We start from the raw sequence: 57,671 nt of genomic DNA on the forward strand, positions 1-57,671 counted from the left end.
ACTTTGCCTTTTTTATATTGTTGCGGGGTATAGGATCAGCGCTTATACCAGATGGCAGGCCACAAAATGTCCTGGCTTCGCTTCGCGGAATTCAGGGACTGCAGCGGCACATCGTTCTGTTGCTGCAGGGCATCTAGTACGGAAATGGCACCCGCTCGGCGGGTTAATCGGGCTTGGCAGTTCACCGCTTAATACAATCCGTTCCTTCTGAGCTTCGATATCAGGATTGGGCACAGGAATGGCTGACATGAGCGCTTGTGTGTAAGGATGAAGCGGCTCTGAGTAGAGCGTGTTGCTGTCCGTCAGCTCAACCATTTTGCCCAAATACATGACGGCAACACGATCGCTAATATGCTTGACCATGGATAAATCATGGGCAATGAATAAATAGGTGAGCCCGAATCTAGTCTGCAGATCCTTCAGCAGGTTGACGACTTGGGCCTGAATGGATACATCCAGCGCTGAAATCGGTTCATCACAAATAATGAGCTTGGGATCAACGGCAAGTGCACGGGCAATACCGATGCGCTGACGCTGCCCTCCAGAAAATTCATGCGGATAACGTGTAGCATGATCAGGATTCAAGCCGACAAGGTCAAGAAGCTCCTCGATTCGCTTCTTCTTCTCGGCACGGCTAGATGCAAGCTTATGAATTTCAATTGCCTCTCCGATAATATCAGAGATTGTGAGGCGCGGATTAAGTGAAGCGTACGGATCTTGGAAGATCATCTGCATCTCACGGCGCATGGCCGCCATCTGCTTGCGCTTCAGACTATAAATATTGGTCCCATTGTAGATTGTACGACCGCCTGTCGGTTCGTAAAGACGTAAAACAGTTCGTCCAACTGTAGACTTCCCACAGCCAGACTCCCCAACCATACCGAGTGTTTCACCCTTATGAATGGTGAAGCTTACATCGTTCACTGCTTTCAGAACATTGCCGCGGCCCAAATGAAAGTACTTCTTCAGTCCCTGTACCTCTAATAATGTTTCTCTGCTCATCTTGCCACCTCCTGTGCCAGTGGATGCAGAAGCCAGCAGTTCGCCTGATGCGAATCACTTACATTCGTTTTCTCTGGATCAGAGCTCATGCAGATCTCCATTACATCATTGCAGCGTGCGCAAAACCCGCATCCGGCAGGCGGCTTAATCAAATCTGGCGGAGTTCCATAGATCGGGATAAGAGGCTCATCCTTCTTCTGATCAAGTCGAGGCAACGAACGCAGCAATCCTTTTGTATATGGATGCTGTGGATTTTTGAAAATATCCCATTTCGTCCCGGTCTCAACGATTTTTCCTGCATACATAACAATGACACGGTCGCATAAATCAGCTACGATACCCAGATCATGAGTGATTAAAATAATCGATGTCCCCATTTCCTGCTGCAGTTGCTTCATGACGCGCAAAATTTGTGCCTGTATTGTCACGTCAAGCGCCGTTGTCGGTTCGTCGGCGATAAGCAGGGATGGGTTACAAGCAAGTGCGATTGCAATCATGGCGCGCTGGCGCATTCCGCCCGAGAACTCATGCGGATACTGCTGGAAACGGGAAGCGGGATTCGGAATTCCGACCATAGACAGCATCTCGATAGCACGCGTCTTTGCCTGTGCAGAGCTCATTTTCTGATGCTTCGTTAATACCTCCGTAATTTGCCGGCCAATCGTCATCGTTGGATTGAGTGAAGTCATCGGATCCTGGAAAATCATGCCGATGTCTTTGCCGCGAATTGATTGCATCTCTCGTTCTTTCAGCTTTAGCAGATTATTGCCTTTGAAACGAATTTCGCCCTGCTTGACCTTGCTAGGTGGGCTTGGCAGCAGACGCAATATCGACTGTGCCGTTACACTCTTGCCGCATCCAGATTCGCCTACGATGGCCACAGCCTCGCCTTGATTTACATGAAAATTGACGCCGCGTACTGCCTTCACCTCGCCGCCGCGAACGTGGAAAGAGACGTGAAGGTCGTTGATTTCCAATAATGGCTTCATATTCGTCATCCTCCTCGTCTACTTTTCATTTTCGGATCGAGTGCATCACGCAGTCCGTCGCCGAACATGTTGAATGCAAGCATCGTTAAGCTGATGAAGAATGCAGGAAATGCAATACGCCAAGGATATACGGTCATCGCCTTCAATGCATCGCTAATCATCGTTCCCCACGAAGCAGCAGGGGATTGTACGCCAAGCCCAAGGAAGCTAAGAACTGCTTCGCCAAAGATAGAGACAGGAATTGCTAGCGTGAGTGTTACGATGATTGGGCCGAGTGAATTGGGAATCAAATGACGGAACAAGATCCGAGCTCCAGATGCCCCAAGGGAACGGGAGGCAAGGACGAACTCTTGATTTTTGAGCTGCATCATTTGCCCGCGTACAATCCAGGCCATATTGATCCATCCGGTGAAGCATAATGCAAGAATAATAACGCCAAGGCTTGGCTCAAAAACAACAACAAGCAGAATCGCTACAAGAAGATCAGGAAGTGTAAATATAATTTCGGATGCTTTGTTCATGAAGTCATCAAGTTTGCCGCCAACATACCCCATAATACCGCCATAAATAACGCCAATAATGAGGTTGATGCAGGCAGCCGAAAAACCGACGATGAGCGAAATTCGTGCTCCCATCCATGTACGAGCGAACATGTCGCGGCCGAGATCGTCCGTGCCGAACCAATGCTCTGAGGAAGGTGGCAAGTTTGTTTTGTCTAAGTAATTCGTCTCGTAGTCATATGAAGTTAACATTGGTCCAATGACAGCCATAACAATGAGAAGAACAAGAATAACGAGACCTGTCATCGCGGCCCAATTGCTGCGTAATCGAAGCCATGAGTCGCGCCAGGCGGAAATACTTTCACGTTCAATCGCCTCCGCCGCATGTTCGTCGATGTTCGCTTTTTTGAATTGCTCAGGCTTGATAGAGGTCTGCTGCAATGGATTTTGTTTATTGTATGTAATCATGCCGCTTTCTCCTTTCCTTTGACAAGCTTAATGCGAGGATCAATAAAACCGTATGCCAAGTCAGTAAGGAAACGAGCCAGCATCAATATAACGCCATAGAACATGGTGATGCCCATAATAAGAGAATAATCACGGTTCGTAATACTGATTACGAATACTTTGCCAAGTCCTCCGATTCCAAAAATGTGTTCGATGATAAATGACCCGGTCACGACACCTGCAGTGAGCGGCCCAAGATAAGTGACGACTGGCAATATGCCGTTACGAAGAATATGTCGGCGTACGATGACTCCGGCAGTCAGTCCCTTGGACTTGGCGGTCTTAATATAATCGGAATGCAGAACTTCCAGCATACTGGAGCGGGTCAATCTGGCGATGAAGGCAATAGGCAGAGCGGATAATGCAATGGTTGGCATAATATAGGTAAGCGGCCCACTCAGACCAAAGACAGGCAGAAGCTTAAGCTTCACGCCGAGCACATATTGCATAAATGAGGCAAGAACAAAGCTCGGAACGGACACGCCAATAACGGCAAGCACCATAGAAAAGGTGTCAATTAATTTACGGTGCCGCATCGATGCAGCAATTCCAAGTCCAATTCCAATGATGACGGCCACAATTAATGCGCAAATGCCAAGCTTAAGTGAATAGGGGAAGGAATCGCGAATGGCCTGGATAACCTCACGATCCTGCATTTTCATAGAGATACCAAGATCGCCATGCGCCAACTTGTTCAAATACACAAAATATTGCTCGTAAACGGGTTTATCGAGTCCATATTGTTCGAGCAGCCGAGCCCGAATCTCTGGCGGGACTGCTTTTTCCGACATAAAAGGATCGCCTGGTACTGCCTTCATCAACAAAAAGGTGAGCGTAGCCAGAACCCATAGGGATATAATGAGATACATTAGCTTGGTAAGGACATAGCGAATCACATTCCACCAGCCTCCTGAAGAATAATTTCAACCGATAATGGTAAAGTCGGGATACATATGAACGAAGTCCGCATATGCACCCCGACTATTTACATGCTCATTGACATGATAGATTCATTAGTGTTCTGCCAGATGGCCGCGAGTGAAGTTCATTTGTCCTTGGTAGTCGATAAATACATTCTTAACATACGGCTTCTGCAATTGAACGCTTGTATAATAGAAAATCGGCATGATGGCCATATCCTCTGCAATCAGCTTCTTCTCAGCCTGCTTCATCAATTCCATTCGAGCTTTTGGATCTGTGGAAGCCTTCGCATCCTTCACCAGTTTATCGAATTCAGGATTGCTGTATCCGATATCGTTGTTGCCGCTGCCTGTCATATACAGATCGATAAATGACATAGGATCATTATAGTCGGTTGTCCAGCCGGCGCGAGCTACTTGATAGTTCAATGCTGTACGGTTTTTCAGGAATACGCCCCACTCCTGGTTTTCAACCTTTACTTTGATACCAAGCGTGTTTTTCCACATATTCGCGATAGCTATAGCAACTTTCTTATGCATTTCATTCGTATTGTGGGCGAGCGTGAATTCAGGCATTTCGGTCAGGCCGGACTCTTTTAAGCCTTTTGCAAGCAGAGTCTTTGCTTCTGCGGCATCTTCCTTGAAGTACGCACTGTCATCTGTTTCATTGCGATATTCAGCGTCTAACCCAGCAATACCTTTAGCAACTATACCGAATGCAGGCGTTTGACCAGCAAGCGTGACTTTGTCAACGATTTGCTTACGATCGATAGCCATGGCAAGTGCCTTGCGGATATTGACATTGTCGAATGGCTTTTGCTTATTGTTGAACAGGTAATAGTACGTGGAAGCATAGCCTTTAATATGAAGCTCATCTGGCTTCGATTCCTTCAGCATCGCAATTTGGTCAACAGGAATTTCACCTGTTGGCTGGCCAGCTATTTCGAGTGCTCCTGTTTCATACATGCTCACTTCTGTAGCAGGATCTTCTACCATCGTCATTTGAACTTTTGTGAATTTGATTTCATCTTTTGCATAGTAATTTTCGTTTTTAACAAGCTCGAGCGAGTTTTGGTGCTTCCAGTCAGAAATTTTGAATGGGCCATTGGAAATGATTGTGTTCGCTTCAGAAGCCCATTTTGAATTGCGATCGTCTGTGTGGACGGGGAAGTAGGATTGGAAGGAAAGCAAGCTTAAGAAGTAAGCAGTTGGTGTTGTCAATTCAACTTCCAACGTGTATTCGTCAAGTGCTTTAACGGCTACGCTATTCGGATCTGTGGATTTCTTTTTGTGGTAATCTTCTGCGCCTTTGATGTAATACAGCTGATAAGCATATGGCGGAGCCGGCTGCATCGTCGGATCAAGCACGCGTTTCCATGATTTTTCAAAATCTTTCGCAGTAACAGGGTCGCCGTTCGACCATTTGGCGTCTTTGCGGAGATGGAAGGTATACTTCTTCTTCGCTGCATCTTCCTCCCATTTTTCTGCAATGCCCGGAATGGCTTTTCCGTGTTCGTCCATTCGTGTGAGCCCCTCATAAATGTGGCTCAATATTTGGAACGAAGTCGTGTCCTGAGACGTTCCTGGATCAAGAGAAGGAGGTTCGCTCTTCAGGTTGAAGCGGAAGGTCTGATCCGCAGCGAGTGCCTCGTCCTTGTTTTCTTCTTTTTTCTCGCCTGTCCCACTGTCTCCAGAATTCTGAGTTTCGCTTGGCTTGGACTCAGGGGCAGGAGTGCTGCTGCTTCCGCAAGCGCTTACAAACGCACTTATTGCCAGCAAAAGCGTCAACATAAGCATCATGGATCTACGTTTCATGCGTGTACAGTTCCCCTCTCAATGGAAATTATCATTTGCACCATACGCCAATCATACACAGATGCAGGTCAGAGGAGATAATTGACACCTGGTTTGTAGCATATACTATCATAGCACTCGAATTTCGTCTTCCTTTTTTGTATCAATTTTATAAAAAATTTATCAAATTCGTAACATATACCGCATTGACAGAATGTGTACTAAGGTACAATGTAGTATCGGAATACGCTTGTATCAAGGAGGGAGAAGCATGTTGCCAATACGAAATTCAGCAAAAGCGATCATTATTCAAGATGAAAAAGTGCTACTTACGAAAAATAAGGATCATGAAGGCTTTTTCTACTTGTTCCCTGGAGGTGGTCAAGAGCATGGAGAGCAACTGAGTGAAGCATTGAAGCGGGAGTGCGTGGAAGAAATAGGGTGCAATATCCGTGTGTATGATCTTGCTTTTGTACGGGAATACATAGGAAAAAATCATCAGTTTGCAGAATGGGATGCGCATGTTCATCAAGTAGAATTTTATTTCCATGCTGACATTGCTGCTCCGCTGGAAGCGGAAGTATCCATGCAAGGAACGAATCCAGACGAGCATCAAGTTGGTGTAGAATGGGTTGCGTTGTCAGCGTTAGATCAAATTCGGGTCTATCCTGCGCAATTGATACCGAAACTGCAAGATGGAAGCGCAAAAAATGTGTATATGGGAGATACCAATTAAGCAATAATCGTTATCGTATCGTGAGGTTGGAGATATTTGTTTTTAGATGCAATTGAGGATGAGGAGCTCGTATCAGAGACCCTGTCCTTTTTTATTTGGCAGAAGATTGTAGCTTGCGAAATGAGACAGCACCCACTATAATGATAATGATTATCAATATCACAAGTATGTACATAAAACTTTTTTGGAGGGCTATATACATGAGCACATTGCTTGTTTATGCGAGTATGACAGGAAATACGGAGGAGATGGCAGAGGCTGTTGCAGAAGGTGTGAAAAGCACAGATGAGTCTCTTACGATGAAGGAAGTCATGGATGCTTATGCATCTGAAATGGCGGACTACGATGGGATATTGCTTGGCGCGTATACGTGGGGCGATGGTGAGCTTCCCGATGAGTTCCTTGATTTCTTCGAGGAAATGGATGATGTTGATCTGACAGGAAAGAAAGCGGCTGTGTTTGGTTCATGTGACTCTTCCTACGCTCAATACGGTGCTGCGGTTGATATTCTGATTGATAAGTTGCGTGAACGTGGTTGTGAGGTCATACTGGATGGCTTAAAAGTAGAGTTGACGCCGAAGTCGGATGAGAAGGAACAGTGCAGACAATTTGGCAGCTCCTTTATTGGCAAGCTTCGTGGCTAATTTCTATATTGTAATTTTGTATTAATGAATTGGTTATATTTTGCGCGTTAGAAGAAATAGCAGCTCGTCCGCTCATGCAGCGTGCGGGCTGTTTTTATTTGCGATAATAAGGGTATATCAAATTGTTGGCTGTTAGACAACTATGGGTGAATATGGCATGATTTTGTGTAGATGGAATCCATCAATAGGAGGGAGATACTTATGCGCAAGACAGAACTATTCTTTCCAGTTCCGGTTCTTAGCACACCTCGCACACGAATGAAGGAGATGACATTTCACGATGCTGAGGATATGTTCAAGTATGCATCCGATGAGGAGATTTCCCGGTTTGCAACCTGGCCCGCTCATCAGACGATCGAAGATTCTCAGCGCTTTCTGAACTTGATTAGTCAACGATATCATCACGGAGAAATTGCACCGTGGGGCATATATGACAAGCAGTCTGAGCGGCTTATCGGCACATGCGGCTTCGGATATTGGAATCAGAACCATGCGCGCGCTGAAATCGGCTACGCCCTATCAAAAACATATTGGGGTCAGGGCATCATGACAGAAGTTGTGGATGAGGTCATTCGTTATGGATTTTCGAAGATGAAGCTTGTCCGGATCGAGGCTCGCTGTTTTCCAAATAATTATGCTTCTATACGTGTGTTGGAGAAATGCGGGATGGAGCAAGAGGGGATGCTGCGCAAGCATATATTGGCAAAAGGACGCTATGAGGATGTCCTCTTGTTCTCTATTATCAACAAAGCTGTGTTGAATTAAAATATAAAAAACATAAAAAGAGCAGTACAGGTTATCAAAAGGTATTAACCAGCAATGCTCTTTTATGATTCAAGCTCGATTAGTTTTATTCTGTGTCCGTCCTTTTGATACGCTACCAATTGTTTAGCAGGGTGACAGTTTTGGTTTTGCTGTCCCAACCAAAGTGATAGTCGAATACGTTCTGCAGCAGACGGAGAGGAATGTAGGTTTTGTTGTTTATAATTTTGGGATATGTCGTAAGGACGGTATCCTTGCCATTTACCTTCATTTTGTCCGTGAGCGAGCTCCATGTGATATCGGATTTATCGCCTTCAATATATACGGTGTGGCTGAATGCCTCCCATCGTACCTTCAAATTCAATTGTACGCTTAAATCCTTAACAGGGATGTAAGTCATTCCATTCTCGATAAGGCCTTCATGGGTTAAGGCGTTTCCATCCATATCTACCACACGTACGGCCGGGATTGACGGCTTGTGAGGCTTATATGAGGCCAGCTCGCCTGCATATGCGATGCCTGAACTGATGAGAATGGTTGATATAAATAGACAACCTATTAGAATGAATAGGCTATAATTCCATTTGCGAGTTACATTATTCATGAGAACCGGAAAACCCCCTTTAACAGATATAACGATTTTGTAACAAAAAAGTTGCAACATATCAAAACTCTTTTTTGGAGCTGGACAAGTACGGGAACTGCATGAGAAAATAAAAAACATTCCTTCGAAGTTAGTACCAATCACATTGATCTTAATCTGGGGGAGTTCACGTTGGATAAAATCATCATCATCTCCTTGCTTACTTTACTTATCCATTTATTTGAGACACTGTCCTATGCGGTGCGATACGCAGGCGTGCGTACAGGCAGGCTTGCGGTTGCTCTATCCTTAACCGGTATTATTGTCCTCGTATCTCGTACTTCGAACTTGCTTCAAGGCCCTATGACAGGGAAAATGATTGACTATGCGAAGCAGAATCCGGAATTTGATTTGGAAGGTCAATTTCGAATCGTGATTGGCGCTTCCACTGCAGGAACACTACTTGCGATGCTCTTATTCCCAACTGCTGTTATGATTGCAACGAGAGTCATACGTCATTTAGAAGTCTCAGGCTCTATTCCGAAATTAATTACCTCGGTATCTCTTGATCAGCTCCGACATGTAAAGCATCATCTTCGAACACCGACCTGGAGAATGCTTCGCTCGCTGCGAATTCTGGGTATCCCGAAGCGATTGCTGTTATTGAACTGCCTGGTCACCAGCATTTATACGATAGGTGTTCTTGCTGCACTTTACGCATCAGCGCTCAATCCCGAATATAGTACGGCTGCTTCCCAATCTTCCGGTCTTATTAATGGACTAGCTACGATCATACTCACGATCTTTGTCGATCCGCAAATGGCAATGCTTACCGATCGCGCAATGGGCGATGCAAAAGAACGAAATCGACTAGGAAAAATATTCGCACTCCTGATGTTTTCAAGAGTAATAGGAACAATTGTAGCTCAGCTTCTGTTCTATCCAGCTGCTGCGTGGATCTCCTGGGTTGTGCAAATACTTTAACGGTATGTACTTGCGTTCGACATGTGTTTCATTACCCATATTTATGAAAAATGAACCGTTCTTTCTCTAGTAAAGGACAACGGACGATATCCCTGCTCTTCGAAAGAAAGGGCAGGTATTTTTGTTGTTCCTTGCAATTGTTGCTATTCGAAATAGAGTTGAGTTGGAATTGAAAACGCTCTGTTTTTTGTAGATCTGCGCAGAGAGGTGTTGCAAACAGTCGATTTATAGTAATATGAAAATAGTTTATTTTTCCAATCATCAAATGGAATAGGAGTGCTCAATTTTTTATGGTGGGGAAAGATCGCCCAAGTGTGGTTGTGCTCGGCGGCGGTATCGCTGGCATGAGCGCAGCACATGAATTAATGGAACGTGGATTTCGTGTCTCTGTGTATGAATGGAGAACGATTCCTGGAGGGAAGGCGCGCAGCATGCCGGTGCCTAATACGGGAACGAATGGGCGTCCTGATTTGCCAGGAGAACATGGATTTCGGTTCTTCCCGAAATTTTACAAGCATGTTACCGACACCATGAAACGCATTCCCTATCAGCACCCAAACAGCACGGAACGTTCCACGGTATTTGACAATCTCATTGAAGGAACGAATTTGGGGCTTGCCTTCTTTACTCGTCCAATGCTGCCTTTTCTGACCGAATTCCCGCAGTCTATACGCGGTTGGCGCACACTGCTAAAATCATTATTCGATAACAAGCTAGGCCTAAGCGAGAAGGACGTAGATCGTTATGTCAACTGTCTGTGGCAGGTGCTCACAAGCTGTGATGAACGGCGGCTTCTGGAATATCAGCGCGTAGCATGGTGGGATTTCCTTCAGGCGGAGAAGCAATCTGCAGAATTCAGGAACATCTTCACAGGTCTTACTCGCATATTGGTGGCGGCACGGGCGAAGGAAGCGAATGCCTGTACGGTTGGTACAGTTGCCGCAACAGTAATGCTTGATATGGTGCTGCCAGGAGGGAGCGCTGATCGCTTATTGAATGGGCCGACCAATGATGTATGGATCAACCCGTGGCTCACTTACTTGAGACAAGGGGGAGTCGATTATCATTGTAAGGCGAAGGTGGAGCATATTCATTGCAAGAATGGGCGAATCCAGGGTGTGACTATCAAGGAAGAGGAACGGTCGCATATTGTAACTGCAGATTATTATATAGCAGCACTGCCGGTTGAGGTGATGGCGGAACTCATTACAGAGGATCTTATCGAGGGTGACCCGCTGCTGGGAAGACTGCCTGAGCTTGCAAAAAACGTCGAATGGATGAACGGCGTACAGTTCTATTTAAAAGAGGATGTCCCTATCATTCATGGTCATGTCATTTATATGGATAGTCCATGGGCACTGACTTCTGTTTTCGCAAGCTCAATTTTGGCCGCATTTTCCGATGGAAGGCTTCGGCAATGGAGATGTGGCAGGGATTATCTCGATCGATGTGTCGGACTGGAAAACTCCGGGGATTGTATATGGGAAGCCCGCAATGTACTGTACAAGCGAACAAATTAAGATAGAAGTATGGGAGCAATTGAAGCGAAGCTTGAATCAAGGACAAACGGTATTGAGAGATGATATGATTGTGCATTGGTATCTTGATGAAGATATTCAATTCCCGAATCCACATGAAGTGATCAACATGGAGCCGCTTCTCGTTAATCATGTGCATACCTGGAACCTGCGGCCGAATGCGTATACCGCAATTCCTAATCTGTTCCTTGCTTCGGACTATGTTCGTACCAATACAGACTTGGCTACGATGGAAGGGGCGAATGAGGCAGCAAGAAGAGCAGTGAACTGCATCATTGAACGTTCTTCGATAGATGCCCCACTTTGCAAAATATGGGATATGTATGATTATCCACTGCTATCGGCATGGCGCTCCAATGACCGCTCCCGATTCCGTAAAGGACTGCCGTGGAACGGAAAAATCATTGGCTAACTAACAAACATCGTGTACAAGGCACAGAATCGTTAGGGAAAGGAATAGTGAGGTGTGATCCATTCCATATTGGCGCATGAATTCAAAGGGTTGCTGTACATTATGAGTGCAAGTCTAATATTCCTAATCATCACCCCAAAGTTCATGTTCGCCCATTACCGTCGCAAATTGCTATTTATCTGTATTTTATTTGTATTAACGTATTTTTATATTGCTTATGAAGATATCGATCCATTGTTGTACGGTATTCATTTAACCCCTGTGTTCCTTGCGCTGGCGGCTCTGTTCGAAGGGCTATTGCCCGGACTATTTACATGGCTGGCATTTAACTTTTGCACATTGCTTTTTTTGCAAATGTACATCATGCCTACATTCGTCGGCTCTACACTGCTGCTCGTAACTGGAATTATTCTGCACTACAAGCAGGTGCTGCAAAGTACATACTTTAAAATTTTCCTGATGTCGCTTCTCCTGCTGACGGTATATTTGGTTGGCTATTTCATATTCTTCGATAATTGGAGTGCTGTTCAGCAGTCAGAACTGGTGATTGCAATTATCGGAACCTATCTGTCATCCATGTATGTAAGCTGTATTTATCATCATGTTAAAAATCAAGAACGAATGCGGGAAGAACTGTTTCGTGCTGAAAAATATCAAGTTATTGGGCAGCTTGCCGCTTCAATTTCACATGAGATTCGCAATCCGCTTACAACTGCGCAAGGCTTTCTGCAGCTTATGAATCGTAAAAATTTGACAGCAGAGCAAATTCAAACGTATCGAAATTATGCAGCTTCCGGCATTGAACAAGCCAATTCAATCATTACTGACTATTTGAATTACGCGAAACCGACAGTGGAAACCGTACGTCCCTTACATGTGCAGGAAGAAATAGATACGGTTGTACCAATGGTATCTCCGCTATGCTTGTTGTCCAAGGTCGAGATGGTCGTCCAGCATCTATCGCAAAAACCGATGTACATTATGGGAGAATCGAAGAAATTTCAGCAGTCGCTGCTCAACATCATGAAAAATGCAGTCGAGTCCATGCCGGATGGAGGAGTGCTGAAGGTTACCACCTGGTCGGATAATGAAGGTGTGCACATTCATATTAAAGACACCGGGGTCGGCATGAGCAACTACCAAATCAAGCGAATCGGGATGCCTTTCTATACGACGAAGGAGAAGGGGACGGGTCTTGGGCTCATGGTCGTTATCAGTTTAGTAAAATCGATGAACGGAACGATATCGTATTATAGCCGACCTAATGAGGGAACTACTTGCGTGCTCCAATATAAGCAAGTGCATTTATAATTCTTTACTTCGATGTGAAGTGCAAGTGCTGTCAAATGGGGAACGAATGTTCTGGATGAATGCGCGAACAAAGGACATTCTTCAAGGAAATAGAATTCGCTAAAGAATGTCCTTTGTATAGGTGAATGTGCTGCGTTTCATTAAGGAATATAGTCGACCGTATCTTCGTCATCCGTGCATACGAGCGGCGATAGCTTAGCCGTCGGTTCATGAAGAATCCACAACTCGTGCAGGGCGCGTGTGCAGCCAACATACAGCAGCTTCGCATCAAGCAAGCTGCTCGGGTAGCGCTGCTCATCGACGTCAATGACCAGAACAGCATCGAATTCCAAGCCTTTGGACAAGTAAACGGGAAGAACGGATATTCCACCCTCATACTGCTGCTCATTTCCATCAATCAGGTGGATTCGCTGCTTCAGATCTCCTTCGGCTTCAGCTTGTAGCACGACGTGCAGCTCCCTTGCTTCTTCTGCTGTTCGGGTTAATAACGCAATCGTATTATGCCCGCTGTTCTGGAAGTCTGCGATCATTTGCTTCAACTGCTTTGCTCTTTCGTCGGCCTTACTGCTGACGATACGCACCTTCTGCCCGCTGCGGAATACAGGAACGGCCAGCATATCTGTTCCGACACCGCGTTCTAGGATGACATTCGCGAACCGAATGATTTCCATCGTCGAGCGGTAACTGCGTGTTAAAGCGAAGTAATCTGTGGCTTCCGCTTCGAACAGCTCCCTCATCTCTGACCAATCATGTATCCCGGCATAGGCGTGAATCCCCTGTGAGAGGTCGCCTAGTATAGTGAAAGAGTGGTTCTTGGCGAAGCGATCCAGTACCGCAATCTGTAACGGTGAGAAGTCTTGAGCCTCGTCGATGACGATATGGTCGTACCGGTATTCCGATGGAATTCCATGCAGAAGGATATGCAGATAAAGCAGCGCTGCCAGATCTTCATGACGTACAGTATTTTTCTTTAGATATGCGAACGTCTCTTTACGTACAGGTTCTGGAATAACGAAGCTGTTAGAAGCAGTCTCACTGTCCTTAGCTTTTGGGTCGAATAGGGAACGATACATGAGCCACGTATCCAAAGCAGGCCATTTTTTCATGTAGGCCTTGAGACGCTGCGTAGACAGCTTCTTCTTATCCTTCAGTATCGTCTTGGAATGTTCTCGCTTTAGCTCCATCTGAATCCAGCGCTGAATGCGCGCCATTACTCGTTCTTTGCGCTTCGCCGGTTCATAGGAGCGATATTCTTCATGGAACCAGCTGTATATGGTTGCATATGGAAGGACATTTCCGTCCCAAGGTGAAAAGTCGATGGTAGGAACCGCATGCTGTTCGGACTCCTTCATCAGTTGCTCAATATGAGTGAGGAAGGCAAGAGAGCCTTTGAATCGGCCAGACACTTGGTCACTTAATACAGGACGTGAATCCAAGGAGCCGTACCATGTTTCAACCTGTTCCATTGGTGATGCGAGCGTAACCGATAACTGCATATCCATCACGGCCAAGGCCCAGTCAGGGAACGTCTGCTGCTGGATGTTGCCGACACCCAGTTCAGGCAGGACATCGGATATATAGTTCAGGAACATGCGGTTCGGCGCAAAAATCATCATCTTCTCAGCACGAATCTGCTCCTGATATTGATAAAGCAAATAAGCAAGGCGGTGCAGGGCTACGGTCGTCTTACCACTACCAGCGACCCCTTGTATGAACAATGCAGTATTCTTGGGAGCGCGAATGATTCGATCCTGCTCCGCTTGAATCGTAGATACGATATCGCGCAGTCGATTGTCCTTGTTCTCTCCTAATCGGTAGACGAGAAATTCGTCTGTGACATGACTGTCGCCTTCAGAACGATTATAGGTGTCTACGACTCTTTGCAATTGTTGGCTACGTACTGCCAGGTTGCGCTTGAGATGTACGATGCCCTCGATAGGGCCGTCTAATGAATCATAAGATACCGGAGCGGTTCCGCCGGAGAAGGAATAGAATAAGCTCGCTATTGGTGCTCTCCAGTCAATCACGAGCGGGTACGCTTCATTCTCGACTTCTGCACTGCGATGAACTCCACGTTTGCCGATATACAGCTTAAGCGCTTCGTTCTTGCCATTTTCTTCGAAATCGATTCTACCGAAATAAGGCTCTTTGCGAGCTTGAGCCAAGCGTTCTTCTTGCTGTTTGCGATTGTCCTCTAATACTTGCAGTGTGAAGTCGTGCCCTGTATAAGGGACTACATGATGAACCTTTTCGTATTGTTGCTCGATGATGTCGAGCGTGTCTTTCAGACGGTGTTGCTCTTCTTGAAAGGCACTTTGAAACGTGTCGCTCACCTTCAGTTACCTCCTAAGAAAGGATTGTATGCTCTTTTCCACTTCCTTGATCGAAACCTCAAAATATGGAAAGAGAAGAACTAATATATCATAACGAGGCTAAAAAGGCAATGAAATTTTGGTTCCCTAGAGAAGGCTCTAGAATTCGGCAAGAGCCGCGGGGCGGCTATATTCGTCAAAATGTACGCTATCAAGCCATATATAATGATGATAGGAAAAGTAAGTATTAACCTCGATATTCATACCATAATGATGTAATGCGTCGTATTGAAAAGTGGACAAGAGAATTTCGACACCTAGATTTTGATTTCCATGTTACAAGTGAGAGTAATCCTAAAAGAGGAGGTGTGTCATTCAAATGAAACATTCCAAACGATTTCTTCTCTTATGTACAGTATTTGTTATGATGTCAGTTATGCTAAGCGGATGCGTGCCTGGAGACGGCTCGTACTCAGAGCAGTCACCTGCAGGCTTCTTCTGGGGAATATGGCATGGATGGATCGCACCGATCTCGCTTATTATTGGATTGTTCAAAGACGGAATTCGTGTTTACGAAATGAATAATACAGGCTGGTGGTATGATTTCGGATTTTACATAGCAATTGTAGGCGGCTTTGGGGGCTTTGCATTTGGACGAAGAAAAGGGGATCATCATTAAGTAGACTGTAAGCTAGTTGTCGATATAAAAGGATTCTTTGCATACTGTCATGCGAGGATCCTTTTTATTTGACTAGGAGATGTGATTTATTAAAATGGTCTACATGACAAAAATGAAAGGAAATTGTAAGGCATAACAATGGTTACATTTCATCGTAACAGGTAAAGTATGTTGTACAGAAAAGGTTTACGAAGGAGTGTAATTCGAATCGATGTTGGAAGTCAGAAATGTATCCAAAATATATGAAGGAAAAGTGTCCTACAAGGCGCTTTCAAATTTGAATTTATCGATAGGAAATGGCGAATTCGTCGGCATCATGGGGCCTTCTGGGAGCGGGAAGACCACATTCCTGAATGTCGTGTCCACGATTGACAAGCCATCGTCGGGAGAAGTGTTGATTGGCGGCAGTAATGCGCATGCTCTTAATAAGCGCAAGCTTGCCTTGTTCCGCCGTCGGGAACTCGGATTCGTATTTCAGGATTTCAACCTGCTGCAAACATTAACGGTAAAGGAAAATATCGTGTTCCCCCTTACGCTGGAGAATGTGAGCATTAAGGAGCAAGAGCAGCGTGTTAAGGGTATCGCAGATAAGCTAGGTATTGGTCATATTTTGGACAAGCGCACCTACGAAATATCTGGCGGTCAGTGTCAGCGCACTGCGATCGCAAGAGCGATTATTCATCAACCTAAGCTGCTGCTTGCGGACGAGCCGACTGGTAATTTGGATTCCAAATCAGCCAAGGACGTGCTTGAAATGATGGAGAAAATCAACAAGGAAGATGGCACCACAATGATGATGGTAACCCATGATGCGTTTGCAGCGAGCTATTGCGACCGTGTCATTTTCATCAAGGATGGTACGCTGTACCAAGAGCTGCACAAACACGATCAACGACAAGTATTCTTCCAAGAGATTATGAATGTATTGTCGGCATTGGGGGGAGCGGAAGATGAACTTTCGTCAGTTCGCGTTTAAGAACGTTTTTCGGAACAAACGGCTGTATGCCGGTTATTTCATAAGCTGCGCGTTCTCCGTCATGATTTTCTTCGTCTATTCGATGCTGGCTTTTCACCCGGAATTGAATATGGCTGGCAGCGGCAAGTATGGCAGGGGCGCGCAAGCAGGGATGGAAGTCGCGCAGTATATCATTTATGTATTTTCCTTCTTCTTTATCCTGTATTCAATGAGCGTCTTCCTGAAGACTCGAAAGAAAGAGTTCGGTGTCTGCATCATGCAGGGGATGTCTGATATGCAGTTGAAGCGCCTCGTATTTGTAGAAAATATCATTATTGGATTTGCTTCAACCGTTGCAGGTATATTGACTGGACTAGTCATGTCTAAGGGAATGCTCATGCTGGGTTCATCGCTGTTGTATTTGGATGATCCATTGTCATTCTATTTCCCAACGACGGCGTTGTGGTTCACGTTCGCAGCTTTCATGGCATTGTTTATTGCGATTTCATTATTTACGGCTACCATATTGCGTACAAGTTCCTTGATTGACCTGCTGAAAGCTTCGACGAAGCCGAAGCCAGAGCCTAAGGCTAATGCGGGGCTCGCGATATTTGCAGCACTATGCATCTTGGGCGGCTATGGAACTGCGTTCGTAGTCCGTGGGGAACAGGTCTTATTCGCCATGCTGCCTGTCGTCGTTCTAGTCTCAGTAGGCACTTATTTCTTATTCACGCAGCTAAGCGTATTCATCATTCATAGGCTGAAAAAGAAGCAGAAGCTGTACCGCAGAAACACAAATATGCTGACATTGTCGGACTTGGCCTATCGGATGAAGGACAATGCACGGATGTTCTTCCTCGTCGCGATTATTTCCACGGTAGCTTTTACAGCTATTGGTACACTCGTTGGCTTCAAGGCAATGCTGACAAATAGTGTGGCAGACCTGATGCCGCCTATGTCGTATGAATCGAATACAATGAGCAATAAGCAAGAGCAGAAACATGTAGCTATGATTGAATCAGCACTCAAGAAAGAAACCATCAAGTATGATGCCTACATCATTCATAGTAAAACAGCAGAATTCAAAGACGGATCAATTATGAAGGTGATTGGTGCAACGGAATACAATTCATTCGCTAAAGAGCGCATTCAGCTCGGTCAGGGTGAAGGATTCATGCTCGCAACGATAAGCAATGATTTTGGCAATATGAGTTCCACTTCAAATTGGTCGAAGGGGCAGTCCTTGACAGTGAAGCAGACAGGTAAGTTGAAGCTTGTTGACTCACTTGAGATGACCGACGAGGTGAGACAATATGTATCGGGCGGCGAAGTGCTGGTACTGTCAGATGAGGACTTTAAGGCAATCCCGCTTGCGAAGTTCGACGAAACACATTATATCTTTAACATGGAAAACTGGCAGGCGACAAAGGCATTGTCAGCAGACCTGGAAAAGCAGTTCCAAACTGAAAAGCAGCAAGATTTCCGCTTCCAATCCAGAGCGACATCGATGTCAGAACTCAATCAAGGGATGGGACAAATACTGCTGACTGGCTTATTTGTCGGAGTCGTGTTCTTCGTATCAGCAGGCAGCTTCCTGTACTTCCGCCTATTCTCGGATTTGGATAACGATCTTATCCAGTACCGGGCAATTTCGAAGCTTGGCTTGACAGAAGGGGAGCTGTCCAAGGTTGTTACGACGCAAATCGGACTTCTGTTCTTTGTTCCGATCATTGTGGCTATCGTCCATGGAGCGGTTGCGCTGAACACGTTGCAGAACTTGTTCCCGAACGTATCGATTTTGAAAGAAATCATACTCGTATTAGGTACGTTCTTTATCATTCAGGTCGTGTACTTCTTATTCATCCGAGCAAACTATGTAAGAAAGCTGAAAAAAGTATTGTAATGACGAAGGAATATCGCAGTAGATCGTTATTGGGGGCAGGCCGTATTATGGCTTGCTCTCTTTTTTTGATTCAATAGCACAGCAGCTCTGGTGAACATGACAAAAATGAAAGGAAAATGTAAGCAACAACAATGGTTGCATTTACTAATTCGCAGTACAGTAAAGATATCGAAATGACAAGGAGCGTGTGAGACTGTGTTAGAGGTTAAAAATGTTTCTAAAGTATATGAAGGTAAAGTTTCCTATAAAGCCTTATCTAATTTGAACCTGACCATTCGAGAAGGCGAATTTGTTGGCATCATGGGGCCGTCAGGGAGCGGGAAAACGACATTTTTGAACGTAGTATCGACAATCGACAAGCCCACATCTGGAGAAGTATTGATCGGTGGGAGTAATGCTCACGCCTTAAATAAGCGCAAGCTGGCATTGTTCCGCCGCCGTCAGCTCGGATTCGTGTTTCAGGATTTCAACCTATTGCAAACTTTGACGGTGAAGGAAAATATCGTGTTCCCGTTAACATTGGAAAATGTGAGCATTAAGGAGCAGGAGCAGCGTGTGCAAGCGATAGCGGAGAAGCTGGGCATCAAGCAAATTTTGGACAAGCGCACGTACGAAATCTCTGGGGGACAATGCCAGCGGACGGCAATCGCTCGTGCGATGATCCATCATCCGCAGTTGCTGCTTGCGGATGAACCGACAGGGAATTTGGATTCGAAGTCAGCTAAGGACGTGCTCGAAATGATGGAGAAGATCAACAAAGAGGACGGCACGACGATGATGATGGTTACACACGATGCATTCGCTGCCAGCTACTGTGATCGCGTGATCTTTATCAAGGACGGCTCGCTGTACCAGGAGCTGCACAAGCATGATCAACGACAAGTGTTCTTCCAGGAAATTATGAATGTGTTGTCGGCAATAGGAGGCGCGGAAGATGAACTTTCGTCAGTTCGCGTTTAAAAACGTTATTCGCAACGCGCGGCTGTATGCCGGTTATTTTATAAGCAGTGCTTTCTCTGTTATGATCTTTTTCGTGTATTCAATGCTGGCTTTCCATCCAGAATTGAATTTGGCAGAGAGTGGGGGGTTCGGAAAAGGCGCACAAACAGGGATGCAAGTTGCCCAGTATATTATTTACGTCTTTACGTTTTTCTTCATCCTCTATTCGATGAGCGTCTTCTTGAAGACGCGGAAGAAAGAATTTGGTGTCTGCATCATGCAGGGGATGTCCAATATGCAGCTGAAGCGTCTCGTATTTCTAGAAAATACGATCATTGGATTTGCCTCGACTGTAACCGGTATAGCAGCAGGATTGATTATGTCCAAAGGGATGCTTATGCTCGGTTCGTCCATGTTGTATTTGGAGCATTCGTTATCGTTTTACTTGCCAACAAAGGCGATTTGGTTTACATTTGTGGCTTTTATACTGTTGTTCCTTGCAATCTCATTCTTTACGGCGACAATCTTGCGAACAAGCTCACTTATTGACCTATTGAAAGCCTCGATGAAGCCAAAACCCGAGCCGAAGGCGTCGGTATGGCTGGCTATTTTGGCTGCCATGCTGCTGCTGATCGGTTATGCGATAGCTTTTGTCGTACGCGGCGCCCTTGTTATGCTGGCCTTGCTGCCAGTTGTCATTCTCGTATCGATTGGCACCTACTTCCTGTTCACACAGCTCAGTGTATACATCATTCACAAGCTGAAGAAGAACAAGAAGCTGTATCGCCGCGGTACAAATATGCTGACACTGTCCGATCTGGCCTACCGGATGAAGGACAATGCGCGAATGTTCTTCTTGGTCGCGATTATTTCAACAGTAGCGTTTACAGCGATCGGCACGCTTGTCGGGTTCAAGGCGATGTTGACGGAAAGTGTAGCCGGCTCTATGCCGCCATTATCCTATGAATCGACAACTGGCGATAAGCAGGAGCAGAAACATATTGCCTACATTGAAGCAGGGCTGAAGAAGGAAAATATTAGTTACGACTCTTTTGTCATTCATAATAAGGATGCGAAGCTGAAGGATAGATACTCTTTTAATGCGATACCAGTATCTGATTATAATCGAATCACGGAGGATAAGATTGCTGTAGATGCAGGAAGCGCGATATTGCTGCAATTCAAGATGGATGACTTCGGGTATAACCGAGGAAAGACGGACTGGTCGAAGGGGCAGACCTTGACCCTGAGCAACGGTAGCAAGCTTCAATTGGCAGATGTGCCTCAGATGAGCAGGGATGTTCGCCAATACATGACTGCACATCATGTGCTTGTGATGTCGGATGAAGATTTCAAGGTGCTGCCTGCTTCTAAGACAGATATGACAAACCATATTTACATTATGGATAATTGGCAAAGTACGAAGAAACTGTCCGAGCAATTGGAAAAGCAATTGAATGCGGATCAGGCTGGTGCCAACTACCGATTCAGTTCGAGAGCACTTGCGATGACGGAAATGAATCAGGGCATGGGACAGATTTTGCTGACAGGCTTGTTCGTTGGCATCGTATTTTTCGTGGCGGCAGGCAGCTTCCTGTACTTCCGGTTGTTCTCGGATTTGGATCACGACATCATTCAGTATCGTGCCATTTCGAAGCTCGGCTTGACAGAAGGGGAGTTGTCAAAAATTGTATCCACTCAAATTGGCCTGTTGTTCTTTGTTCCGATCATCGTAGCTGTCCTTCATGGAGCTGTGGCATTGAACACGCTGCAAAATTTGTTCCCGCAAATCTCTATTTTGAAGGAAATCGTACTTGTACTCGGTACATTCTTCGTTATACAGGTACTCTATTTCTTGTTCATCCGAGCAAACTATGTGAAAAAACTAAAGAAGGTGTTGTAGGACGGGTTCAGTCATACGTACTCGATAGTAAGGAGCAGACCGTTGATCGGTCTGCTCTTTGTTGCATAATGGCTTGATTTAGAGCCATCGCTTCGGATAATGAAATCCGCGTGCACGATGGTAAGCCCAAGCTGCCAGCACCAAGATTACAGCTCCGATTCCTACGGGGAGCAGCAGAAATGACCACGAAGCACCCGTCATCATCATAAGCAGCGGATCTGCGCCCGCAGGCGGGTGAACGGTATGCGTCCACTGCATCAGGATTATGGCAAGACCGATAGCAAGCGCTAAGCTCCACGGATGCACGCCACAACTTGAGCCAATGATAAATCCGACGAGGGAACTGATGAGATGTCCGCCCACGACATTGCGCGGCTGTGCTAGCGGACTGTCCGGCAATGCGAAGAGAATGACACAGGATGCTCCAAATGGTGCCATCAGATAGGGCCAATTGCTCCATTTTTCAAGTACAGCCAGCAGCAATATGGCTAAAGCTCCACCGATTCCTGCGGTAAAATACATTTTTATGTTCATGAAATAGTTACGATTATAATCTGATCGATTCGATGTTTGTTTTACAGTTGATTGATCCATACAGCAACATCCTTCCTCGGTTCTTGTTAGGACGCGCGCTTCCAAACTACTTCTGCATCGATGTCTGAAAACTATTGTATAATGAATACAGGTATTTGTAATACGAATAATTTCGATATAATATATCGGGAAATGAAATATCTAATATACAATCGAAATTGCATGGATACGATCAAATTGGAATTGACTAAAAGAAGGAGTAAATATGATGCTGGATAAATTAGATGGGCGCCAGATTGCAACGGTATGGGCAGTTGCACAAGCGAGGAACATCAGTCAAGCTGCCGAGCAGCTTGGTTATGTGCAGTCCACTGTGACCTCACACGTTCAGTCGGTAGAGAAAATAGTAGGACATGCCTTATTTCATCGTTTGCCCCGCGGTGTGGAATTGACAGAGGCCGGAGCTATATTCATGAAGTACATGGAGCGTTGGCAGCAGCTTAATTCAGAACTAAGAGAAGAATTGCTGGAAGGGCATCAGCTTGTAGGGGAGGTTGCAATAAGTATATTGGAATCGTTTTGCACGACGAGAATGCCGGCAATGCTAAAATCTATATTTCGGAAGCACCCTGGCATTAAGCTTCAGCTGATTCCAGGTTTCATGGATGATACATGCCATCGGGTGCTTAAAGGGGAGTGCGAGCTTGGAATTGTGCCTTGCCGACCGCAGATGGAAGGGGTGGAGTTCGTACCTCTTGTTCGAGAGCGTATGGTATGGGTAGTTTCAATGGATATGCGATCGCAATGGGATAAGCAAGGGTGGGAAGCGTTTGAGACGGTCAGGGTAATTGGGTTTGGGCCGCAATGCGCATATCAGACTATGGCATTCGAACTGTTGCAGGAGCGCGGGCTCAACCCGATTCAATACAGTACCTTCCACAGCATAGAGATGATGAAGCAGACGATTAAGCTTGGTTTGGGAATGGCACTGCTTCCATACAGCGCAGTGTGGGAGGAGGTAGAGCAAGGGGATTTGGAATGCCTGCCGTTACGGGAGCAATATTTGACGCATGGGCTTATATGGAAACAGGGGGATGATTTATCCCCCGCAGCGATTACCATACGTGACATACTGGTCAATCGTTTCATGATGGACTAATAGGCTAGGGCAAATCAAGTATGTATGGATACTATGATAGTGGCAAAGGTTTTTTGTCCTCTTTTTTGCTGCGACAAGCAGCAGCATATTGCTTGTTAGGGTCGCACTCATCATCGATAGCGATGGATTGAGTCGACAGCTCTTCCTTCCATTGGGCAGGCAATGGACAATTGGTAACGAGCATTTGGAAGCTGGATAAATCAGCGATTTTGATTAAACCGATTTTCTCGCATTTCGTTATATCTGCAACTAGTATCGTTTGTTTCGCATGCTGGAGCATAATTTTGCGCATTTCGGCTTCATCCTCATTGGCATCGGTTACTCCATGCTTCAGATCGATGCCGGAGCAGGAAAGAAAGGCTTTGTCGGCAGTGTATCGGGAAAGAGATTTGGCAGCAGCGTGGCCAGAATAGGATAGCGAGCGGCGACGAAGCGTGCCGCCTGTGCTGATTAATCTGATATCCTCGGCATCCGCCAGCTCCATGAGGACGTTAAGCGAGTTCGTGATGACGGTCAATTGTTTATGTGTTTTTATGATCTTGGCAATGTGAAGTGAAGTTGTACTGGAGTCGAGCATAATCGTATCCCCGTTACGGATAAGTTTAGCGCATTTTGTTCCGATCCACTTCTTCTCCGATAAATAACAGTCCTCGCGCACCCATACAGGGACCTCGGAGCTAACGGAAGTCTCTGCTAAAAAAGCCCCCCCATGCGTTCTAAGCAGGAGCCCTTCCTTCTCCATGCGACCCAGGTCTCTTCGCACTGTCTCTTCGGTTACTCGAAACTGCTTGCTGAGCTCTGCGACGAGGACTCTGCCGTCTTTGTACAGGTGCTGCATGATGCGTTTTCGGCGTTCAATGGCTAACAATGGCATTCACACATCCTTACGATATGGTTGACAATGGTGGCATCTTCTTTATGTAGAACTATATTATAGCGAAATATGGTATTTTTGACGAGTTAAGATAGCTTAACATTTTACAAAATAATTGAACCTCCAATTCTTGCTGGTCATCTAGCGAAAAAGGGAATAGACTAAGGGAGAGTTATCCATTCTTTATGTCGTTCGAATCGATTACATGGAATGAATAGGACAAGGGAGATGATCGAATGATGTCAGCACAGACACAGCCTACACTCGTTTTTCCCGTAATTAGTGACGTACATATCGACCCATCTGGTGAAGAAAGTGTTGTTAAGTTCGAACGTGCGATGTTGCAGTTGAATGCGAGGGCGCCTCATCAGGATGCATTCGTGATCGTAGGTGACTTGACAAACAACGGACTAGAAGAAGAATATGATCGCAATATGGAGGTTTTTTACAAGCACAAACTTCCAGAAGCAAAGCCGCTCATTGCGATTGGCAACCACGACTATTGGAATGGACTTCCGATCGAGGAGGCGCAGGCACGCTTTCTAGCGAAAACGGAAATGCCTTCATTATATTTTCATGAGGTGATAAAGGGCTATCATTTCATCGTGTTGGCGACGGAGGACAAAGTTACATCAGGATACTTTTCGTTGGAACAAATTGCATGGCTTCGCGAACAGCTGCAAATGGCTGCAGCAGATTCATCAGATCGGCCCATTTTTATATTCTTGCACCAACACTTGAAGGACACGGTTTACGGCAGTGAGGATTGGGGCATCTTGGACAACATTGAACCTCTGATGAAGGCATTGCGCCCCTATCCGCAGGTGATCACATTCTCTGGACATTCTCACTATCCGCTTCAAGATCCGCGCAGCATCCATCAGAAGGATTTTACTTCCGTTGGAACAGCCTCGCTAAGCTATATGGAAGTGGAGCATGGCAAGCTGCAGGGAAACTTGCCGTTAAGGGGCGAGTATTTCAGTCAAGGCTGCCTTGTTGAGGTGTATGAGGATCGCGTTGCTATTCATAGGCTTGATTTCGTGTATGAACGGGAGCTTGGAGATACATGGGTCGTACCTCAGCCGGCCTCTCGATCTTCCTTCATCTATACCAATATTCGAGATGCAGAAGCACCGACCTTCCCGCCGCATGCGGTTCTTCTTGTAGAAGCAGACTGTACAACATCGAATTCGACCGTCATTATTTTCGATCAAGCGATAGATAATGAGCTTGTACATTCTTATCGAATTTCATTTAAGCCTCATGCAGCAGATGCAGCTGTCGAGTATTTTGCATACTCTGAGTATTATAAGTACCCTGTTCCCGAAAAGCTTCGTCTTGAGATTCCAGGGTTGGAACCAGATCGTGAGTACTTGATTACCGTGCAGGCGATCGATGCTTTCGGGAATGTGAGCGAGCAAATGCTGCAAGGCAGCTGCCGCACATGTCCTGCAGAAGCATTGACGGATAGAGTTCGGACAAACTAAGTCCTTGCTTTTGTAAGCAACGAAACGGTTTATCCATAGGGAGTGTCCTTCGCAAGGAATTGCGTTAGGTCACTCTTTTTTACTTCAAGGTGAAAAAACATGGAAAAGTATCAATAATCGTTGCTTTGTCATATATTCGTGAAAGCGCTCTTCTTATACAATTGATGGTAATCAGACAGGAGATAAGAACAGGATCGCGCTTGCTTCATTTAATCGCTTTGCATTCCGGGACAAACATGATACTAGGAGGGATTCATGAATGGCGAAAACATCCGATGCGACGGAACCATCAGTGGGCTTGAGTCTCGATAAGCATCAGAAAAGTGCCTTTAAGCGCTTTTTTATGCAAATAGATATTCAACTAATGGTACTGCCTGCACTTGCGCTAATCTTTATCTTTTCATACATTCCAATGTATGGTGTGCTCATTGCGTTTCAAGATTACAAGATGGGCTCTAACTTATTGAATAATAATTGGGTTGGGTTGAAGCACTTTATTTACTTCTTCAACGCACCTGAGTTCTACCCTGTCATGCGCAATACGATTATTATCAGCTTTTTGAAGTTCATCTTCGGCTTCCCTGCGCCAATCATTCTTGCTCTTATGTTAAATGAGGTGCGCAAGATAGCGTTCAAGCGCATCATTCAGACGGTTACTTATCTGCCTCACTTCCTGTCTTGGGTCGTAATCGGATCGATGGTTACGTCCATGCTCTCGGTTGATAATGGAAGCGTGAACATGCTGCTGGAAAAGCTGAGGTTCATTGATGAGCCAATCAACTTCCTGTCGATGACGGAATATTTCTGGACAATTCTCGTCACAACGAATGTATGGAAGGAAATCGGCTTTGCTTCGATTGTGTACTTGGCAGCCATTGCGGGTATTGATCCGCATCTGTATGAAGCGGCCGCTATTGATGGTGCGAGCCGACTTAAACAGATTTATTTAATTACACTCCCATGCATTATGCCGGTTGTTATTATCTTTATGATCCTGGCTATTGGCAATCTGATGAATGCAGGCTTTGAGGATATTATGATTTTGGCTTCTAACCCGGCCCTACGGGAAGTGTCAGATTCACTTGATGTCTATGTCGTACGTGTCGGTATCGATAATTACAGGTACTCCTATGCAACGGCAATTGGTCTGTTCAAGGCTCTCGTAAGTGTTACATTTGCCAACTTTATCGCAAGAAGAACAGGCAATAGCTTATGGTGATGAATGACTCTATTAGGGGAGGACGTAATCGATGATTCGTGATAGCTTAGCAGACCGAATTTTAACGGTTTTCATCTATGTATTTCTTATCCTGCTGGCCTTTTCAGCTTTTTATCCGTTCTGGAACTCGCTTGTTATATCCTTCAATGACGGAATGGATACATCTAAGGGCGGAATTACATTTTGGCCGCGCCAGTTCTCTCTGGAGAACTATAGAATTGTGTTCGAAGATGCAAGACTTATGAATGGATTCGTCGTTGCGGCACTGCGCACGGTGATCGGTACAGTATCTGCCATATTGTGTACCTCGATTTTTGCGTACGGCATGTCAAAGCGTGAACTGATGGGTCGCAAATATTACATGATCATGTGTATTATCACGATGTATTTCGGTGGCGGGTTAATCCCGACTTACATGCTTATTCGTGGGCTTGGATTGTTCAACTCTTTCTGGGTATTCATCATTCCTGCGCTGATTAGTGTATGGAACATGATTATATTCCGCACCTTCTTCCAGGGGCTTCCGCAAGGTCTTGAGGAATCTGCGAAGATTGATGGCTGCGGGAACTGGGGCACTTATTTCCGAATTGTACTGCCGCTATCGGGACCGGTAGTCGCGACATTGGCATTGTTCACCGCAGTTGCGCACTGGAATGAATGGTTCGTAGCGAGCATTTATATCATGGACGAGAATTTGATGCCGATCCAAACGGTACTGAGACAGATTCTATTTTCCAATATTGCTTCCGAGCAAATTTCTAATCTGGATTCTAGCTCATTAGCGCGCCTCAATGCAGCAAAGAGCATTACATCCAAATCGTTGACGATGGCGACGATTATGGTAGCAACGATCCCAATTGTATGTGTGTACCCGTTCCTGCAGAAGTATTTTGTTAAGGGTGTATTGGTTGGTTCGCTTAAGGAATAGTCGGATCCGCTCTGATGTCATCCGCGTTTAGAGCATTCACTGCTTTAAACATAGATTAGAACTTACAAATTGAAAGGGGAAAAGAACCAGTGAAGAACAAGAGAAAACTTCTTCTGAGCGTGTTGTCGGTCTTTATGGTGTTCACTATGATGGTAGGCTGCAGCAGCGGTGGCAATACACCACAAGCGAACGAGCCGGCTAAGCAAGGTGAAGGAACGGAAAACAGCAATAGTGAAGCATCTAAGAGTGATGTGTACGAACTGGGCAAGGAGCCTCTTGAGGTTACGTTCTTCGGAAACTACGGCTGGTATGATATGCCGAAGTGGGGCAAGGATCCGGCTTCGAAATGGATTCAAGACAATAAGAAAATTTCGGTGAAGGCTATCAGTTCTGGCGGTAATGCGGCTCAAAAGCTGCAGACGATGATCGCCGGCAATGAATTGCCAGACATCATTTGGACTGACCGCGGTGCAGACGTAGAGCGTCTGCGCGAAGCGGATATGCTGGTTCCTTTGGATGAATATATCGATAAGTATCCGAACTTCAAGAAATACTTAACGAAAGATCATCTTGGCATGCTTCGTTCTCCAGACGGCAAGCTCTATCAGCTTCCGAACTACTATACGACGCAGCCAAACGGAAATGCAGGCTACGCGATCAACAAGCGCATTTATAAGGACCTGGGCTCGCCTCCATTGAATACAACGGATGATTTGTATAATTATTTGAAAGCGGTTAAGGCAAAGTATCCGGATGTCATTCCATTCGAAACAGGCTTGGCTAAAGAAGGCCATGGTGTTGATCAGATCTATTCCAGCTTCAAGGAAGGCAATCTGACCTTTACAAGATTTTATGGAGTACCGGATGGCGATAAGATTGTGTCCATTTATAAAGACGAACCGTTCCGTGAATCTGCACTCTTTGTCGCGAAGCTGATGCGTGAAAAGCTGATGACGCAGGATGCGAATACACAAACAGAAGATCAAATTAAAGAGAAAGCAATGAATGGAAAGTTCGCAGTCATTGCGGGTCCAGATCCATTCAAGTATATTAGTGCAGCCGATGCGGAGTTGAAGAAGAAAGATCCAGATGGCGGATACGAGTTCATCCAGCCTATCGCAAAGGCAGGTTTGGATCGCAGCAAAATTTACCCAGGCACTTACAATCAGTTAGGCTGGAACGTAGCGCTTATAACGAAAAATGCAAAAAATCCCGAAGCGATCTTCGCGATGCTCGACTGGATGACTGGTCCAGAGGCATCCATGGTTGAGAACTGGGGCCCTCCAGGACCAGACGGCTATTGGAATGGATTTGAAGCAGATGGTGTTACTCCGATCTTCAATAAGGATAAATATTTGAACGATCCAGGCCCGCTTGCAGATATTAATGGTGTAGCTGGTAACCTGGTATGGGTAGGCAACACGGTATACATGGACAATACAAAGAAGCAAATGCTGTCTCAATTGTCCCCAGACCAAATCGACTTTAACACTCGCTGGCAGATGGAAATAACTTGGGGCACGCAAGCGGACTACACTGAATTTTTGAATTGGGAGCCGCTTCCGGACAGCAAAGAAGGAACAATTAGACAAAGTGTAAGAGATATTTGGACAACAGCAAGAGCAAAGGCAATGTATGGCAAGACGGACGAAGAAGTGCTGGCTATATTGGATAAAGCACATGATGACTCGATGAAGCTGGGACTTCAAGAGCTCCTAGACCATGTTGCAAAGGTATGGAACGAGAATAAGAAAGCGATGGGGAGATAAAGGTTAGAATAATTCGGTTCGACGAATTAAGGAAAGAAGGCTTGCGTTGATCGCAGGCCTTCTTTTTTATGAATACTGCAGTGTGCACCTGTTGGATCGTTAGAAGGACATACATAATGTAACCGCTATTATTTGTCTGTTAAATGTAGAAATGAATTGTTATACTTAGGGTTGTGTATTGTTATAATTTAGGAGAGAGAGAAATCCAGTGTGTGTCTAAGGGGGCATTCATGTATAACGTACTGTTAGTAGACGATGAGATGTTGGATCTGGAAGGGTTGAAGCAGTTTATTCCTTGGAGCGATCTTGGCATGGAAGTCGTCGACGCTGTGAATAATGCATTTGCAGCATGCAATGTATTGGAGAAATACCCGATAGACATTATCGTTAGCGATGTGAACATGCCAAATATGTCTGGATTGGAGCTGGCGCGGACAGCTATCGAAAAAAAGCCGGATATACGGATCATTTTTGTAAGCGGTTACCAGGACTTCGGCTACGTCAAGCAAGCATTGTCGTTAAAAGCGTGCAGCTACATCTTGAAGCCTATGGATGACAACGAACTGATAACAAATTTGCAAAAAGTAAAAGATGAGCTGGATGTTGAACGGAAGCGGCGCGATGCAGCGGAAGCGTTCCAGCATATGATTCCGATGGCCAAGAACAACCTCCTGCTTCGCTTATTTGAAGGAGATTGGGACGGTATCCATGAGGAGGGCATGCATAAGCTTATTGTGTCTTATGGATTGGATCGCCTAGCATGGCCTGTTCGAGCTGCCATCATTGAATTAGATGATTGGAGCTGGCCGCAGCATGATACAGCTCAAGATCAAGGGGTAACGAAAAACTTTATTTATGAAGTCAATGAGATTGGCTATGCTTTGGGGCTGCCTCATTGCTGCAAGGTGTCAGCACATCGCTTTGTATTTTTGCTGGAAGATCACGGCATGGACGTATTTACAAAGGAATCCGCAAAATCGATTTACGCCAGAATAACCGTTTCGACGACGATAGGAGTTGGAGGTCCGGCATTCGGACTCGATGAGCTTCAGGCATCCTACAAGCAAGCATTGGAGGCGGTGGACAGCAAGATGTTCATCGGCAAGGGCCAACTCATCATGTATGAATCCGTGAATCGAGATCCGGAAATGATCGATGCCCGGAATCTTGATATCCGTATGGAAGCTCTCTTCACGGCGATGAGTGACTATGAGCTTGTTCTCATTTATGATGAGCTCGAGAAGCTGTTTCAGTCCGTCACAATGCTCCGTTCAAAGTATACGATACATAATTTGGCAATGTTTATCATTTGGAAGCTGGATCAGCAATTGAAGGGAAATGATGAAAGTTTATTCGAGATACTGGGTATGGAGCTCCACAGTCTGGACATTCTGCTTCAATTTGATACGGTGAGCGATATTCGATCTTGGCTTGTAAGGAAGACCTTCGAAATTTCTGAATATTTGCGCAGCAAAGCTACTTCGAAGAACAACCGGCTTATTCGGGAAATGATTCAGATGATGAAAGATAAAATGAATGACAATATTACGTTGAAGGACGTGGCGAATCAATTCTCCTTCTCTCCGAATTACTTGGGGTATATGTTCAAGGAAGAGACAGGGAAATCGTTCAGTGAAGTGCTCATACAGCTCCGAATGGAAAGGGCCCGTGAACTGCTGCATGAACCATCCATCAAAATTTATGAAATAGCCAATCAAGTGGGGTATCGGTACCTTCCATACTTCAGCAGACAATTCAAGGAAGCGTATGGCATGACACCGATGGAATATCGCAAACGTGAAACGTGACAGGGGAGATGTTCATGAACGAGCAGCGAGCGAAATTTCGATACTTGCCGATTGGCTACAAACTCATGCTGACCTATATGCTCTTCATCATCATCCCTGTGCTTGTGATTGGACTCGTATCGCACTCGATGTATGATCAGTCCATTCGGAAGCATACGCGGACGAATATACAAGGTACACTGTTGCAAATTCGCGATAATATTGAATATAAAATGCAGGATTTAATCCGCATATCTACTATATTGTACGGTGATTATGAGTTATATCGGTACTTGCGCAGCTATGAGGAAGGCTGGGAGAATTTCGATCGGACGACAAAATATGTGGTTCCAAAGATAGAAGCAGCATCAGCGTCAACAGGGATGAAGCTGTGGGTATCTGTATTTTTGCGTAATGAATCGATTCATGAGATCTATCACAGTTCATTTGGGAAAGAGAATCCTTCTGATTACAACTGGCCTTATGATATTTATCATCTGAATCGAATTACGGATAAGGAATGGTATAAGAGTTTCCCGCCCGAGAAGTACAGTGTCACGATGAAATGGAGCCAAATTGAGCGCGATGAGGAGAATAGCCGCATTTCCCTGCTGCGCCGGCTTGTAGATACGAATAATCCTCTTAAGCTTCAAGAAGTCGGCTTTTTACGTATTAATGTTGCAATTTCGGAGCTATTTGACAGTATCAATTATTCAAAGATCGGGAATGGCAGCGTAATCTATCTAATGGACGAGCATGGGGAAACCATGTATCAGTCTGGCAAACTGCCGAATGATAAAGCCGATATTGAAAGCAACTATTTGACGATTCAAGAGACGATTGGAAAGCAAGCCTGGCAACTGGTAGCTCATGTTCCTCTTGCGATCATTCAGCAGGATTCCATGAAGGTTCGGTTATTCGTTATTTTTATTTGCTTCATTTGCTTTGTTGTCTTGTCATTTGCCGGCGTATTTATTTCGAGATATTTCTCCATTCGGATTACGAAGTTCGTGTCTGTGCTCAATGCTTTCCGTGAAGGGGATCTGCATAAGCGCATTTCGTATCGAGGGAAGGATGAGTTCTCGCAGATTGCGACGGCATTGAATAGTATGGGCGAGAACGTGGAGTCTCTCATTAAAGAAGTATATTTGACACAGCTCCAGAAGAAAGAAGCAGAGCTGGAGATGCTTCAATCGCAAATCAACCCGCACTTTTTATATAACACACTGTCTTCTATTAACCGACTTGCGAAATTCGGAGATAACGAGAAGCTGCAGCAAATGGTTCTGGGGCTCGCAAAGTTTTACCGGTTGTCGCTTAATAATGGCAAGCTGATGATCCCTGTACATAAGGAAATTGAGCAGGCGCAGGCTTATGTCGATATTCAGAAAATCAAATATGGAGATCGCCTTAGTGTGATGTTCGATATTGATCCTGCTGTATGGCCATTCAGTACGGTGAAGCTGATCATTCAGCCCTTTATTGAAAATGTGTTGGAGCATGCTTGGTGCGGGGATCGGATTCATATTCGCATTGTAGCGCAGAAGGATGGAGAAGAGCTGCTGTTCCGGATTATTGACGATGGGGTTGGCATGACGACGCAGCGCATCCACGACATTTTTGACGGAATCGATCATGTGAACACAGGTTACGGGATTCGAAATGTGAATCAGCGGATTAAGCTGCATTTTGGAACGGAGTATGGAGTTGCGATAATTAGCGGGCTTGGCATAGGAACGTCGGTTTCCATACGTATACCGGCAGAAAGACATAATTAATATACCATTATATGCCTAACTTCTTGTATAATAGATCATGTTGAACCATGCTCAGAAATGGAGGGAAGTTGGATTGAATGCTCGATCTTTAGCCTTTGTGGCTGTTCGACTCGGTGCTCTCTATTTGATCGCAACCTCCTTATTGGAGATGGCGAAGAATGCGGCAGATGTGGTGAGGCTGATCTCTGGCATTATTTATATGGATATTGGAAACGGAAATGTTGCATATAGCAGTTTACTTTTTTTGCTATTGCCGATTGTAGTCCCGCTTATTTGTGGCATTTTGCTATGGTGCTTGGCATATCGCTTGTCTCAAGCGTTAGCTCCAGCCAAGCTTCGCCTAGAGCCGCCGATTGAATCGGCGGGCACCCGATCGAACAGTGAAGATCATTTGATGCCACTCCGTAGTCATACCCATGGAGCGAATCCGATATTGCGCACTTGCCTTCATATCGGACTTGGAATTTCTGGAATTATGCTGCTCGTGAATAGTATTCCTGAATTTATCAAACTATTAATCATGCTTACAAATCAAGAGGCTGCCCACTTTGCTGAGCATACTTGGACAGAGTACAGTGCCAATTTCGTAAAGGTGATTGTACAAATGCTGCTCGGGATATGTCTGGCGGCAGGAGCGGGTGGCATTGCACGTTTTTTCACACGCACAGCCCCGCCTTCTTAAGGATAATATGCGCAACAATACACAGCGGCTGAACCTTGCTCAATAGCGAGGCTCAGCCGCTGTGTCATTTATTTGCGGGCATATACAATACCGATCGTGTTCGGTCCACAGTGACTGGAAATCACACATCCGCAATCCGACAGGAATACATGCTTCGCTCCCGTCTTTTGTTTCAATTCCTCTTGCAGCATTTGGGCATCGTCCAGAGACAAGGAATGAGTGACAAATACGATATCCTTGTCCATTTCGTTCACATGATCCAGTGCATTTTGCTTCAACTGCTCTAAGGCTTTTTCACGTTTGCCTCGAATTTTATTGGCCGGCGTCATTTTACCGTCGACGACTTTGATGACCGGTCGAATGCGGAGGAGGCTGCCAATCAAGTTCTGCAGTCCGCTGCAGCGTCCGCCTTTGTAGAGGTAATCAAGCGTATCGATGATGAATTCCGTCTCCATTTTGCCGCGAACATCCTCAACAAGCTTCACTGTATCTTCGAGTGAGGTACCAGCTTCGAGTGCCATAGCAGCCTTGAGAACTGGAATCCCAATGCCTGTAGATAAATTCAAGGAATCTATAACGGTGACGGAACCTTCACCTAACATCTCCCCAGCAATCGTTGCGTTTTGAATGGTGGAGGATAGATGGGAAGACAATCCGATATATAAGATGTTACGGCCTTCCTTTACAAATGGTTCAAATGCCTGCATGAAGTCTGCAGGCGAAGGCGAGGACGTCTTCGGCAGCTTGCCGCATTCCTCAACTCGCTTATACATTTCTGGGGGGGTCATATCCACTCCGTCACGAAAAGCGTCGTCACCGAAGGTAACATATAAGGGGATGATGCCAATGTCATAACGTTCTAGTAATGATTTCGGCAGATCACAGGTACTGTCCGAAAATATTTTAATGTGGTTCATTATGCTTCCTCCTGAAAGGTATGTAGCTTTTATACGAAAATGGTTTCATTAGTAGACATTTAATCATTATACTGCAAAAAGAATAGACTTACCTAATCCAAATTAGTTGAATAGGCTGAAAAAATATTCCAAATGAGGCGTGCGATTGCGTTCGCTGAGCGGCCCACGTTATACTGAAGCAAGATAAAGCATGAAGTACAGAATAACAAAGTATGGTTCCAGAGGGAGCTTCATGATGGAGTACATAAGGAAAGGACAAGTAGCAACAAAGATGAACATCGAAGCGAAAGCATTTAGAAGGATTCAATGGGGTTTGTTATTTTTTATTGATTACGCGCCAAGAGGCATCGATCTGCTGCCCGATATTGTAGGCTTGGCCTTGGTCTTCAGCGGAGTTAAGGGATTGGTGTCCGTGTCAGATCGATTCTTGCTTGCGAAGCGGGTCTGCATTCCACTCATCGTGCTCGCCTTGTATGAATTAGTGCAGCCGATGGTGTTGGGTGGTGTGAACCCAGAAGTAAGAGCTTGGATTGGTGTCATACGGAGTATTGCGGAAACAGGTTTGAATATTACATTAGTGACCTTCATGTGCAGTGGATTGCGGCAATATGCCTTGAGCCGTGATTGGGGCTCCATCGCGCATATGGCACGAAGACGATCATTATACTTTACGGTTGCACTCGCATGCTCCTTCAGCATGATCGGCTTTGCGCTTGCGTCGCCAATGGTATTCTCTGCCATGGCTGCTCCGATGTTCCTGCTCTACATTATTGTCGTGTTCATGCTTATGGGGCTGTTCGGACAGGCAGCTAAAATGGTGCAGAAGCAAAAATAAATAGAGATTGGGAGGTGTGTCGAAGTGATTCGAGTTCATTGTGATGCTGTTACAAGACAAGGGCAAGGCATGCGTAATGAAGACCGGATGGTCGCACTTCCTGAACAGCAACTGTATGCAGTGATTGATGGGGTATCCGGATTGGAACCAATTGTGGATGAGCTTGGCTGTACGGCTGGTGAAATAGCGGCCATCAAGATTGCGGAGGGACTGCAATCGATTGTGGGACAGGCATCTGAAGCATGTTCTGCAATCGAAATTATGCGCTCTCATCTACTGGAAGCGAATCGGGAGCTTGATCTCCTCATGCGCAAATACAACATTGCCTCGCAGGAGACGAGCCGGCGATTCGGCGCAGTTCATGCCGGTGTATGGCTTGATGAGCATTATGCTTACTGGACACAGACAGGGGATTGTATGATTTATGCCCGTTATGATTCGGGGCGGGTTCGTGCAGTTACCTACGATCGTGTTGCGGCTTTTGATGATCATGCATTGAGAGAATGGATGAATCATGAGGAGGAGTGGAGAAAGCATCGTCAGCCTGACGTAGTCCGCAGTATCCTGCTGCACAATCGTGCCCAAGCCAACGCAGAAAATGGTTATAGTGTCCTGAATGGGGATGGAGCTGTCCAATATCGGATGGAATGTGGTGCGCTTCCACTGCAAGGAATTACGCATCTCTTGCTCGTGTCGGACGGAATCTATCCGTGGCATGTTGATCAGGAGCAAAGCTGTACAGAATGCTGGTTCCAGTCCATCATTGAGAAGGGCATGGAACGATGTGCAGTGGAACTGGAGGAACACGAACGTACGGATGAACGCTGTAATACAATGCCCCGGTTTAAAATGTGTGACGATAAGACGGGGATTCTGTTGACCATAGAGAAAATATAAAGAAGGCCCAAACCGATGCCCTGTTAGGCGGTACGGATTTGGGCCTTATTTCATACAAGCTTATTTGAACAAGGATGCGAATTCACCATAACCTTCTTGCTCCAGTTTATTCTTCGGAATGAATCGCAGAGCTGCTGAATTTATGCAATACCGAAGTCCGGTAGGCGTAGGGCCATCGTCGAACACATGACCCAAGTGAGAGTCGCCAAGTTTGCTTCTGACTTCCACACGAACCATACCGTGAGAGGTGTCCAGTTTATTTTCAACATGACTGGAGCGAAGCGGCTTCGAGAAGCTTGGCCAGCCGCAGCCCGCATCGAATTTATCCAAGGAGCTGAAGAGAGGTTCGCCTGATACGATGTCAACATAAATGCCATCCTCTTCATGGTTCCAATATTCATTGGCAAAAGGCGGTTCTGTACCGTTCTGCTGTGTTACCCGGTATTGGATCGGCGTCAGCTTTTCTGAAAGAGCTGCACGCTGCTGTTCTGTTACGCCCCAGTGACTTACTATATAGGCATCTCTGCCGGACGCAGCACGATAACGCTTGTAATGGGCTGGATTTTTCTGATGATAATGCTGATGATGCTCCTCGGCAGGATAGAATATACCTGCAGGAACAATCTCTGTTGCAATCGGCTTATCGAATCTACCGCTCTGCTCCAGCTCCTGCTTTGATTGAACTGCGAGCTTATGCTGCTCCTCATTGTGATAAAAGATGGCCGTTCGATATGACGAACCGCGGTCGTGGAACTGTCCGCCTTCATCGGTTGGGTCTATTTGCTGCCAGAAAATATCAAGCAGCTTTTTATAAGGGAATAGGGCAGGGTCGAATGTAATCTGAACAGCTTCGGCATGCCCTGTAGTTTCCGAACATACTTGCTCATATGTAGGACAGTCTGTGTGTCCTCCTGTATAGCCAGACACAATTGAATGGATGCCAGGAAGCTCTTCGAACGGCGTGACCATGCACCAGAAGCAGCCACCTGCAAAGGTCGCTTTTTCAAGTGAAGGATGATGATTGGATTGTTCTTCGCTCACGATAGGGAAGCCTCCTTATGATTAAATACGTATATCTTCATCATACCCAATTGTTATCATTCGAACAACGCCAGATCCGTAATAGAGCGAGAAAATAGAGAGAAATGATGGTTGAACAATTTGATAACCGGTGTTATGATAAGTTCACTGAAAAACGAATACTCCAAAGGGGAGTAGCTAGCACAGTAACCGTCGTCATTACGGGATCCGCCACAACGCGTATCCTCGGCGCTACTGGCAACGTATAGATAACGTTGTTTGCGAGACCTTTGCCACGATGGTTGCGTTGGTGAAGGTCTCTTTCTGATCGGAAACGCCGTTACCACTTTCGTGGTAGCGGCGTTCATGTTTTTTACAGTATTTATACATACTAACGTCAAGGGGGAACTATCGATGGAGCTATTATCATTAGAGTTCTGGACCACGCTGCTGTCCATTGTCGTCATTGACTTGGTGTTAGCAGGGGATAACGCAATTGTTATTGGTCTAGCAGCTCGTAACCTGCCGAAGCAGGATCAGAAGAAGGTTATTATTTTCGGTACGATCGGCGCAGTGATCATTCGGGCACTTGCCACATTAGGCGTCGTGTGGCTGCTCAAGATTCCATTTTTGCTTGTGATTGGCGGAGTCGTCCTCATATGGATTGCGATAAAGCTCATGGTCGAAGAGAAGGAGCATAATGTGGAAGCTGGAGGCAGCTTCTGGGCGGCAGTTCGTACTATTATTATTGCGGATGCCGCTATGGGGCTCGATAATGTGCTTGCTGTAGCCGGTGCAGCGAATGGACACGGCCTGCTCGTCCTACTAGGACTTGCCATCTCCGTTCCGATTGTCGTGTGGGGAAGTACCATTGTGTTAAAATTTATCGAGCGATTCCCCACTATTATTGTCATTGGTTCAGCCGTTCTCGCATGGACATCGGCGAAAATGTTCGTTGGTGAATTTATGAAGTTCGATATGCTAGCGCCGTACTTCTCGAATCCAGTTATCAAGTACGGGTTCGAAATCGTATTGGTCATCGCAGTCGTTGCAGCTGGTTTGTCCATTAAGCGCAGTCAGCAGGCAAAGAAAGCAAAACAGGCAGCATCGGATGTACACAAACGTGCACAAGGGGAGTAATCAATCACACGTGTAGTTCAGGTAAACACAGAGAAATGATAGAAAAAGCGGTACAGTTGATTTCAACTGTACCGCTTTGCTTTTTTATACGAACTTCGGAAGCCAGTTACCATGTGCTTCGATTAGATCATCACACAAGGATACGATGTCATCCAAGCTAAGTTCTGCTGCCGTATGTGGATCGAGCATGGCCGCATGGTAGATATGCTCCTTCTTCCCTGTAATAGCAGCCTCAATCGTAAGGAGCTGCGTGTTCAAATTCGTACGATTCAGCGCCGCAAGCTGTGGCGGCAGATCGCCAACGTAGGTAGGTGTAACTCCGCTGCGGTCTACGAAGCAGGGAACTTCAACACAAGCGTTGCTTGGCAGGTTCGTAATAAGGCCGGTATTCATTACATTGCCGCCCAGCTTGAACGGTGTTCCTGTTTCCATCGCATCGAAAATATAAGACGCATATTCATGAGTCCGGCTATGCTCAATGTGCTGATTATTTACAAGCTGCTCACGCATGCTTTTCCATCCCTCGATTTGGTGAATGCAGCGGCGAGGGTACTCATCAAGAGGAATATTGTATTTCTCGATCAGCTCAGGGTACTGCTTCTTGATAAAATATGGATGATATTCTGCATTATGCTCCGATGATTCCGTTACATAGTAGCCAAATTTGAACATCAACTCATATCGCACCATATCGTGGTGCTTGGTTTTCTGTTTTTCCATAGCACGGCGTTTAATTTCCGGGTATAAATCCTCGCCATTGCGAGTTACTTCGAGTAGCCATGCCATATGATTAATGCCTGCTATCTTGGATTGCACGCCTGTGCTGTCAATGCCTAGATCATTGAACAGCCAAGGTACGCATACTTGGACACTATGACAAAGGCCAACTGTTTTAATCCCTCCATACGTATTCATCACATTGGTCAATACAGCCATTGGATTCGTATAGTTGAGGAACCAAGCGTCTGGGCACACCTCACGCATATCTTTTGCAAAATCAAGCATGACAGGGATTGTTCGCAAGTTGCGGAAGATTCCGCCGATACCAAGTGTATCTGCAATCGTTTGGCGCAGGCCGTACTTTTTCGGAATTTCAAAATCCGTAATCGTGCAAGGATCATAACCGCCAACTTGAATCGCATTCACAACATACTTTGCACCTCGAAGCGCTTCCTTGCGATCGGTATAGGCAACTACCCGGCAAGTGCTTCCAGTTGTAATAAGCATATTGGTCAGCATGCGCTCCGAATCGCGAAGACGTTCATGGTCAATGTCGAACAAGGCGAGCTCGAATTCTTGGAGGGAAGGAGTGAGCATGCAGTCTCCCAGTACGTTTTTGGCAAATACAGTGCTTCCTGCACCGAGAAAAGTAATTTTACTCATCGATCATTCATCCTCTCGTTCCAAGCAGTCACACAAAAGTTAGTGATAGCAGATATGGAGTGATGCAACTTGGAAATGATTATTGTACAATCAATGTATCTAAATCCACTGCCGGTTGGTATGGGGAAAACGAATGTGAGTATGGAGGAATGTTGTCAATTAAGGAGGGGACAGATGGGAGAACGAGCAAATCTCGCAATAAATGAAGCACCTTCCAGGGGAGAACTGTCTGTATTGTTCAGCGGCCAATCGATAACAGAACCCTTGCATCACGTAGGGCCAAGTGTTCATGATTATGGCATTGTGCATTATATTCAGTCTGGCAAAGGAACATTTACGATAAGAGGGGTTACGTATGAAGTGGGGGAAGGAGATAGCTTCTTTATCTTCCCAGGTGAACTTCACCATTATGTGGCGGATGAACGCGAGCCTTGGAAATATCGCTGGATCGGATACCGAGGCACAGGTGCGGATCAATTGCTTGCGTCGATTGGCATTGGACCGCATGCTCCTATCGTTCAAAACTATCGCACACATCGGGTCGAGGCGATGTTCCGGAATGTATATAAAGCACTGCAGCTTGGTGGAGTAGCAGGAGATATCGAGGCAGAAGGCTATACGCGTGTCGCATTCGCAGAGTATGCGCGTTCGTCAGCCAAGGGAAATACATCGCAAAAAGCAGATAAACGATCCGATATTGAGCGTCAGGTCGAGCAAGCAGCCCGCTGGCTGTCTCTGCAGTTTGACAAATCCATTTCCATCGACGAGTTGGCACATACACTGGGCTATCACCGAACCTATTTGTCAAAGATGTTCCGCAAACAAATGGGGGAATCGCCCATGCAGTTTTTATTGCGGGTTCGGATGGAGCGAGCCAAAACACTTCTGATGACGACAAGGCTGACGATTGAGCAGGTAGCTGCTTCAGTGGGGTACGAGGATGCTCTTTACTTTTCGAAGCTGTATAAAAAATGGTACTCCTGTTCTCCGTCAACGCATCGTTCGGAAATGCAGAACGCACAATCATCCGGATGTCTTTATTTTTGAATGCGCTTACGAATTAGGAGTTCAGCAAAAAAGCACCCCGTAACGCAATTGCAATAATGCTGCGATCGGGGTGCATGTATGTCGTTACATAATGAAATAGAGTACAGTGATAACAACCGCTGATAAGATGACAAACCAAATCATATGCTTCAAATCACGATTGATGACCTGTATATCTGTTTTTAACGCTTGTTCTTTGCCTGTAGGCGATTTCGCTTGCTTTACTTCTTTATTCGTATTCGTTGTCGTCATTCTAATTCTCCTCGTCTGTAAATAGTTAGTTTACGGGACAGGCGAGGAGACGAGCAACGAATCTCGAGGTGAATTTGAGCGGTCTTAAGGTTTGGTTGCGCAGCAGAATCATATACGGTGTATCAAATCTGTATCTGGGCAGCTGGTTTCTCAAAATAGCAATTGCGATATATAAAAGAAATAAAATAAACCATAATGGCATGGAAAAATGCTTGCCAATCTGATGCTGATGAATGCCTACGACGGAGCTGACATGGTCAGGATACGTATAGGCCGCCTCATCCGGTTGCAGGATCGTCATTTCATTTGAGCCAATAGGGGACAGTACAGTACATAACACAGCGAGTATACAAAGTATTAGTAATATATACCTTGGCATACGAGCATGTATAAACCGCATCTTGTTCATCCCCCTCTTCTTTATCCATGACTAGCTTGATAAGATGACAGTATCATAATTGGATGAGAAGAAGCAATAGGGCGACAATGTATCATTTTGTTATCAAAGATACAATTGCCGCCCCATAGAATGTGAGCTCTTCTGTAAATTATTGATTGCCTAATGTTGCTCGCTTTAAGCCGGGCAAGAGGGCAAAAGCAAAAGTGATGAATGGAGATACCCACAGGAAGAAAGCATATGGCATATAATCAAGCACACTTAAACCGAGCGCGCTCGTCATCATCGCACCGCTAACTCCCCATGGAATAAGCGGATTGACTAATGTTCCGCAATCCTCTAACGTACGGGATAAGGTGAGTCGGGGAATGTTTCGCTTATCATACTCGGATTCGAACAATTGCCCTGGAATAAGAATGGACATATACTGCTCTCCGGTAATCATATTGACGCCGATTGAGCTAAGTCCACTTGTAACGACAAGCCCCTCTTTACTCTTTACGGGAGCTATCAGTCGGTTGAACATCGTTTCAATAATACCTGCATGCTGCAGCAATCCTCCAAGCGCAAAGGCGATCGCGATGAGCGAGATTGCCCAGGTCATGGACTGCAGTCCCCCACGGTTCACAATGCTGCTCACTTCCGCCATGTTGAACTTACCCTGAAATCCTCCCTGCATGAATTCCATCCATTGTGGAACATTTATGTTTCCTTGAATGAGTGCTGTAACCAATAAACCCGATCCGATGCCAAGCAGCATCGTAATAATGATTGGCAATCGCTTGAACGTAGCGATAAGTACAACCGCTAACGGAAGCAATGTCAATGGATGAATGTGAAATACGCTGCGAATATCCTGCTGCATCGCCAACAGCTGATCAACGTTGGATTGAGCCGAGGAACCGAAAATAAAAAGGCGATACAAGTTATGATGAACGCAGGAACTGTCGTTTTGGTCATATTGCGGATATGATCAGGCATGCTGACACGAGCGACCGCAGATGCGAAATTCGTCGTATCAGAAAGCGGGGACATTTTATCCCCGAAGCAGGCGCCTGACACAACAGCTCCAGCTACAATTGCAGGATGGACTCCCATGGAATCAGACATGCCAATTAGTGCGACGCCGAATGTTCCAACGGTCGTTATCGAGCTGCCGACGAACATAGAGACGATAACCGTAAGCAGTAGGGCGCTAACTGTAAACCATTGAGGCTGGAACCAGGATGTGCCGTATACGAGCAGCGTTGGCACTGTTCCGCTCATCATCCAAACTGCGATAAGTATACCAATAAGGGATAAAAGCAAAGCAGGCATGACCGATGCTTGAAGCCCTTTAATCAAGGCTCTTTCCACCAGGCTCCAAGATTGTCCGAACAGCAAGAGCAGGCATCCGGCAGCGACTGTTGCTGCAAGCAGCGGAATATGAGGCTGTGCTCCCCATCCGAGTATCGTAAACAGTAAAATAGCAATGATGACAGCAAAGATGGTGATGCTTTGCCAGAAGCGAAGCGGACGCAGGATCAATTGTTCATCATTCGTATTCATTATCGTTCAACTCCTTGATAAATAACATATTCTAGTATGTAAAGCTCACCTGGTTGCTTTTATACATACACGCTTTTATGTGTAAAAGTAAATAAAACGTCAATGTATCTATTCTAGTACGCTGGATCTATCAGGTCTACTGGTAACAATACGCATATATGTTAGGAGATAGTATAAGGGGGTGATTATAGGGAGATTAATCGAAGGCAGCAATATAGTATGAATGTCAGAACGGTATATTCGATAGAAAAGGATAGGCCTGTTCTAAAGCGGTAAGAACTCAATGAGCAGGCCATAAGGCTGAGGAATTAAAAAATAGATTAAAGCTGCCGCACCGATTCACGCAGATGAACTTGACAAGGAAGAATGACACGACGGGGAGCTTGCTCACGATCTTTGATACGCTCCAGCAACAGTTGCATGCCAATCTCACCGAACTGATAGGCAGGCTGAGAGGCAACAGAGAAGAACGGATTGGCTTCTTCCACCCAGCCGAAATCATCGAAGCAAGCGATAGAGATATCATCTGGGACACGAAGTCCGACACTTCTCAGTGCTGTATAAATAGAGAGTGCGAGCATATTGTTGGCTGCGAAAATCGCAGTAGGACGAGTTTGCGGCTCCATTTCTGCCCAGCAAGATAAATCAAGAGCGTCTCGTTCATGTAAATAGCCCATCTGCATACATAGCTGTTCGTCAAATGCAATTCCGGCTTCCTGCAAGGCTTCAATGTAGCCCGCTTTGCGTTCTCTAGCGGTAGATACCTCCTCAGAGCCGTTCAATAAAGCAATGTGTCGGTGGCCATATCGGATTAATTCACTCACCATATGCTTGGCACCGCCTCGGCTGTCGCCGAGTACAGCATCACACTCGATGCCTGGAACCTCGCGATCAAGCAGAACGAACGGTACATTTTGTCTGGTCAGCCACTCTAGATGCTCTTTGGACTGGTCTCCGCTGGGCGCAAATAAGACACCATCTACGCGCATCGACAATATCATTTGTACGTAATCTTTTTCTTTGATCAAGCTCTCATCGCTGTTGCCGAACATGAGTCGGTATCCATGTTGCATTGCGGCGTCTTCTGCTCCACGCGCCATTGTCGTGAAGAATGGGTTTGTTATATCTGTAATAAGCAATGATAAAATTTTGCTTTCTTGCGTAACGAGACAACGAGCGACCGAATTCGGTATGTACTGCATTTCCTCCATCACTTGTTTTACCTTGGCGCGAGTTTTTTCGCTAACTCGACCTGTATTGTTAATGACGCGTGATACGGTCATTGCGGAGACATTGGCTTGTCTCGCAATATCATAAATGGTAGCCATAATTAAATGCTCCTATTTTACAAATTAAATGGTGGCTGCATCGAAATAATGATGCATGAAAATAAAGGCATGACTGAATCTAAGATTCTATCTCAAATGATAACTCACTACTGTAGTTAATTGTATGCGATAGATATGGTTGACATCAAGTGAAATGCATGGGAGTAAAGTGGGATTGTACTGAACTCAGTATCTTTAAAAGTAAAAGCGCACTAATTTTAGTGCGCTTTTAAGCAGTACGAAATCATAACTGCAAGAATGGATGAAACGTAATCCATGACTTGCGTTGTAGCTGCTGTATGAATTAACATGTAATCCTACATTTTAAATGGCTACGAAATTATATGTAATATAAACCGATTGTATAAGGAAGCGGTATTGTAATTTTCAGCTGCTCTGCGGAAGGCCAAGCAGGCGGCAAAAGGTTGGTTGCCTTCGGATCGAATAATAAGGAGAGCAACTGGCTTTCAGCAAGCTCAATCGATTCTGCGCCAGGATATTCTAGGCGAACATTGCCACCTTCAAGATCGGTAACTTGAATATTGGCAGCCAATGCACCTTGATCAATCCACCAGTTCTTCATATAACGGAACAGTCGCTCCATGCTTGGAATGTAAAGCGTCCCTTGATTTTGCGCTTCTTCCAAGGCATAGTTTCCAAGCAAAGCGATCATCTCCTTATCCTGCCAAGGAACATAGATCTGGGAAGCTGCAATTTGTTTTTGCTTCATGACAAGCTGCATCAAAAGCAATACCTCTTCTGCTGTGCCGCCATATTCATAAATATGAGATGGGGCATCCGGCTGTTTTGAGGATGGTTTCATCAAATAGATGTATGCAGTGACTTGACCATTGCGCTCCAGTACATAAACTTTCGGCTTCATCATGACACAGGAGGCGAAGGATCCACCGTGTTCAAGGCCATGCATATCCCAAAGACTAAAATCAAATGCAGCTTCTCGCTGCTGGGCAAGCTCATACCATGCGAAACAATCATTTTCCGTCAGAACTCGTGCTTGAACATCAGCTTCTGCAACAGCAGATCCGTCTGGTGTAATGGTATACACATGGGTTTTTCCAAAGGAATAACAGCGATTGCGTGTATATAACGAGCGTCCTCCGGAAACGAACATCATAACAGCGCCTGTTGAATCCACATGTTCTTGCACCTTGTGCAGCAGATCAGTACCGAACCCTTTGCCGCGAGCAGCTTCAGAGGTGCATACCGAGCCGAGTGAGAAAACAGGCAATTTTGATCGTCCAACTCGAACGATAGATGGAAGCAATCCCATATGTGCTAGCAGTACTCCGTCCTCAAAGGCACCGAATGAATGAGCGGTAATCGGGGAGAACAAGTACGAAAAACTATGTGCCATTGACATCTGTTCTTCATTGCGAAACACTTCATCAGACAATTTGGCTGCAGCATCATAATCAAGCGGCTGCAGCATGCGAATCGTTGCCATTATTGCTTCCTCCTTAATGAATGGGGATATTACGCTTGTTGCTGCATCATCCAATCCATCAGTTGCTCACGAGTCGGCATACCTCCCTGCGCACCGAGTACAGTTACAGACAATGCCCCTGCGGCAGCAGCGAACCGGATTGCTTGTTCCATGGTGCGTCCTTCTGCGAGCATTACGGCCAGAGCACCATTGAATGTATCTCCAGCTCCCGTTGTATCGACAACATCGACATGATGGCTTGGACAGTGATGAAGCTCGCCGTTGGCATCCGACCAATAAGCTCCTTCAGCACCTTTGGTTAATACGATTTTTCCCGGCATCGTCTGCAGCGCAGATTGCCAATCGAAAGTATTTCCCTGAGATGACATGCCGAGCAGTTCGGCAAGTTCATGCTCATTAGGAGTAATTACTGTTACCAGGCTTAGTAACTGTTCATCCAATTCCAACGCTGGCGCTGGGTTAAGGATGACAGGGACGTGTGCTTCAGCCGCGATCTCGATTGCTGCTCGTACCGAAGGAAGAGGAATTTCAAGCTGCAAAACGATGATGTCGGATTGGCGTATGACATCGGCGTATTTGCGAACTCGTTCGGGTGTAACAAGCGCATTAGCTCCTGGTACGACAATAATGCGATTGTCCCCATCCTTTACTATAATGGAAGCGGTTCCTGAAGATACGTCATGAAGAACCTCGACAGCTTCTGTATGTATGCCTTCGCGTGTCAAGTTGTCCAGCATCATCGTGCCAAATGTGTCATTGCCTACACATCCGATGAAGCTGACATCCGCCTGAAGCCGAGCGCAGGCAACCGCTTGATTGGCTCCCTTACCTCCATACATGGTCGCAAATGATTGTCCAGTGACGGTTTCGCCTTGTGTAGGCACCGTGGAGGTAACGGTAACGAGATCCATGTTCAAGCTTCCGATGATTGTTATTTTTGGCTGTGTCACATTATATCTTCCTTCCTCTTTCTAGCTATACATGCTGCGTCATAACGCTGTGCACATACAAAGACGCGAATCCTGGAACAGGTTCGCGACTTATGACCGAGATATCGGCATATCTAGCATGGTTAGCGTGTAGGCGGAGCGGTTGCACTCCCATTTGCCTTCACTGCATCCCGCACCTGTTTGCCGTCAATTTTAACACCAATCGAGATGGATTCCAAATACTTTAATTGCTTTTTATCATAAGCTTCGCCCTTTTTAATAATCTGGTCTTTATAGATGAAGTAAGGGGTAAAGGACATTTCAATATTTCCTTGATCCAGCGTCAGGTTCAAGAGACCTGTATCTGCTTTATCACCGCGTACATAGTCGGGAAATAGGAAATTGCCGATGGAATAGGCAATGGGTTTGCCTTTATAAAATTCGAAGCCTTGCAAAACATGAACATGGCTGCCGATTATGGCGTCTGCCCCAGCATCAATCATTTCACGGGCATAATTGCGCTGCCATGGTTCTGGGCGATGATTTTTCTCAACTCCCCAATGCAGATAAACAAGCAAGTAGTCACAGTCTTCACGTTCTTTCTTGATAACGGGAAGAACACTTGATTTATTATATGCCTCTGCGATACCTGGCCTGTCTTTTCCAGCGAACCAGTAGGTTTGGGGAATGAATCGGGAGAAGGCAAGGAACTTAATGGTTTTACCCTTCATCTTTACAGTATGTGCGCGATAAGCCTCTTCTTTATTTCTCCCGCCGCCTATATAGGGGATATCATATTGCTCCAAATACTTTAAAGTGTCGAGAAACCCTTTTTGTTTAAAATCAAGTGTATGGTTGTTGGCGATCGTGACGAGATTAAAACCAGCATTTTTGAGACCTTGCAAAGACGCAGGATCGGATTTAAAGTTATACAGCTGATTTGTATCCTTTTCGGTATGATGAGTGATGGCCGTCTCCAAGTTCACTACGGCATAGTCTGCACTGCTGACCTCGTCTTTAACGTATTCGAATGGATAATCAGGCCCTTTTTTGCGAATGGTTTCCTTAACGGACCAATCCATCAACGCATCTCCTGCAAAGATGATTCGAATGGCATCCTGAGAAGATGACACCTTGATCGTATCCTTATTACTCTTTTTTCTCCGCCTCGATCATATTCTCGATTCGGGTCAAGAGGAGCGATAGGCGTCACATCTGGATTCAAAGTAGTAACCAATTCCGAATGATTGTCTACAGCACGCATTGTCATTGTCAGAATGAGCATGCATACAAGCCCAACCGAAATAAGCAGCCCAATACCGGCTATCATTTTCATTTTGCGAAGCCGTTGCTTTTTTTGCGGGCATACCTGTCTTTTCTGCTTTCGTGAAATGAATTCAAAGGAAGCCTCCTCGTCACTATACAACCCTAAACAGTTAGGGATAATAAGTAGTTGTAAGTTTTCTCCATACTATTATAATGATCATACGTGCCCCAAAAGTTGCAGATTCTTTGCAAGCCCATTAAATTTTGTAATATATGTCGATAGCCGCGTTTTCTTTTTTGCATAGCTATGGTAAAATAAATATTGCTTACATTTTGTAAGTTAAGAAGGAGGGATGAACGGATGCAATCAGAACATTTGGGAATGTGTCCCCGATTCGAAGCGGCATTCTGCATTTTGGGAAAGCGCTGGAATGGGCTGCTCATTCAAGTGCTGTTGAGTGGGCCTAAGCGCTTTAAGGATATTTCCGCACTCATTCCTACCATGAGCGACAAAATGTTGAGTGAACGCATGAAAGATATGGAGGCGGCAGGGATTGTAGTCCGCAATGTATATCCAGAAACGCCTGTACGCATCGAATATACACTTACGGAAAAAGGATTGGCTCTGCAGCCTGTCATGGAGGCCATTGGGAAGTGGGCAGAGCAGTGGGTCAACGAATCAATCGGATGCTGCGATGAGTCGGACGCAGCCTCTCATCATTCGGAACAAGAATAATGTGCAGCGGACAACTCATCGCATGCCGAGCCTAACTGACAGCAGGTTAGTGCTCGGCATTTTTGCTGTTTCTACTAGATTGCCTACTTTTGTCGTTGTAAACACCGGGACAAGCTCGTATAATTAAGCGAATGAGCCATAATAACTAACTTTTAATTTAGGACAGGAGAATGACATGACCATTCACATCATTACGGACGGAAGTTCAGACTTGACTCCAGAGATCGTCAAGCAGTTCGGCATCCACGTAGTACCCCTTTGCGTATGTTTCGGTCAAGAGGTGTTTACCTCTGATATGGACACCACTCAATTTTATGAGCGTATGCGAGAGGAGGAAGAACTACCGAAGACGTCCAGTCCGTCGCCAGCCGATTTCTACCACATGTATCAATCGCTTGGCACTGATAAAGATATATTGGTCCTTTCCTTGACCTCCAGCTTAAGCAGTACCTACAATCATGCAATAATGGCAAAAACGATGTTCGAGGAAGAAGGTCATCCGAATCGGATTGAAGTTATAGATACGAAAACAGCATCTGCTGGGCTTGGGCTGCTTGCCGTTCGCGCTGCTCAGTTGGCTGCTGCTGGTAAGACACTGGATGAGGTTGCTCATACATTGAGCGATCAAGTGAAGCGCACGACCACATACTTCACGCTGGATACCCTCGATAATGTCATACGCGGCGGACGCTTGAGCAAATTCAAGGGCACTGTTGCTTCGATGTTGAACATTAAGCTGCTTATGGAAGCAAGTGAAGAAGGTTCGATCGAAGTGATGGAGAAAATACGAGGCACGCAGAAAACGCTTCGCCGACTTATTGAGAAGGTGGGCGATGCGTGGAGCCATGTTGATAAAGAGTGGATCGCCTTCGCACATTCAAATTGCGAAGAACGAGCTAAAGCATTTATGAAGGAACTCCTCGATAAGTATCACTTCGATCAAGTGCTGTTCGTGAATATGGGGCCTGTCATTGGCACGTATGCGGGGGAAGGCGGCGTACTAATTTCTTATCAAGAAATGCCGCGCACGACTTAAATATTTCCATTTCCTTTAGGAATGAAGGAACACCACGTCAAGCTCCCGTCTATATGAAGGGAGCTTTGTTCATTATGTATACGTTTTTTATATGACATTCGCTTAAACGTTAATTCACTACATAAATGTCAAGCTGCTCCGTTCTTCGTGAAAAAAAGGTTTATGTTATGATGAAAGAAAGTAGGCAACAACATATATTAGAGCATGTTCGCTGACTGGGGGTAATGGAATGTATACAATTATGATCGTGGAAGATGACGATAAGATAGCTTCGATTTTACAGTCTTCTCTTGAAAAATATAATTACAATGTAACTCGAGCGACAAGATTTAATGAATTAAAGGAAGAAATGCTGGAAATCAATCCAGATTTAATTTTGCTCGATATCCATTTGCCAGCCTTCGATGGTTTTTATTGGTGCCGGCAATTCCGCAGTGAAACGAACGTACCTATCATTTTCGTATCGGCGCGCACTGGAGAAATGGATCAAGTTATGGCGATCGAGAATGGCGGAGATGACTTTATTACGAAGCCGTTTCATCTTGATGTCCTCTTGGCGAAGGTAAAAGGGGTGTTGCGCCGTACATACGGTGAATATGCGGCTAACGGCGGAGGAAATGGTGAGGAGATGACGGTACAGGGGCTAACTCTTCACAGAGCGAAGAACACGCTCGAATGGTCAGGCAAGCGAGTTGATTTGACCAAAAATGAGGCGCTCCTCGTCGCCTGTCTCATGGAACGGATCGGCTATATCGTTTCTCGTGAGACGCTTCTCGAAACCTTATGGGACGATGTTGATTTTGTTGACGATAATACACTAACGGTTAATGTTACTCGTGTCCGCAAGAAGATGGAGGAAATCGGGATAGCAAAAGCGATAGAGACGGTGCGTGGCCAAGGGTATCGGATGTCGGCCACTTGGGTGAATGAATGAAGCCGGGAATGACCTTTCTTCAATATGTGCGGGATCGAATTGTTATCATATGCACCTGCTTCGTTGCGATTGCGATTGCATTGCTCGTCGTTTGGCTTGACCTGAGTATTGGACAACGATTTGCTGCAAAGGAAAGCCTGATATACATTTTTGTGCTTGCTGCTTTCATTCTCATGGTTGGTCTTGTATATGATTATACGAACCAGCGGCGCTGGTATAAGGAAATGTACAATGCAGAGACCAATACGAGCGATAGTGATTTCACGCTTTGTCTGCAACATCCAAGCACGTTGGAGCAGAGACGAATGCATGCGTTGTTATCACGTCAATATCGCTCGTTTATGAACGAGCTTCTTACGATGCGGAACGAGCGGGAGAAGCATGTTCATTTCACGAACCAATGGGTGCATCATATGAAGACTCCCGTGTCCGTCATTCATTTGCTTACGCAGCAGCCTGTGTATGAGCTCGATCAGTCTCAGGTAGAGACACTGCTGCGCAGTGTCAGCGAAGAGGCCGATCGTCTTACGAAAGGTTTGGACATGATGTTAAGCACAGCACGGCTGGACAAGTTCGAGCTGGATCTTCATGTTAGTGGCTTGAATCTGAAGCAGGTTATTCGGCAGGTTGTGAATGAAAATAAGAAATCGTTGATAAAGCATAAAATTTTCCCGAAAATTGAATCCGATGATGTGATCGTAGATAGTGATGAGAAATGGCTGAACTTTGTACTGACACAGCTCGTAACGAATTCGATTAAATACATGAGAGACAAAGAGGGCTCCAAATCACTGTCGTTCAAGGTGGAGCGGGAAGGGGAGTCGATACTCCTCCATGTTCAGGATGAAGGAATCGGGATAGCTCCTGAGGATTTGCCGCGTGTATTTGATGCATTCTTCACCGGTCAGAATGGACGCAAGGAAGGAGATGCAACAGGTATGGGGCTCTATTTGGTTAAACAAGTATGCGCGAAGCTCGGTCATTCGATCCACATAACATCGAAGCTTCATGAAGGCACGACGGTAACGATCAAGTTCGGGACAAGAGCGATGCACCATCAGTTGCTTGAACGGTTGCATTGAATTCATGAATAAAAAACAACTAGTTCACAACCTCTTCTCTTAACAGCCCTTTTCCATTAGGAAGAGGGCTGTTGTTATGGATTCGCCAGCACGAATGTGACAACTTTGTAAGGTGAATTCTTGGAATGAAAGCCAATTCGATGTTGGCATGATGAAGAGAAAGGGTATACTGTGTGTATATTTATTTGGGTTTCGGATTGCAAGAAGGAAGGGGCTGGACACATATGCCTGTATTAGAAGCTAAGCAACTATCCAAAGTGTATGGAACAAGAGGGAACATGACCTATACGGCTCTTCAAGATATAAATCTGACCATTGATGAAGGGGAATTTGTCGGCATAATGGGGCCTTCAGGCAGTGGAAAAACTACATTGCTTAATATATTAGCTACGATAGACAAGCAAACTTCTGGAGATGTATTTATTAACGGAACGGATCCTGCGAAGCTTAGCAATCGCAAGCTGGCCTATTTTCGCAGAAGAGAACTCGGTTATGTATTTCAAGATTTCAATTTGCTCGATACACTCAGCATTCGAGAAAATATTATATTGCCGCTTGCGCTTGACGGCATATCTGCTAGAGAGATTGAGCGCAGGCTGTTGGAAACAGCAAGCTGGCTTGGGATCGATCATATATTGGATAAGCGTACTTATGAAGTTTCGGGCGGTCAGAAGCAGCGTACGGCGATAGCGCGGGCAGTCATTCACCAACCTTCGCTGCTGCTTGCAGATGAACTGACAGGCAATCTGGATTCAAAGGCCGCGAAGGATGTTATGACTGCGCTTGAGGATTTGAACGAAAGAACGAATCGAACCATATTGATGGTAACGCATGATGCATTCGCCGCGAGCTATTGTAAGCGAATTTTGTTCATCAAGGACGGCAGATTGTTCTCCGAACTGCGGCGCGGTGCGAATCGACAGATTTTCTTCCAACACATCTTAGACTCGCTAAGCTTGTTAGGAGGGAACTTCGATGACATTCCGACAGCTCGCTATAAGTAATATAAAGGGGAATTGGCATCGATACAGCGCCTATTTTTTAAGCAGTGTATTTGCTGTGATGATTTTCTATATGTATGCGGCATTTATCTATCATCCTGACGTTATCAATGGACATGTACCCGGAGGACACCAGGTTCGAAAAGTGATGATGATATGCGAGTATTTGATCATCATTTTCTCTTTTTTCTTCACCTTGTACTCCAGCTCCGCGTTCTTGAAATCAAGACAGCAGGAATTTGGGCTGCTTACGCTGTTCGGCATGACCAAGCCCCAACTGAGAAGACTCGTTTTTTATGAAAACATGATTATTTCCATATTGGCGATTGCAGTAGGAATGGGCATTGGCACTTTTATGACGAAGCTGTTTTTGATGGCTTTATCGCATATACTGGCCGTTGATGCACCGATTTCCTTTTACATTGTTCCGAAAGCAATCCTATTGACGTCAGCAGGGTATCTGCTTTTGTTTACTTGCATTACGGTGTTTTCGTTGCGGAAGGTAGGGCGCAGCCAAATTGTTGAGCTGATACGGGCGCATAGAGAACCTAAATCACCGCCTAAATTCTCATGGGTACTCGTGGCCCTGTCTGTCTTTTCTTTAACACTGGGATACAGCTTGGCCTATGTGACGAATGTGCGGTTGTTTGAGGCTACCGCTCTGCCGATATTGGGATTTACGGTGCTCGGGACGTACCTCTTTTATACGCAATTCAGTGTGGGGCTTATCCGTATTTTGCAAAAAAATAAACGCGTGTATTACCGCAGAACCAATTTGCTGAATATTTCACAGGCAGCTTTCAAATTGAAGGACAATGCTCGTGTGCTGTTCAATGTGTCGATTTTGTGTGCTGTGGTATTGACTGCTACCGCGAGCTTTTACGCGTTCGACCAGACGACGAGAAAGCAGCAGCTCTTAGAAATGCCGCAAAGCTATGTTATTACTTGGACCAAGGATAAGCCTCAACCGATAAAACCCGAAGTGATTAAATCTTGGGCGCAAAGTACCGATAACAAGGTAGAGCAAGAAGTTGCCTTCAGGTTTGTGGACGTGTTTTATTCACAAGCAAACATCAGCGAAAATTCTGCGGCGATGTTGAGTGTGTCGGAATATAACCGCATTATTGCAATGGATGAAGGACAACCGCTTACGTTAGCCCGCGATGAGATGACTCTCGTTACGCGTATGCCTCTGGTGGAGTCTGGGGAGAATGACAGGCAGCAATATTATGGCCATCCTGGTTCCATTACGGTAAATGTTCGCGACACCAGCATTCAGGCGTCCGGCCATATTCATAAATTGATGACAAGAAACGTCCTGAATTCAGGTACAGGTGTTTACAATGTACTTGTTGTAAGCGACGAGCTGTTTGAACAACTATTCAAGAAAGCGCCGGCGGAGAAGGCAAGATATGGACATGCATTCAATTGGGCGGATTGGGAATATTCCTTGGCGTTAGACAAGAAGATTAGGGAGCATCTGTCGTTTAACGAGGATGAACAAGACAGCATAAGAATTTCAAGCCGAGTGTATGATTGGAGCAGTTCGATGCAAGTATCTGCGCTTGGCATGTTCATAGGGTTGTTCATTTGTTTATTGTTCTTTATAGCGAGCGGCAGTGTCATCTATTTCAAATTGTTTACTGAATTACAGGATGACCAGGCCTATTTCAGGGGGCTAACACGCATCGGCTTATCCATTGTTGAAATTCGGCGTGTTGTCACGTTTCAAGTTGGTCTTATTTTTTTCGCACCCTGCATTGTTGGAAGCGCCCATACGCTGTTCGCCTTGAAGACCCTTAGCAATCTCGTGTACTCGAATATGATGGGATATGCATTGACGGTAGTGAGCATGTTCGTGGTAATGCAGGCTTTATTCTTCTTGGCTGCACGAAAAACCTATATGAGGAAAATATTAGAGGAAGTAATTGTATAAATAAGGGATCTTTCTCATGTTCATGTCGAACAACGGGTAATCAAACCAATTTTATTACGGGATTGATACGATTTCTTGCTCATCTTATTGCATAATAGACTAATAAACTTGTATGCTTATAGGTAAGAGAAGGCAAGAAAGTGAGTTGACGTAATGAAGAGTCGATGGATACACATCCGTAAATACGCCGAACACTCCGTAGTTCTTGTTGTATTGATGTTGTTGATAGGTATCATTACTGCGTGCTCCAAGACTCCTGTGCAGGAGCAGCATGTGGAAGAGCAATCCAGCCCGGCTTCGAAGGTGACTGTTACTATCGAGGGCGGTTCCTATATACCGAACTTGTCAGAACATATTGGGATTGATTGGAACTCAGGCATGACTGTAACAGATTCATTAAAGCAGACCGGAATCGTGAAGATTTCAGAAGAAGATGGAATGATACAGTCAGTTGGAGAAGTTGCCCTTGATGCGAAGATGGGGTGGGGCATCTTGTTGAATGATGAAGAGCTAAGGCAGCCTAAGGCTATGAATAAGATCGTCGGCCCTGACGATACCATTGTCGTATATGTGAAGCGATTGGATGTCAAGACGAATTCACTTCCTATAGCGGGATTGACATTGAGCATTGATGGCGGTAAGACAATTCCAGAAATGACGAATACGTATGTGGTCAGCTGGAAAGAGAACATGAACGTGAACGATTTGATTGATGAATTTGCACAAATTTCCTTGTCAGACGACGGCGAGCAAGTGCTTCACATTGGTCAGCGAAAAATGGAAAACACCATTGAATTTTCGCTGAAGGTCAACGGGAAAAAGATGTCGGTAAGCGAAGGCCGGAAGCTTGCACTGAAGCCTGATGACCAGATTGAGTTTATTATTACCCCATGAACGAGTGACAGCTATAGCTCTCAACGGGAAACGTGGCATGCGTTTCGGACGTTGGGGGCTTTTTTTGATGACAGAGACTAGGCTTAAATAATGAACCTCATTTATAAAAAATTCCCCTCGTTTATTCGATTTCCCCGTAAATTTCTTATGTCTATGTTTTTTTATTGCTGTTCACAAGATGTTTCTGGTTTACTAGGAATTAGATATTTCTGCTAGCATAATTGGGTTCTTCATCAAAGATCAGACATGGGAGGATAAGTGAAAATGAGTGATACCATTCAACATGATGAACAACAACGCCAAGATGAACAAATTGTTCAGCAAGGGGTGCACAATTTCAGTGCAGAAGAAGAATGGGTGAAGCCTGATCGGCCAATCTTGCTCGAGCAGTTGGAATGGTTCAAGGATCAGAAGCTCGGCTTAATGATGCATTGGGGCACTTATTCCCAGCTCGGTATCGTGGAATCGTGGGCGCTTAGTGATGTCGATGAAGAGTGGTCGCGTGATAGTGTGGATTGGGATTATGATGCTGAGGAGCTGAAGCAGCAATATTTTGATTTGAACAAAACGTTTAATCCACTTCGCTTCGAGCCAGAACGTTGGGCGAACTTAGCTGCGGAAGGCGGCTTCAAATATTTGATTTTTACGACCAAGCATCATGATGGATTTTGCATGTGGGATACGAAAACGACAGATTATAAAATTACGGGTGCCCAAACACCATTCCATACCCATAAGTATGCGGATGTGTGCAAGCATTTATTCAATGCGTTCCGAGACAAAGGCATGGCCATCGCAGCGTATTTCTCCAAGGCTGATTGGCATACGCCAACGTATTGGGCGTCAGGGATGGAGAGAAGCAATCCGACATGGCGGGGCCCGTCTTATAATCCGCAGGATTATCCTGAATTATGGGAGCAATTCGTCCAATTTACTCATGAACAGATAATAGAGCTGTTGACGGACTACGGCCGTATCGATGTGTTGTGGCTGGATGCGGGCTGGGTATGCAAGGAAAGCCGCGTATCACAGGATATTCGTCTGGGAGAAGTGGTAGAGAGGGCGAGAGAGAAGCAGCCATGGCTGCTGTCTGCCGACCGCACGGTTGGCGGGCCGTATGAGAACATTATAACTCCGGAACAAACAATTCCAAATGAGGCAATGAATGTGCCTTGGGAAAGCTGTATTACGATGGGGACATCCTTCTCATTCCGATATGAGGACAAGTATAAGTCAACTCGGCAGCTTGTGCACATTCTCATGGAGGTGGTTGCTAAGGGAGGGAACCTAGCCCTTAATGTGGGGCCGCAGCCTGACGGCCGCATCCCAGAGGGGGCGATTGTACGGATTAAGGAACTCGGTGCATGGATGGAGACCTATGGGGAAGCTGTTTATGGAACCCGTATTTGTGCTCCTTATTTTACTCAGCGCTGTGCCTTTACTCGTAAGGAAGACACAGTATATTGTACGTACTTATATCCGTCTGAGGAATCGGAAGTTACCGATCACATATTTATTCCTTATCTAGAAAAGGTGACGAACATCCAATTGGTCGGTACAGATCAGAACGTAGCATTCCATTCAGACGAAGCAGGTTTGCACGTAAAGCTGCCAACGAGTGAAGTTGGGGGCAATGCCCCGATCGCACATGTATTCCGGATGACAGCCTTTTAAGCGCTATAGAGAGCACATTATTTGCAGTGCTAAATATAGATGCATAACATAATGATTGCCCTCATGTCATATACGTGCATGAGGGCAATTTGATTTAGATGCGGCAAATCTCATTCGGGCACATTTCGCAATGACATACTTCCCGCAAATGTTCCAATTCCCGAATAACAATCATGCCATTCTCATATTCAATGACATCGCGCTTGCGGAGATCGCTCAACATACGATTCACACTTTCGCGTGTCGCGCCGATCATGTTCGATAAATCTGTATGTGTGATTTTTTGTTGATAAGAATCCCGCCATCCTCTAGCTCCTCGCCATACGTGTTCGATAATCTTATCAGTGTGGAGCACAGCGCGCCA

At 45.5% G+C, this 57,671-nt stretch carries 52 protein-coding genes and 1 pseudogene (1 of these 53 running past the window's edge); 32 read left to right on the forward strand and 21 right to left on the reverse strand.

What is annotated here, in order from left to right:
• Positions 1-42: 42 nt before the first annotated feature.
• From PAV_RS12205 to PAV_RS12225, 5 genes are all read right to left on the reverse strand, one after another.
• The gene (locus tag PAV_RS12205; protein ID WP_005546532.1) at positions 43-1,002 is read right to left on the reverse strand and encodes an ABC transporter ATP-binding protein; all 960 of its coding nucleotides are present in this window, start codon (positions 1,000-1,002) and stop codon (positions 43-45) included.
• Positions 999-1,991 carry an ABC transporter ATP-binding protein gene (locus tag PAV_RS12210; protein ID WP_005546534.1) on the reverse strand — a complete coding sequence of 331 codons (993 nt, stop codon included), beginning with the start codon at positions 1,989-1,991 and terminating at the stop codon, positions 999-1,001. Before PAV_RS12210 ends, PAV_RS12205 begins: the two co-directional genes overlap by 4 nt.
• A 5-nt stretch (positions 1,992-1,996) precedes the next feature.
• Positions 1,997-2,959 carry an ABC transporter permease gene (locus tag PAV_RS12215; RefSeq protein WP_005546536.1) on the reverse strand — a complete coding sequence of 321 codons (963 nt, stop codon included), beginning with the start codon at positions 2,957-2,959 and terminating at the stop codon, positions 1,997-1,999.
• Complete coding sequence (locus tag PAV_RS12220; protein ID WP_005546538.1) at positions 2,956-3,894, reverse strand: ABC transporter permease; 939 nt, start codon at positions 3,892-3,894, stop codon at positions 2,956-2,958. The genes PAV_RS12215 and PAV_RS12220 overlap by 4 nt, the downstream gene beginning before the upstream one ends.
• A gap of 117 nt (positions 3,895-4,011) precedes the next feature.
• Complete coding sequence (locus tag PAV_RS12225; protein ID WP_005546540.1) at positions 4,012-5,733, reverse strand: peptide ABC transporter substrate-binding protein; 1,722 nt, start codon at positions 5,731-5,733, stop codon at positions 4,012-4,014.
• 250 nt (positions 5,734-5,983) lie between these two features.
• Between PAV_RS12225 and PAV_RS12230 the strand changes: the two genes are divergently transcribed.
• The 3 genes from PAV_RS12230 (at position 5,984) to PAV_RS12240 (ending at position 7,857) form a co-directional block, all read left to right on the forward strand.
• On the forward strand, positions 5,984-6,448 hold the full coding sequence (locus PAV_RS12230; RefSeq protein ID WP_005546543.1) for an NUDIX domain-containing protein: 465 nt from the start codon (positions 5,984-5,986) through the stop codon (positions 6,446-6,448).
• Between the two features lie 200 nt (positions 6,449-6,648).
• Complete coding sequence (locus PAV_RS12235; protein ID WP_005546545.1) at positions 6,649-7,092, forward strand: flavodoxin; 444 nt, start codon at positions 6,649-6,651, stop codon at positions 7,090-7,092.
• Between the two features lie 201 nt (positions 7,093-7,293).
• Positions 7,294-7,857 (forward strand): GNAT family N-acetyltransferase, encoded by a 564-nt coding sequence (locus PAV_RS12240; protein ID WP_005546546.1) that lies wholly within the window; start codon positions 7,294-7,296, stop codon positions 7,855-7,857.
• Positions 7,858-7,969: 112 nt separating this feature from the next.
• On the opposite strand, the gene PAV_RS12245 is transcribed toward PAV_RS12240, so the two are convergent.
• Positions 7,970-8,458, reverse strand: a complete 489-nt coding sequence (locus PAV_RS12245) for a copper amine oxidase N-terminal domain-containing protein (RefSeq protein WP_040735820.1) — start codon at positions 8,456-8,458, stop codon at positions 7,970-7,972.
• A gap of 171 nt (positions 8,459-8,629) precedes the next feature.
• On the opposite strand from PAV_RS12245, the gene PAV_RS12250 reads away from it, so the two are divergent.
• From PAV_RS12250 to PAV_RS12260, 4 genes are all read left to right on the forward strand, one after another.
• Positions 8,630-9,421 carry a lipid II flippase Amj family protein gene (locus PAV_RS12250; RefSeq protein WP_005546548.1) on the forward strand — a complete coding sequence of 264 codons (792 nt, stop codon included), beginning with the start codon at positions 8,630-8,632 and terminating at the stop codon, positions 9,419-9,421.
• 290 nt (positions 9,422-9,711) lie between these two features.
• The gene (locus PAV_RS12255) at positions 9,712-10,941 is read left to right on the forward strand and encodes a hydroxysqualene dehydroxylase (protein ID WP_238555812.1); all 1,230 of its coding nucleotides are present in this window, start codon (positions 9,712-9,714) and stop codon (positions 10,939-10,941) included.
• Positions 10,916-11,371, forward strand: a complete 456-nt coding sequence (locus PAV_RS36130) for an FAD-dependent oxidoreductase (protein WP_238555813.1) — start codon at positions 10,916-10,918, stop codon at positions 11,369-11,371. Before PAV_RS12255 ends, PAV_RS36130 begins: the two co-directional genes overlap by 26 nt.
• Positions 11,372-11,473: 102 nt before the next feature.
• Positions 11,474-12,682, forward strand: a complete 1,209-nt coding sequence (locus tag PAV_RS12260) for an ATP-binding protein (protein WP_238555814.1) — start codon at positions 11,474-11,476, stop codon at positions 12,680-12,682.
• 140 nt (positions 12,683-12,822) lie between these two features.
• Here the strand turns inward: PAV_RS12260 and PAV_RS12265 are convergent, their stop codons facing one another.
• On the reverse strand, positions 12,823-15,015 hold the full coding sequence (locus tag PAV_RS12265; protein ID WP_005546550.1) for a HelD family protein: 2,193 nt from the start codon (positions 15,013-15,015) through the stop codon (positions 12,823-12,825).
• Between the two features lie 358 nt (positions 15,016-15,373).
• On the opposite strand from PAV_RS12265, the gene PAV_RS12270 reads away from it, so the two are divergent.
• From PAV_RS12270 to PAV_RS12290, 5 genes are all read left to right on the forward strand, one after another.
• Entirely contained in the window at positions 15,374-15,673 is a 300-nt protein-coding gene (locus PAV_RS12270) for a hypothetical protein (RefSeq protein WP_005546551.1), read from the forward strand.
• A 211-nt stretch (positions 15,674-15,884) separates the two neighbouring features.
• Entirely contained in the window at positions 15,885-16,649 is a 765-nt protein-coding gene (locus tag PAV_RS12275; RefSeq protein WP_005546552.1) for an ABC transporter ATP-binding protein, read from the forward strand.
• On the forward strand, positions 16,624-18,531 hold the full coding sequence (locus PAV_RS12280) for an FtsX-like permease family protein (protein ID WP_005546553.1): 1,908 nt from the start codon (positions 16,624-16,626) through the stop codon (positions 18,529-18,531). The genes PAV_RS12275 and PAV_RS12280 overlap by 26 nt, the downstream gene beginning before the upstream one ends.
• Positions 18,532-18,726: 195 nt before the next feature.
• Positions 18,727-19,491, forward strand: coding sequence for an ABC transporter ATP-binding protein (locus PAV_RS12285; RefSeq protein WP_005546554.1), 765 nt, complete (start codon positions 18,727-18,729; stop codon positions 19,489-19,491).
• Positions 19,466-21,373 (forward strand): ABC transporter permease, encoded by a 1,908-nt coding sequence (locus tag PAV_RS12290; RefSeq protein WP_005546556.1) that lies wholly within the window; start codon positions 19,466-19,468, stop codon positions 21,371-21,373. Before PAV_RS12285 ends, PAV_RS12290 begins: the two co-directional genes overlap by 26 nt.
• Positions 21,374-21,451: 78 nt before the next feature.
• Here the strand turns inward: PAV_RS12290 and PAV_RS12295 are convergent, their stop codons facing one another.
• A complete protein-coding gene (locus PAV_RS12295; RefSeq protein WP_005546558.1) occupies positions 21,452-21,967 on the reverse strand; it encodes an HPP family protein in 516 nt (171 codons plus the stop codon).
• 208 nt (positions 21,968-22,175) lie between these two features.
• Here PAV_RS12295 and PAV_RS12300 point away from each other — a divergent pair, with 208 nt between their 5' ends.
• Positions 22,176-23,066, forward strand: a complete 891-nt coding sequence (locus PAV_RS12300; RefSeq protein WP_005546560.1) for a LysR family transcriptional regulator — start codon at positions 22,176-22,178, stop codon at positions 23,064-23,066.
• Positions 23,067-23,097: 31 nt separating this feature from the next.
• Here the strand turns inward: PAV_RS12300 and PAV_RS12305 are convergent, their stop codons facing one another.
• Positions 23,098-23,940, reverse strand: coding sequence for a DeoR/GlpR family DNA-binding transcription regulator (locus PAV_RS12305; RefSeq protein WP_005546563.1), 843 nt, complete (start codon positions 23,938-23,940; stop codon positions 23,098-23,100).
• Between the two features lie 236 nt (positions 23,941-24,176).
• Here PAV_RS12305 and PAV_RS12310 point away from each other — a divergent pair, with 236 nt between their 5' ends.
• The 7 genes from PAV_RS12310 to PAV_RS12340 all read left to right on the forward strand — a co-directional run bounded on the left by PAV_RS12310 (position 24,177) and on the right by PAV_RS12340 (position 33,590).
• Positions 24,177-25,427, forward strand: a complete 1,251-nt coding sequence (locus tag PAV_RS12310) for a metallophosphoesterase (protein WP_005546565.1) — start codon at positions 24,177-24,179, stop codon at positions 25,425-25,427.
• A 259-nt stretch (positions 25,428-25,686) separates the two neighbouring features.
• Positions 25,687-26,646 (forward strand): ABC transporter permease, encoded by a 960-nt coding sequence (locus tag PAV_RS37865; RefSeq protein ID WP_005546567.1) that lies wholly within the window; start codon positions 25,687-25,689, stop codon positions 26,644-26,646.
• 31 nt (positions 26,647-26,677) lie between these two features.
• Positions 26,678-27,574 (forward strand): carbohydrate ABC transporter permease, encoded by an 897-nt coding sequence (locus tag PAV_RS12320; protein WP_005546570.1) that lies wholly within the window; start codon positions 26,678-26,680, stop codon positions 27,572-27,574.
• A gap of 89 nt (positions 27,575-27,663) precedes the next feature.
• Positions 27,664-29,343: an extracellular solute-binding protein gene (locus PAV_RS12325; RefSeq protein ID WP_005546572.1), complete on the forward strand. Its 1,680-nt coding sequence runs from the start codon at positions 27,664-27,666 to the stop codon at positions 29,341-29,343.
• A 230-nt stretch (positions 29,344-29,573) separates the two neighbouring features.
• Entirely contained in the window at positions 29,574-31,151 is a 1,578-nt protein-coding gene (locus tag PAV_RS12330; RefSeq protein ID WP_005546574.1) for a response regulator transcription factor, read from the forward strand.
• A 14-nt stretch (positions 31,152-31,165) separates the two neighbouring features.
• Positions 31,166-32,908 carry a sensor histidine kinase gene (locus tag PAV_RS12335; RefSeq protein ID WP_005546576.1) on the forward strand — a complete coding sequence of 581 codons (1,743 nt, stop codon included), beginning with the start codon at positions 31,166-31,168 and terminating at the stop codon, positions 32,906-32,908.
• Between the two features lie 73 nt (positions 32,909-32,981).
• Complete coding sequence (locus PAV_RS12340) at positions 32,982-33,590, forward strand: hypothetical protein (RefSeq protein WP_005546578.1); 609 nt, start codon at positions 32,982-32,984, stop codon at positions 33,588-33,590.
• A gap of 68 nt (positions 33,591-33,658) precedes the next feature.
• Here PAV_RS12340 and PAV_RS12345 read toward each other — a convergent pair whose 3' ends face one another.
• Positions 33,659-34,507 carry a DegV family protein gene (locus PAV_RS12345; protein WP_005546581.1) on the reverse strand — a complete coding sequence of 283 codons (849 nt, stop codon included), beginning with the start codon at positions 34,505-34,507 and terminating at the stop codon, positions 33,659-33,661.
• Positions 34,508-34,739: 232 nt separating this feature from the next.
• On the opposite strand from PAV_RS12345, the gene PAV_RS12350 reads away from it, so the two are divergent.
• Together PAV_RS12350 and PAV_RS12355 are read left to right on the forward strand one after the other, a co-directional pair.
• Entirely contained in the window at positions 34,740-35,342 is a 603-nt protein-coding gene (locus PAV_RS12350) for a hypothetical protein (protein WP_005546583.1), read from the forward strand.
• 24 nt (positions 35,343-35,366) lie between these two features.
• Positions 35,367-36,239, forward strand: coding sequence for a protein phosphatase 2C domain-containing protein (locus tag PAV_RS12355; RefSeq protein WP_005546585.1), 873 nt, complete (start codon positions 35,367-35,369; stop codon positions 36,237-36,239).
• Between the two features lie 60 nt (positions 36,240-36,299).
• On the opposite strand, the gene msrA is transcribed toward PAV_RS12355, so the two are convergent.
• Positions 36,300-37,280, reverse strand: a complete 981-nt coding sequence (gene msrA / locus PAV_RS12360; protein ID WP_005546588.1) for a peptide-methionine (S)-S-oxide reductase MsrA — start codon at positions 37,278-37,280, stop codon at positions 36,300-36,302.
• A gap of 393 nt (positions 37,281-37,673) precedes the next feature.
• On the opposite strand from msrA, the gene PAV_RS12365 reads away from it, so the two are divergent.
• Complete coding sequence (locus tag PAV_RS12365) at positions 37,674-38,399, forward strand: TerC family protein (protein ID WP_005546590.1); 726 nt, start codon at positions 37,674-37,676, stop codon at positions 38,397-38,399.
• An 84-nt stretch (positions 38,400-38,483) separates the two neighbouring features.
• Here PAV_RS12365 and melA read toward each other — a convergent pair whose 3' ends face one another.
• On the reverse strand, positions 38,484-39,782 hold the full coding sequence (melA, locus tag PAV_RS12370; protein WP_005546592.1) for an alpha-glucosidase/alpha-galactosidase: 1,299 nt from the start codon (positions 39,780-39,782) through the stop codon (positions 38,484-38,486).
• A 174-nt stretch (positions 39,783-39,956) separates the two neighbouring features.
• Between melA and PAV_RS12375 the strand changes: the two genes are divergently transcribed.
• Entirely contained in the window at positions 39,957-40,829 is an 873-nt protein-coding gene (locus PAV_RS12375) for an AraC family transcriptional regulator (protein WP_040735822.1), read from the forward strand.
• A gap of 84 nt (positions 40,830-40,913) precedes the next feature.
• On the opposite strand, the gene PAV_RS34635 is transcribed toward PAV_RS12375, so the two are convergent.
• From PAV_RS34635 to PAV_RS12405, 8 genes are all read right to left on the reverse strand, one after another.
• Positions 40,914-41,081 (reverse strand): hypothetical protein, encoded by a 168-nt coding sequence (locus PAV_RS34635; protein WP_005546596.1) that lies wholly within the window; start codon positions 41,079-41,081, stop codon positions 40,914-40,916.
• Positions 41,082-41,106: 25 nt separating this feature from the next.
• Positions 41,107-41,481: a hypothetical protein gene (locus tag PAV_RS12380; RefSeq protein WP_005546597.1), complete on the reverse strand. Its 375-nt coding sequence runs from the start codon at positions 41,479-41,481 to the stop codon at positions 41,107-41,109.
• Between the two features lie 148 nt (positions 41,482-41,629).
• Positions 41,630-42,343 carry a Na+/H+ antiporter NhaC family protein gene (locus PAV_RS37245; RefSeq protein ID WP_005546599.1) on the reverse strand — a complete coding sequence of 238 codons (714 nt, stop codon included), beginning with the start codon at positions 42,341-42,343 and terminating at the stop codon, positions 41,630-41,632.
• On the reverse strand, positions 42,301-43,026 hold the full coding sequence (locus tag PAV_RS37250; protein ID WP_005546600.1) for a Na+/H+ antiporter NhaC family protein: 726 nt from the start codon (positions 43,024-43,026) through the stop codon (positions 42,301-42,303). Before PAV_RS37250 ends, PAV_RS37245 begins: the two co-directional genes overlap by 43 nt.
• A 320-nt stretch (positions 43,027-43,346) precedes the next feature.
• Positions 43,347-44,354, reverse strand: a complete 1,008-nt coding sequence (locus PAV_RS12390) for a LacI family DNA-binding transcriptional regulator (protein ID WP_005546602.1) — start codon at positions 44,352-44,354, stop codon at positions 43,347-43,349.
• 340 nt (positions 44,355-44,694) lie between these two features.
• Positions 44,695-45,819: a GNAT family N-acetyltransferase gene (locus PAV_RS12395; protein ID WP_005546604.1), complete on the reverse strand. Its 1,125-nt coding sequence runs from the start codon at positions 45,817-45,819 to the stop codon at positions 44,695-44,697.
• A gap of 29 nt (positions 45,820-45,848) precedes the next feature.
• The gene (gene rbsK / locus PAV_RS12400; RefSeq protein ID WP_005546606.1) at positions 45,849-46,769 is read right to left on the reverse strand and encodes a ribokinase; all 921 of its coding nucleotides are present in this window, start codon (positions 46,767-46,769) and stop codon (positions 45,849-45,851) included.
• A gap of 122 nt (positions 46,770-46,891) precedes the next feature.
• Entirely contained in the window at positions 46,892-47,881 is a 990-nt protein-coding gene (locus tag PAV_RS12405) for a CapA family protein (RefSeq protein ID WP_238555815.1), read from the reverse strand.
• A gap of 494 nt (positions 47,882-48,375) precedes the next feature.
• Between PAV_RS12405 and PAV_RS12415 the strand changes: the two genes are divergently transcribed.
• From PAV_RS12415 to PAV_RS12450, 8 genes are all read left to right on the forward strand, one after another.
• A complete protein-coding gene (locus PAV_RS12415; RefSeq protein ID WP_005546610.1) occupies positions 48,376-48,750 on the forward strand; it encodes a winged helix-turn-helix transcriptional regulator in 375 nt (124 codons plus the stop codon).
• A 175-nt stretch (positions 48,751-48,925) separates the two neighbouring features.
• Complete coding sequence (locus PAV_RS12420; RefSeq protein WP_005546612.1) at positions 48,926-49,786, forward strand: DegV family protein; 861 nt, start codon at positions 48,926-48,928, stop codon at positions 49,784-49,786.
• A gap of 229 nt (positions 49,787-50,015) precedes the next feature.
• Positions 50,016-50,720, forward strand: coding sequence for a response regulator transcription factor (locus tag PAV_RS12425; RefSeq protein ID WP_005546614.1), 705 nt, complete (start codon positions 50,016-50,018; stop codon positions 50,718-50,720).
• Positions 50,717-51,802: a sensor histidine kinase gene (locus PAV_RS12430; protein WP_005546616.1), complete on the forward strand. Its 1,086-nt coding sequence runs from the start codon at positions 50,717-50,719 to the stop codon at positions 51,800-51,802. The genes PAV_RS12425 and PAV_RS12430 overlap by 4 nt, the downstream gene beginning before the upstream one ends.
• A gap of 224 nt (positions 51,803-52,026) precedes the next feature.
• Positions 52,027-52,806 (forward strand): ABC transporter ATP-binding protein, encoded by a 780-nt coding sequence (locus PAV_RS12435; protein WP_040735918.1) that lies wholly within the window; start codon positions 52,027-52,029, stop codon positions 52,804-52,806.
• The gene (locus tag PAV_RS12440; RefSeq protein ID WP_005546620.1) at positions 52,778-54,739 is read left to right on the forward strand and encodes an ABC transporter permease; all 1,962 of its coding nucleotides are present in this window, start codon (positions 52,778-52,780) and stop codon (positions 54,737-54,739) included. Before PAV_RS12435 ends, PAV_RS12440 begins: the two co-directional genes overlap by 29 nt.
• Before the next feature lie 153 nt (positions 54,740-54,892).
• Complete coding sequence (locus tag PAV_RS12445; RefSeq protein WP_005546622.1) at positions 54,893-55,633, forward strand: hypothetical protein; 741 nt, start codon at positions 54,893-54,895, stop codon at positions 55,631-55,633.
• Positions 55,634-55,897: 264 nt separating this feature from the next.
• The gene (locus PAV_RS12450; RefSeq protein ID WP_005546624.1) at positions 55,898-57,307 is read left to right on the forward strand and encodes an alpha-L-fucosidase; all 1,410 of its coding nucleotides are present in this window, start codon (positions 55,898-55,900) and stop codon (positions 57,305-57,307) included.
• Between the two features lie 94 nt (positions 57,308-57,401).
• Here the strand turns inward: PAV_RS12450 and PAV_RS12455 are convergent.
• Positions 57,402-57,671, reverse strand: a pseudogene (locus PAV_RS12455) (Crp/Fnr family transcriptional regulator) (it continues 449 nt past the right edge of the window).

The organism is Paenibacillus alvei DSM 29, assembly GCF_000293805.1.
GTDB classification, from domain to species: domain Bacteria; phylum Bacillota; class Bacilli; order Paenibacillales; family Paenibacillaceae; genus Paenibacillus_B; species Paenibacillus_B alvei.

What these genes read in the sequence shown, in the direction of transcription:
- PAV_RS12205 (WP_005546532.1), bottom strand. Translation starts at nt 1,002, where the DNA reads ATGAGCAGAGAAACATTATTAGAGGTACAGGGACTGAAGAAGTACTTT.
- PAV_RS12210 (WP_005546534.1), bottom strand. Translation starts at nt 1,991, where the DNA reads ATGAAGCCATTATTGGAAATCAACGACCTTCACGTCTCTTTCCACGTT.
- PAV_RS12215 (WP_005546536.1), bottom strand. Translation starts at nt 2,959, where the DNA reads ATGATTACATACAATAAACAAAATCCATTGCAGCAGACCTCTATCAAG.
- PAV_RS12225 (WP_005546540.1), bottom strand. Translation starts at nt 5,733, where the DNA reads ATGAAACGTAGATCCATGATGCTTATGTTGACGCTTTTGCTGGCAATA.
- PAV_RS12230 (WP_005546543.1), top strand. Translation starts at nt 5,984, where the DNA reads ATGTTGCCAATACGAAATTCAGCAAAAGCGATCATTATTCAAGATGAA.
- PAV_RS12235 (WP_005546545.1), top strand. Translation starts at nt 6,649, where the DNA reads ATGAGCACATTGCTTGTTTATGCGAGTATGACAGGAAATACGGAGGAG.
- PAV_RS12240 (WP_005546546.1), top strand. Translation starts at nt 7,294, where the DNA reads ATGCGCAAGACAGAACTATTCTTTCCAGTTCCGGTTCTTAGCACACCT.
- PAV_RS12245 (WP_040735820.1), bottom strand. Translation starts at nt 8,458, where the DNA reads ATGAATAATGTAACTCGCAAATGGAATTATAGCCTATTCATTCTAATA.
- PAV_RS12255 (WP_238555812.1), top strand. Translation starts at nt 9,712, where the DNA reads ATGGTGGGGAAAGATCGCCCAAGTGTGGTTGTGCTCGGCGGCGGTATC.
- PAV_RS36130 (WP_238555813.1), top strand. Translation starts at nt 10,916, where the DNA reads ATGTACTGTACAAGCGAACAAATTAAGATAGAAGTATGGGAGCAATTG.
- PAV_RS12260 (WP_238555814.1), top strand. Translation starts at nt 11,474, where the DNA reads ATGAGTGCAAGTCTAATATTCCTAATCATCACCCCAAAGTTCATGTTC.
- PAV_RS12270 (WP_005546551.1), top strand. Translation starts at nt 15,374, where the DNA reads ATGAAACATTCCAAACGATTTCTTCTCTTATGTACAGTATTTGTTATG.
- PAV_RS12275 (WP_005546552.1), top strand. Translation starts at nt 15,885, where the DNA reads ATGTTGGAAGTCAGAAATGTATCCAAAATATATGAAGGAAAAGTGTCC.
- PAV_RS12280 (WP_005546553.1), top strand. Translation starts at nt 16,624, where the DNA reads ATGAACTTTCGTCAGTTCGCGTTTAAGAACGTTTTTCGGAACAAACGG.
- PAV_RS12290 (WP_005546556.1), top strand. Translation starts at nt 19,466, where the DNA reads ATGAACTTTCGTCAGTTCGCGTTTAAAAACGTTATTCGCAACGCGCGG.
- PAV_RS12295 (WP_005546558.1), bottom strand. Translation starts at nt 21,967, where the DNA reads ATGGATCAATCAACTGTAAAACAAACATCGAATCGATCAGATTATAAT.
- PAV_RS12300 (WP_005546560.1), top strand. Translation starts at nt 22,176, where the DNA reads ATGCTGGATAAATTAGATGGGCGCCAGATTGCAACGGTATGGGCAGTT.
- PAV_RS12305 (WP_005546563.1), bottom strand. Translation starts at nt 23,940, where the DNA reads ATGCCATTGTTAGCCATTGAACGCCGAAAACGCATCATGCAGCACCTG.
- PAV_RS12310 (WP_005546565.1), top strand. Translation starts at nt 24,177, where the DNA reads ATGATGTCAGCACAGACACAGCCTACACTCGTTTTTCCCGTAATTAGT.
- PAV_RS37865 (WP_005546567.1), top strand. Translation starts at nt 25,687, where the DNA reads ATGGCGAAAACATCCGATGCGACGGAACCATCAGTGGGCTTGAGTCTC.
- PAV_RS12320 (WP_005546570.1), top strand. Translation starts at nt 26,678, where the DNA reads ATGATTCGTGATAGCTTAGCAGACCGAATTTTAACGGTTTTCATCTAT.
- PAV_RS12330 (WP_005546574.1), top strand. Translation starts at nt 29,574, where the DNA reads ATGTATAACGTACTGTTAGTAGACGATGAGATGTTGGATCTGGAAGGG.
- PAV_RS12335 (WP_005546576.1), top strand. Translation starts at nt 31,166, where the DNA reads ATGAACGAGCAGCGAGCGAAATTTCGATACTTGCCGATTGGCTACAAA.
- PAV_RS12345 (WP_005546581.1), bottom strand. Translation starts at nt 34,507, where the DNA reads ATGAACCACATTAAAATATTTTCGGACAGTACCTGTGATCTGCCGAAA.
- PAV_RS12350 (WP_005546583.1), top strand. Translation starts at nt 34,740, where the DNA reads ATGATGGAGTACATAAGGAAAGGACAAGTAGCAACAAAGATGAACATC.
- PAV_RS12365 (WP_005546590.1), top strand. Translation starts at nt 37,674, where the DNA reads ATGGAGCTATTATCATTAGAGTTCTGGACCACGCTGCTGTCCATTGTC.
- melA (WP_005546592.1), bottom strand. Translation starts at nt 39,782, where the DNA reads ATGAGTAAAATTACTTTTCTCGGTGCAGGAAGCACTGTATTTGCCAAA.
- PAV_RS12375 (WP_040735822.1), top strand. Translation starts at nt 39,957, where the DNA reads ATGGGAGAACGAGCAAATCTCGCAATAAATGAAGCACCTTCCAGGGGA.
- PAV_RS34635 (WP_005546596.1), bottom strand. Translation starts at nt 41,081, where the DNA reads ATGACGACAACGAATACGAATAAAGAAGTAAAGCAAGCGAAATCGCCT.
- PAV_RS12380 (WP_005546597.1), bottom strand. Translation starts at nt 41,481, where the DNA reads ATGCGGTTTATACATGCTCGTATGCCAAGGTATATATTACTAATACTT.
- PAV_RS37245 (WP_005546599.1), bottom strand. Translation starts at nt 42,343, where the DNA reads ATGCAGCAGGATATTCGCAGCGTATTTCACATTCATCCATTGACATTG.
- PAV_RS37250 (WP_005546600.1), bottom strand. Translation starts at nt 43,026, where the DNA reads ATGAATACGAATGATGAACAATTGATCCTGCGTCCGCTTCGCTTCTGG.
- PAV_RS12390 (WP_005546602.1), bottom strand. Translation starts at nt 44,354, where the DNA reads ATGGCTACCATTTATGATATTGCGAGACAAGCCAATGTCTCCGCAATG.
- PAV_RS12395 (WP_005546604.1), bottom strand. Translation starts at nt 45,819, where the DNA reads ATGGCAACGATTCGCATGCTGCAGCCGCTTGATTATGATGCTGCAGCC.
- PAV_RS12415 (WP_005546610.1), top strand. Translation starts at nt 48,376, where the DNA reads ATGCAATCAGAACATTTGGGAATGTGTCCCCGATTCGAAGCGGCATTC.
- PAV_RS12420 (WP_005546612.1), top strand. Translation starts at nt 48,926, where the DNA reads ATGACCATTCACATCATTACGGACGGAAGTTCAGACTTGACTCCAGAG.
- PAV_RS12425 (WP_005546614.1), top strand. Translation starts at nt 50,016, where the DNA reads ATGTATACAATTATGATCGTGGAAGATGACGATAAGATAGCTTCGATT.
- PAV_RS12430 (WP_005546616.1), top strand. Translation starts at nt 50,717, where the DNA reads ATGAAGCCGGGAATGACCTTTCTTCAATATGTGCGGGATCGAATTGTT.
- PAV_RS12435 (WP_040735918.1), top strand. Translation starts at nt 52,027, where the DNA reads ATGCCTGTATTAGAAGCTAAGCAACTATCCAAAGTGTATGGAACAAGA.
- PAV_RS12440 (WP_005546620.1), top strand. Translation starts at nt 52,778, where the DNA reads ATGACATTCCGACAGCTCGCTATAAGTAATATAAAGGGGAATTGGCAT.
- PAV_RS12445 (WP_005546622.1), top strand. Translation starts at nt 54,893, where the DNA reads ATGAAGAGTCGATGGATACACATCCGTAAATACGCCGAACACTCCGTA.
- PAV_RS12450 (WP_005546624.1), top strand. Translation starts at nt 55,898, where the DNA reads ATGAGTGATACCATTCAACATGATGAACAACAACGCCAAGATGAACAA.